The sequence below is a fragment of the Actinomyces sp. 432 genome (assembly GCF_009930875.1).
Lineage (GTDB): Bacteria > Actinomycetota > Actinomycetes > Actinomycetales > Actinomycetaceae > Actinomyces.
In genome coordinates, this window is sequence record NZ_CP025249.1 from 749,729 (window position 1) to 807,399 (window position 57,671).

49 protein-coding genes, 3 pseudogenes and 1 CRISPR repeat array (1 of these 53 cut by a window edge) are annotated in these 57,671 nt (G+C 68.6%); of the genes and pseudogenes, 23 read left to right on the forward strand and 29 right to left on the reverse strand.

Features of this window, described 5'->3' with window-relative positions; all coding sequences use genetic code 11:
- Positions 1-252: 252 nt before the first annotated feature.
- Positions 253-930: pseudogene (locus CWT12_RS03035) on the reverse strand (SDR family NAD(P)-dependent oxidoreductase); the annotation flags it as partial.
- Positions 931-1,255: 325 nt separating this feature from the next.
- Between CWT12_RS03035 and CWT12_RS03040 the strand changes: the two are divergent.
- The gene (locus CWT12_RS03040) at positions 1,256-2,086 is read left to right on the forward strand and encodes a class I SAM-dependent methyltransferase (protein ID WP_161923657.1); all 831 of its coding nucleotides are present in this window, start codon (positions 1,256-1,258) and stop codon (positions 2,084-2,086) included.
- A gap of 99 nt (positions 2,087-2,185) precedes the next feature.
- Here the strand turns inward: CWT12_RS03040 and CWT12_RS03045 are convergent, their stop codons facing one another.
- The 4 genes from CWT12_RS03045 to dapD form a co-directional block, all read right to left on the reverse strand.
- Positions 2,186-2,941: a succinate dehydrogenase/fumarate reductase iron-sulfur subunit gene (locus tag CWT12_RS03045; RefSeq protein WP_161923658.1), complete on the reverse strand. Its 756-nt coding sequence runs from the start codon at positions 2,939-2,941 to the stop codon at positions 2,186-2,188.
- Positions 2,938-4,896: a fumarate reductase/succinate dehydrogenase flavoprotein subunit gene (locus CWT12_RS03050; protein WP_161923659.1), complete on the reverse strand. Its 1,959-nt coding sequence runs from the start codon at positions 4,894-4,896 to the stop codon at positions 2,938-2,940. The genes CWT12_RS03045 and CWT12_RS03050 overlap by 4 nt, the downstream gene beginning before the upstream one ends.
- A complete protein-coding gene (locus CWT12_RS03055) occupies positions 4,893-5,675 on the reverse strand; it encodes a succinate dehydrogenase cytochrome b subunit (RefSeq protein WP_202616260.1) in 783 nt (260 codons plus the stop codon). The genes CWT12_RS03050 and CWT12_RS03055 overlap by 4 nt, the downstream gene beginning before the upstream one ends.
- A 222-nt stretch (positions 5,676-5,897) precedes the next feature.
- Positions 5,898-6,884, reverse strand: a complete 987-nt coding sequence (gene dapD / locus CWT12_RS03060; RefSeq protein ID WP_161923660.1) for a 2,3,4,5-tetrahydropyridine-2,6-dicarboxylate N-succinyltransferase — start codon at positions 6,882-6,884, stop codon at positions 5,898-5,900.
- 121 nt (positions 6,885-7,005) lie between these two features.
- On the opposite strand from dapD, the gene CWT12_RS03065 reads away from it, so the two are divergent.
- From CWT12_RS03065 to CWT12_RS13765, 3 genes are read left to right on the forward strand one after another with little or no spacing between them, the layout of a single operon-like run.
- Entirely contained in the window at positions 7,006-7,734 is a 729-nt protein-coding gene (locus tag CWT12_RS03065; RefSeq protein ID WP_161923661.1) for a histidine phosphatase family protein, read from the forward strand.
- The gene (locus tag CWT12_RS03070; RefSeq protein ID WP_161923662.1) at positions 7,731-8,552 is read left to right on the forward strand and encodes a hypothetical protein; all 822 of its coding nucleotides are present in this window, start codon (positions 7,731-7,733) and stop codon (positions 8,550-8,552) included. Before CWT12_RS03065 ends, CWT12_RS03070 begins: the two co-directional genes overlap by 4 nt.
- 45 nt (positions 8,553-8,597) lie before the next feature.
- Entirely contained in the window at positions 8,598-11,459 is a 2,862-nt protein-coding gene (locus tag CWT12_RS13765; protein WP_161923663.1) for a DNA methyltransferase, read from the forward strand.
- A gap of 576 nt (positions 11,460-12,035) precedes the next feature.
- Here the strand turns inward: CWT12_RS13765 and CWT12_RS03080 are convergent.
- From CWT12_RS03080 to CWT12_RS03100, 5 genes are all read right to left on the reverse strand, one after another.
- Positions 12,036-13,841: a hypothetical protein gene (locus CWT12_RS03080; RefSeq protein ID WP_161923664.1), complete on the reverse strand. Its 1,806-nt coding sequence runs from the start codon at positions 13,839-13,841 to the stop codon at positions 12,036-12,038.
- Complete coding sequence (locus CWT12_RS03085) at positions 13,838-14,650, reverse strand: ABC transporter ATP-binding protein (protein WP_161923665.1); 813 nt, start codon at positions 14,648-14,650, stop codon at positions 13,838-13,840. The genes CWT12_RS03080 and CWT12_RS03085 overlap by 4 nt, the downstream gene beginning before the upstream one ends.
- Before the next feature lie 109 nt (positions 14,651-14,759).
- Positions 14,760-15,554, reverse strand: coding sequence for a response regulator transcription factor (locus tag CWT12_RS03090; RefSeq protein WP_161923666.1), 795 nt, complete (start codon positions 15,552-15,554; stop codon positions 14,760-14,762).
- Positions 15,551-17,020, reverse strand: coding sequence for a sensor histidine kinase (locus tag CWT12_RS03095; RefSeq protein ID WP_161923667.1), 1,470 nt, complete (start codon positions 17,018-17,020; stop codon positions 15,551-15,553). The genes CWT12_RS03090 and CWT12_RS03095 overlap by 4 nt, the downstream gene beginning before the upstream one ends.
- On the reverse strand, positions 17,017-17,478 hold the full coding sequence (locus tag CWT12_RS03100; RefSeq protein ID WP_161923668.1) for a PLDc N-terminal domain-containing protein: 462 nt from the start codon (positions 17,476-17,478) through the stop codon (positions 17,017-17,019). Before CWT12_RS03100 ends, CWT12_RS03095 begins: the two co-directional genes overlap by 4 nt.
- Before the next feature lie 191 nt (positions 17,479-17,669).
- Here CWT12_RS03100 and CWT12_RS03105 point away from each other — a divergent pair, with 191 nt between their 5' ends.
- The 5 genes from CWT12_RS03105 to CWT12_RS03125 all read left to right on the forward strand — a co-directional run bounded on the left by CWT12_RS03105 (position 17,670) and on the right by CWT12_RS03125 (position 23,702).
- The gene (locus CWT12_RS03105; protein WP_161923669.1) at positions 17,670-18,986 is read left to right on the forward strand and encodes an AMP-binding enzyme; all 1,317 of its coding nucleotides are present in this window, start codon (positions 17,670-17,672) and stop codon (positions 18,984-18,986) included.
- Between the two features lie 177 nt (positions 18,987-19,163).
- Complete coding sequence (locus CWT12_RS03110; RefSeq protein WP_161923670.1) at positions 19,164-20,120, forward strand: 1,4-dihydroxy-2-naphthoate polyprenyltransferase; 957 nt, start codon at positions 19,164-19,166, stop codon at positions 20,118-20,120.
- 418 nt (positions 20,121-20,538) lie between these two features.
- Positions 20,539-21,693: an ABC transporter substrate-binding protein gene (locus tag CWT12_RS03115; protein ID WP_161923671.1), complete on the forward strand. Its 1,155-nt coding sequence runs from the start codon at positions 20,539-20,541 to the stop codon at positions 21,691-21,693.
- A complete protein-coding gene (locus CWT12_RS03120; protein ID WP_374939190.1) occupies positions 21,690-22,778 on the forward strand; it encodes an ABC transporter permease in 1,089 nt (362 codons plus the stop codon). The genes CWT12_RS03115 and CWT12_RS03120 overlap by 4 nt, the downstream gene beginning before the upstream one ends.
- Before the next feature lie 3 nt (positions 22,779-22,781).
- The gene (locus tag CWT12_RS03125) at positions 22,782-23,702 is read left to right on the forward strand and encodes an ABC transporter ATP-binding protein (RefSeq protein WP_161923672.1); all 921 of its coding nucleotides are present in this window, start codon (positions 22,782-22,784) and stop codon (positions 23,700-23,702) included.
- A 75-nt stretch (positions 23,703-23,777) separates the two neighbouring features.
- On the opposite strand, the gene CWT12_RS03130 is transcribed toward CWT12_RS03125, so the two are convergent.
- Positions 23,778-24,365 (reverse strand): YagU family protein, encoded by a 588-nt coding sequence (locus CWT12_RS03130; protein ID WP_161923673.1) that lies wholly within the window; start codon positions 24,363-24,365, stop codon positions 23,778-23,780.
- A 181-nt stretch (positions 24,366-24,546) separates the two neighbouring features.
- On the opposite strand from CWT12_RS03130, the gene CWT12_RS03135 reads away from it, so the two are divergent.
- Entirely contained in the window at positions 24,547-25,119 is a 573-nt protein-coding gene (locus tag CWT12_RS03135; protein ID WP_161923674.1) for a hypothetical protein, read from the forward strand.
- Here CWT12_RS03135 and CWT12_RS03140 read toward each other — a convergent pair whose 3' ends face one another.
- Complete coding sequence (locus tag CWT12_RS03140; RefSeq protein ID WP_161923675.1) at positions 25,120-26,235, reverse strand: 1,4-dihydroxy-2-naphthoyl-CoA synthase; 1,116 nt, start codon at positions 26,233-26,235, stop codon at positions 25,120-25,122.
- Positions 26,236-26,291: 56 nt separating this feature from the next.
- On the reverse strand, positions 26,292-26,873 hold the full coding sequence (locus CWT12_RS03145; RefSeq protein ID WP_161923676.1) for a hypothetical protein: 582 nt from the start codon (positions 26,871-26,873) through the stop codon (positions 26,292-26,294).
- 513 nt (positions 26,874-27,386) lie between these two features.
- On the opposite strand from CWT12_RS03145, the pseudogene CWT12_RS13770 reads away from it, so the two are divergent.
- Positions 27,387-27,647: pseudogene (locus CWT12_RS13770) on the forward strand (arginine deiminase family protein); the annotation flags it as partial.
- Between the two features lie 86 nt (positions 27,648-27,733).
- The gene (locus CWT12_RS03150) at positions 27,734-28,774 is read left to right on the forward strand and encodes an arginine deiminase family protein (RefSeq protein WP_237564286.1); all 1,041 of its coding nucleotides are present in this window, start codon (positions 27,734-27,736) and stop codon (positions 28,772-28,774) included.
- Between the two features lie 203 nt (positions 28,775-28,977).
- Here the strand turns inward: CWT12_RS03150 and CWT12_RS03155 are convergent, their stop codons facing one another.
- The gene (locus CWT12_RS03155; RefSeq protein WP_161923677.1) at positions 28,978-29,682 is read right to left on the reverse strand and encodes an NUDIX hydrolase; all 705 of its coding nucleotides are present in this window, start codon (positions 29,680-29,682) and stop codon (positions 28,978-28,980) included.
- Positions 29,683-30,278: 596 nt separating this feature from the next.
- Here CWT12_RS03155 and argF point away from each other — a divergent pair.
- From argF to CWT12_RS03180, 5 genes are all read left to right on the forward strand, one after another.
- Entirely contained in the window at positions 30,279-31,340 is a 1,062-nt protein-coding gene (gene argF / locus CWT12_RS03160; RefSeq protein WP_161923678.1) for an ornithine carbamoyltransferase, read from the forward strand.
- A gap of 218 nt (positions 31,341-31,558) precedes the next feature.
- Entirely contained in the window at positions 31,559-31,738 is a 180-nt protein-coding gene (locus CWT12_RS03165) for a hypothetical protein (RefSeq protein ID WP_161923679.1), read from the forward strand.
- A gap of 76 nt (positions 31,739-31,814) precedes the next feature.
- Positions 31,815-32,996: an o-succinylbenzoate synthase gene (locus tag CWT12_RS03170; RefSeq protein WP_237564287.1), complete on the forward strand. Its 1,182-nt coding sequence runs from the start codon at positions 31,815-31,817 to the stop codon at positions 32,994-32,996.
- Positions 32,993-34,819 (forward strand): 2-succinyl-5-enolpyruvyl-6-hydroxy-3-cyclohexene-1-carboxylic-acid synthase, encoded by a 1,827-nt coding sequence (gene menD, locus CWT12_RS03175; protein ID WP_161923680.1) that lies wholly within the window; start codon positions 32,993-32,995, stop codon positions 34,817-34,819. The genes CWT12_RS03170 and menD overlap by 4 nt, the downstream gene beginning before the upstream one ends.
- A 163-nt stretch (positions 34,820-34,982) precedes the next feature.
- Positions 34,983-36,638 carry a S1C family serine protease gene (locus CWT12_RS03180; RefSeq protein ID WP_161923681.1) on the forward strand — a complete coding sequence of 552 codons (1,656 nt, stop codon included), beginning with the start codon at positions 34,983-34,985 and terminating at the stop codon, positions 36,636-36,638.
- A 92-nt stretch (positions 36,639-36,730) separates the two neighbouring features.
- Here CWT12_RS03180 and purU read toward each other — a convergent pair whose 3' ends face one another.
- From purU to rpmB, 6 genes are all read right to left on the reverse strand, one after another.
- Positions 36,731-37,606 (reverse strand): formyltetrahydrofolate deformylase, encoded by an 876-nt coding sequence (gene purU / locus CWT12_RS03185; protein ID WP_161923682.1) that lies wholly within the window; start codon positions 37,604-37,606, stop codon positions 36,731-36,733.
- Between the two features lie 121 nt (positions 37,607-37,727).
- Positions 37,728-37,850, reverse strand: a complete 123-nt coding sequence (gene ykgO / locus CWT12_RS03190) for a type B 50S ribosomal protein L36 (RefSeq protein WP_017194831.1) — start codon at positions 37,848-37,850, stop codon at positions 37,728-37,730.
- A 30-nt stretch (positions 37,851-37,880) separates the two neighbouring features.
- Positions 37,881-38,132: a type B 50S ribosomal protein L31 gene (locus tag CWT12_RS03195; protein ID WP_161923683.1), complete on the reverse strand. Its 252-nt coding sequence runs from the start codon at positions 38,130-38,132 to the stop codon at positions 37,881-37,883.
- Between the two features lie 73 nt (positions 38,133-38,205).
- Positions 38,206-38,508, reverse strand: a complete 303-nt coding sequence (gene rpsN / locus CWT12_RS03200; RefSeq protein ID WP_161923684.1) for a 30S ribosomal protein S14 — start codon at positions 38,506-38,508, stop codon at positions 38,206-38,208.
- The gene (gene rpmG / locus CWT12_RS03205) at positions 38,508-38,681 is read right to left on the reverse strand and encodes a 50S ribosomal protein L33 (protein ID WP_161923685.1); all 174 of its coding nucleotides are present in this window, start codon (positions 38,679-38,681) and stop codon (positions 38,508-38,510) included. The genes rpsN and rpmG overlap by 1 nt, the downstream gene beginning before the upstream one ends.
- The gene (gene rpmB, locus CWT12_RS03210; protein WP_161923686.1) at positions 38,681-38,917 is read right to left on the reverse strand and encodes a 50S ribosomal protein L28; all 237 of its coding nucleotides are present in this window, start codon (positions 38,915-38,917) and stop codon (positions 38,681-38,683) included. The genes rpmG and rpmB overlap by 1 nt, the downstream gene beginning before the upstream one ends.
- A gap of 49 nt (positions 38,918-38,966) precedes the next feature.
- On the opposite strand from rpmB, the gene CWT12_RS13775 reads away from it, so the two are divergent.
- The 3 genes from CWT12_RS13775 (at position 38,967) to CWT12_RS03220 (ending at position 44,415) form a co-directional block, all read left to right on the forward strand.
- The gene (locus tag CWT12_RS13775) at positions 38,967-39,524 is read left to right on the forward strand and encodes a hypothetical protein (protein WP_237564288.1); all 558 of its coding nucleotides are present in this window, start codon (positions 38,967-38,969) and stop codon (positions 39,522-39,524) included.
- Complete coding sequence (locus CWT12_RS13780; protein WP_237564289.1) at positions 39,487-40,107, forward strand: GTP-binding protein; 621 nt, start codon at positions 39,487-39,489, stop codon at positions 40,105-40,107. The genes CWT12_RS13775 and CWT12_RS13780 overlap by 38 nt, the downstream gene beginning before the upstream one ends.
- Positions 40,108-40,143: 36 nt before the next feature.
- Positions 40,144-43,283: a CRISPR direct-repeat array (repeat unit 28 nt; unit sequence GGATCATCCCCGCTCGCGCGGGGTCGAC).
- A 331-nt stretch (positions 43,284-43,614) separates the two neighbouring features.
- The gene (locus CWT12_RS03220) at positions 43,615-44,415 is read left to right on the forward strand and encodes a transposase family protein (protein ID WP_161923687.1); all 801 of its coding nucleotides are present in this window, start codon (positions 43,615-43,617) and stop codon (positions 44,413-44,415) included.
- 89 nt (positions 44,416-44,504) lie between these two features.
- On the opposite strand, the pseudogene cas2e reads toward CWT12_RS03220, so the two are convergent.
- From cas2e to cas3, 8 genes and pseudogenes are all read right to left on the reverse strand, one after another.
- Positions 44,505-44,693: pseudogene (cas2e, locus tag CWT12_RS13785) on the reverse strand (type I-E CRISPR-associated endoribonuclease Cas2e); the annotation flags it as partial.
- A complete protein-coding gene (cas1e, locus tag CWT12_RS03230) occupies positions 44,687-45,625 on the reverse strand; it encodes a type I-E CRISPR-associated endonuclease Cas1e (protein ID WP_161923688.1) in 939 nt (312 codons plus the stop codon). The pseudogene cas2e and the gene cas1e, both read right to left, overlap by 7 nt.
- A gap of 3 nt (positions 45,626-45,628) precedes the next feature.
- On the reverse strand, positions 45,629-46,312 hold the full coding sequence (gene cas6e / locus CWT12_RS03235) for a type I-E CRISPR-associated protein Cas6/Cse3/CasE (protein ID WP_161923689.1): 684 nt from the start codon (positions 46,310-46,312) through the stop codon (positions 45,629-45,631).
- Complete coding sequence (gene cas5e, locus CWT12_RS03240) at positions 46,303-47,040, reverse strand: type I-E CRISPR-associated protein Cas5/CasD (RefSeq protein WP_161923690.1); 738 nt, start codon at positions 47,038-47,040, stop codon at positions 46,303-46,305. Before cas5e ends, cas6e begins: the two co-directional genes overlap by 10 nt.
- Positions 47,040-48,167 (reverse strand): type I-E CRISPR-associated protein Cas7/Cse4/CasC, encoded by a 1,128-nt coding sequence (cas7e, locus tag CWT12_RS03245; RefSeq protein WP_161923691.1) that lies wholly within the window; start codon positions 48,165-48,167, stop codon positions 47,040-47,042. Before cas7e ends, cas5e begins: the two co-directional genes overlap by 1 nt.
- Position 48,168: 1 nt before the next feature.
- Positions 48,169-48,774, reverse strand: coding sequence for a type I-E CRISPR-associated protein Cse2/CasB (gene casB / locus CWT12_RS03250; protein ID WP_237564290.1), 606 nt, complete (start codon positions 48,772-48,774; stop codon positions 48,169-48,171).
- A 92-nt stretch (positions 48,775-48,866) separates the two neighbouring features.
- Entirely contained in the window at positions 48,867-50,525 is a 1,659-nt protein-coding gene (casA, locus tag CWT12_RS03255; protein ID WP_161923693.1) for a type I-E CRISPR-associated protein Cse1/CasA, read from the reverse strand.
- The gene (cas3, locus tag CWT12_RS03260) at positions 50,522-53,473 is read right to left on the reverse strand and encodes a CRISPR-associated helicase Cas3' (RefSeq protein ID WP_161923694.1); all 2,952 of its coding nucleotides are present in this window, start codon (positions 53,471-53,473) and stop codon (positions 50,522-50,524) included. Before cas3 ends, casA begins: the two co-directional genes overlap by 4 nt.
- Positions 53,474-53,804: 331 nt before the next feature.
- Between cas3 and glyA the strand changes: the two genes are divergently transcribed.
- Both glyA and CWT12_RS03270 read left to right on the forward strand, forming a co-directional pair.
- A complete protein-coding gene (gene glyA, locus CWT12_RS03265) occupies positions 53,805-55,124 on the forward strand; it encodes a serine hydroxymethyltransferase (RefSeq protein ID WP_161923695.1) in 1,320 nt (439 codons plus the stop codon).
- On the forward strand, positions 55,121-56,026 hold the full coding sequence (locus tag CWT12_RS03270) for a bifunctional methylenetetrahydrofolate dehydrogenase/methenyltetrahydrofolate cyclohydrolase (protein ID WP_161923696.1): 906 nt from the start codon (positions 55,121-55,123) through the stop codon (positions 56,024-56,026). Before glyA ends, CWT12_RS03270 begins: the two co-directional genes overlap by 4 nt.
- A gap of 264 nt (positions 56,027-56,290) precedes the next feature.
- Here CWT12_RS03270 and CWT12_RS03275 read toward each other — a convergent pair whose 3' ends face one another.
- On the reverse strand, positions 56,291-57,127 hold the full coding sequence (locus tag CWT12_RS03275) for an exodeoxyribonuclease III (RefSeq protein WP_161923697.1): 837 nt from the start codon (positions 57,125-57,127) through the stop codon (positions 56,291-56,293).
- A gap of 214 nt (positions 57,128-57,341) precedes the next feature.
- Between CWT12_RS03275 and CWT12_RS14500 the strand changes: the two genes are divergently transcribed.
- Positions 57,342-57,671, forward strand: the 5' portion of a protein-coding gene (locus CWT12_RS14500) for an acylphosphatase (RefSeq protein ID WP_161923698.1). It continues 90 nt past the right edge of the window; only the first 330 of its 420 coding nucleotides appear in the window; it begins with the start codon at positions 57,342-57,344; its stop codon lies off the right edge, out of view.

Genomic DNA, 57,671 nt, shown 5'->3' on the forward strand with positions numbered 1-57,671 from the left:
CTCGTCAAACAGGGCCCCGAACACAACCAACACCAACAGCCCCAGCTCAAACCTCCACACCCACAAACACGAAGAGCCAGCAAACGGATGCAGGGCCTTGAGCGCGTTTCTTGACCGCTTGGACTCACGTGGATCCGCTGAGGTCCTAAGGGGACGGGTGCAGTGTTTGCCGCGGATTTAGACGTGGGGAATGCATGTGCCTGCTTCGGTGCGGCTGCCGACTCTGATGGGCCGGCAGCCGACACGTACAAGTCAGAGGAAGGCTCCGTTGCACACCTGGATCACCTGGCCGCGCACGGCCCGGCCCATCTTTGAGGCCAGGAACAGACAGGCGTAGGCCTGGTCCATGGGGTCACACTCCGGTCCGGGGAAGTAGACGTAGTGCTGGGAGTGCTCCAGCATCTTCTTTCCTCCGGGCTGCTCGCCGGCCTTGTTGGCCTCATGCGCTGGCGTCACCGTAGCGCCGGGGGCGACGGCGTTGCAGCGGATGTCAGTGTCGTTGAGCAGCATTGCCACGTTCTTCGTCAACGTGTTCAACCCGCCCTTGGTGGAGGTGTAGGCGGCGCCGCAGAAGGGGCGCTCGCCGTTGACGGAGGAGATGTTGATGATGCAGCCCGTGTTCTTGGGTCGGAAGATCTTCAGTGCCTCGCGGATATAGCGCATAGGGCCGGCCAGGTTGGTGTTCATGACGTAGAGCATCCAGTCATCGTCGGTATCGTCGATCGTCTTCTGCTCGCCGATGCCGGCATTGTTGATGAGGATGTCCAGGTCGCCGAACTCCTCCAGCACGCGGGCGAAAACCCGCTCGGTGTCTTCCAGGCTGGTGACGTCGGCCACGATACCGATGGCCTGCCCGCCCTTGGCGCGGATGCCCTCCACGACCTCTTCCAGTTGCTCAGCGTGGCGGGCGGTGATGGCGACGGCGGCCCCTCCTCGGCGAACAGCTCCGCCATTGTGCGGCCCATGCCGTAGCTGGCGCCGGTGATCAGCGCCACCTGGCCCTTAAGCATCTGTGCTTCCATGACGACCTCGTCTCTTTCAGTCCGGGCGCAGTGGCAGGCGCATGTCGCCTACTGCTTCACCCGGCGCCCGGCATCGGCCTTGACCTTAAGTGGTGCGGACGGGATCGTGCCTGGCCCTGGTAGTACTCCTCAGTGGTAGTGACGCATGCATCGGAGTCGTGCTGGAGCAGACGTATGGGGTGGGCGTCCCATCACCTTATGGCTTGACGTGAGGTGAGGCTAAACTCTCCTGCATGGAAGATCAGCGTCCTACTTCCGAGACCGCCGCGTCGGCGGCTGCGCCCCTTCCGTACGCCAACCGGCCATTGGCCACCGCCCCCGGTCACTGGGTGCTGGCCCGCGCCGGGAAACGCGTGCTGCGCCCCGGAGGCGCTGCGCTGTCCACCGCCATGCTGGCTCGCGCCCGCCTGTCCGGCGCCGACATTGTTGAGCTCGCCCCCGGACTGGGGCGCACCGCCACCGAGGTCATTGCCGCCGACCCGGCCTCCTACACGGCCATCGACCGGGATCCCGACGCCGCCCGGCGCGTGGCCGCCGTCGTCGGCGACCGCGGCAGTGTCCGCCGGGGAGAGGCCGCGCAAACTGGCCTGCTCGACGCCAGTGCCGACGTCGTCATCGGCGAGGCCATGCTGAGCATGCAGGGGGACAAGGCCAAGGCGGCGATCGCCGCGGAGGCGGCCCGGGTGCTGCGCCCCGGCGGACGCTATGCCATCCACGAGCTGGGCGTGGTCCCGGATGACATAGACGCGGCCCACTACACCGAGCTGCGCAAGGACCTAGCGCGCGCTATCCACGTCAACGCCCGCCCCATGACGGTGGCGGCCTGGCGGCAGCTGCTCGAGGACGCCGGGCTGGTGGTCGACTGGGCGGACACCGCCCCTATGGCCCTGCTCAAGCTCAGCCGCAACCTGCGTGACGAGGGCCTGGGCGGCTTTGCGCGCATCGCCCGCAACGTCATCTCCGACCGGGAGCTACGGCAGCGCATGCTAGTGATGCGCCGCACCTTCAAGCGCTACGAGCGGGACATGGTTGGCGTCGCCCTGGTGGCTCATAAGCCCGAGTAAAGCCGAACGTCAACGCCTGCCGGGGCGGGGCCGCCGACGTCGGGCCCGCGCGACCCGTGCACACCAGCCTCTGCGCCCGCGGTTGCCCGCCCGGCGGCCTCAGTCGTCGCGGCTGCGGCCGCGCAGGCCGGCACGCAGCACCTCCCGGTTCAGGGCGGCGATTGCCGTCAGCGGGATGCCCGCCGGGCAGGCCGGAACGCACTCCCCGTACAGGGAGCAGGGGCCGAAGATCTCATTGACCGTGCGCGCCATGCGCCGTGCCCGCCGGGAGCGCTCGTGGCGGCCCTGCGGCATGAGCGACAGGTGCGCCAGCTTCGCCCCGGCGAACAGCATGGCTGCGCCGTTGGGGCAGGCGGCCACGCATGCGCCGCAGCCGATGCAGGCGGCGAAGTCGAGCGCCTGCTCGGCCTGCAGGTAGGGCTGGGGCACGGAGTCGGCGTCGGGGGCGGTGCCCGCCGCCACGTCCACTGTTCCGCCCGCCCGGATCAGCTCGTCCAGGGCGGTGCGGTCCACCACCAGGTCGCGGATGACCGGGAAGGCTGCCGATCGCCACGGCTCCAGCCGGAAGCGCGTCACCCCGGGGAAGGCCCGCAGGTGCTGGCGGCAGGCGGGGGTGTTGTCCTGTGGCCCGTGCGGCTTGCCGTTGACCAGGAAGCCACACATGCCGCACACGCCCTCGCGGCAGTCGGACTCGAAGACGACCGGCTCGCCGCCGCCGGCAATGATCTGGTCGTTGAGCCGGTCCAGCAGCTCCAGCAGGCTCATCTCCGGCTCGGCGTCCTCCACCGTGTAGGACTCGAAGCGGCCGCGGGCACGCGGCCCGTCCTGCCGCCAGATCTCCAGTTCCACTCTCATCGGTAATCCCTCACCTGCATCGGTACCAGCGAGAAGCTCAGGGGTTCGCTCCGGCGCGTGTGCCGTCCGGAGGCGTCGGTCAGCCAGGCGGACACGGTGCACCAGTCGGCGTCGTCGCGCTTGGCCTCGCCCTCGGCGGTGGCGTACTCCTCCCGGAAGTGCGCCCCGGCGGACTCGCGCCGGTCCAGCGCGTCCAGGATCATCACCTCGGCCAGCTCCAGGAAGTCGGCCACGCGCAGCGCCTTCTCCAGCTCCTGGTTCAGGCGCTGCGGCCCGCCGACGATCTTCACGTCCGCCCAGAAGTCCTGGCGCAGCTCCCGCACCTGCTCCAGTCCGTGGCGCAGTCCCGCATCGGAGCGGCTCACCCCGCAGTCGGCGTAAAGGATCTCGCCCAGGCGCCGGTGGAACCAGACGGGCCGGTGCGTGCCGCCCACCGCCAGCAGCCGCTCCACCCTGGAGCGGGCGTCGGCGAGGGTGGTGGTCACCTCCGGGGCGTCGTCGGCGAGCACGCTGGTGCCCACCAGTCCGGCCAGGTAGTTCGGCACCGACAGCGGCAGCGTGAACCAGCCGTCCACGGAGGCGCTCAGCAGGGAATTCGCGCCCAGCCGGTTGGCGCCGTGGTAGTTGTTGGACGCCTCCCCGCCCACGAACAGGCCCGGGATGGTGGACATCTGGTCGAAGTCCACCCACAGGCCGCCCATGGTGAAGTGGGCGCCCGGGGCGATGCGCATGGGCACCTCGTAGGGGTCCTCGCCGGTGGCGTCCAGGTACATGTCGAACAGGTTGCCGTAGCGGGCGGCGATCACCGGCTTGCCCAGGCGCTGTAGGGCGTCGCGGAAGTCCAGGTAGACGGAGTTGTGCAGCGGGCCGACGCCGTGCCCGGACTCGATCTGCTCGCGGGCGTTGCGGGAGGCGACGTCGCGCGGAGTGAGGTTGCCGAAGGCCGGGTACTTGCGCTCCAGGTAGTAGTCGCGCTCCTCCTCGGGGATGTCGTTCGGGGGCCGGTCGTCCCCGGCCCGCTTGGGCACCCAGATGCGCCCGTCGTTGCGCAGCGACTCGCTCATCAGCGTGGTCTTGGACTGCCAGTGCGAGCTGACCGGCAGGGCAGTGGGGTGGAACTGCACCATGCAGGCGGAGGCGAAGGCCGCGCCGCGGCGGTGGGCCCGCCAGGTGGCCGAGGCGTTGGAGGCCATCGCCAGGGTGGAGTAGTGGAAGACGCTGCCGTAGCCGCCGGTGGCCAGGACGACGGCGTGCGCCGTCCACGCCTGGATGTCACCGGTGAGCAGGTCGCGGGTGACGATGCCCTGGGCGCGGCCGTCGGCGACTATCAGGTCCAGCATCTCGGTGCGCGAGTGCATGTGCACGCTTCCGGCGTCGATCTGCTCCTGCAGTGCCTGGGCGCAGGCGACCTCCAGCTGCTGGCCGGTCTGCCCGCGCGTGTAGTAGGTGCGGGAGACCTGCACGCCGCCGAAGGAACGGGTGGCCAGCTGGCCGCCGTACTCGCGGGCGAAGGGGGCGCCGATGGCGTACATGTGGTCGATGACCCGCACCGACTCCATCCCCAGGCGCACCACATCGGCCTCGCGGCCGCGGTAGTCGCCGCCCTTGACGGAGTCCTTCACGAAGCGGTTCAGGGAGTCGCCGTCCACCTTGCGGGCGCGCGCGGCGTTGATGCCGCCCTGTGCGGCCACGGAGTGGGCCCGGCGGGGCAGGTCGTGCAGGCTGAAGCACTCCACCCGGTAGCCAAGGCGTCCCAGGGTGGCGGCGGCCCCGCTGCCGGCCAGGCCCGTGCCGACGACGATCACGGTCAGGCGCCGCCGGTTGGCCGGGTTGACCAGCCGGTACTCGTCGCGCCGGCGCGTCCAAGCCTCTTGCGGGGGGCAGTCCGGCAGGTGCGGGTCCAGGTCGGGGCCGATGTCGTAGAGGTTGTCGACCGGGGGCGGTACGGGGCTCATGCGATCACTCCACTCAGTACCAGCAGGGGGAGCATGCCGTTGCCGATGGCGATGGCCAGTGCGACGGCAATGGCGATTACCAGGCAGACGCGGCGTAGTCGGCTGCCTGTGCCGCCTAGGTCATTCACAACCGACCACAGGCCCTGCGCCAGGTGCACCCCAATGGTCAGCATCACCAGGCTGTAGAAGATCGCCATCGGTGGGCGCGAGAGGCTGGCGATGAGGTTCTCGTAGGCGTAGGCGGTCATTTCCCCATCGGAGTGGGTGGCGGCCATGAAGCTGCCGGAGGCTACCAGGCGCCCGATAGTCAGGTCCAGCAGGTGTACCACGATGAAGGCCAGCAGCAGGCCGCCGGTGGCGATCATGGAGCGGGCGCCGAGCGCGCGGGGGCGCATGTTCTGCCGCCTGAAGGAACCGCGGGCGCTCCGTCCCCGCCGCCACAAGGTCACGCCGGCCGCTACGTGCAGGATCAGGCAGGTTCCCAGCACCAGCCGCAGAATCCACAGCACACCCTCGTGGGGGACGAGCGGGTAGCCGATCTCCCGTAGCCACGCGGCGTAGTTGTTGTAGGCCTCGGCTCCCTGGAAGGCCTTGAGGTTGCCGATCATGTGGACTAGCACGAACAGCGCCATGGCGGTGCCGGTGACTGCCATGGTGGTTTTCAGCGTGGTGAAGGAAGGGCGGGCGTGGTGTGTGGGACGGGGCGCAGGTAGGTCCCCGCGCGAGGGCGCGGAGGGAGAGTTGCCCGCAGGGGTGCGGGAGCGGGTGGATGTGGGCATCAGAGCTCCCCTCGACGGCGATGTCCGGCGGACGTCGACTCACGTCGACTCACTGTGTTCAGGCGCACATCTATCGTAATGCGTGTCACAAAAATTGAACCCAGGTGAGTGCACGTCTTGCGCTGCGAGCCCAGATGTTTCGAATAGTGGCCGTCCTTGGTGTGGGACGTCTACACCGCGGCCGCGCCGCCGTGACGCGGCCGCGTACAAGCAGGCGTGTGCCTACAACCGGGACGATGTGGCCTGCGGGTCCAGCTCGATCCCCTTGCCTCCGCGGGACAGGGCCTCGACCGCCCCGGACTGGGAGTTACGGCGGAACAGCACATTCGAGGCGCCCGCCAGCTCGCTTGCGGCCACCACCCGGGGCTCCTTGAACAGCCCGTGCGATCCGGGGACCACTCCGCCCTGCGGCATTAGGGCCACCCGTGTGCCGGCGGTGACGAATAGGCCGGCCTCGACCACGCAGTCGTCGCCCAACGGAATGCCCAGGCCCGAGTTGGCGCCGAGCAGGCAGCGCTCGCCCAGTGCCACCCGGCGCCCGCTGCCGCCAGACGGCAGGCCCATCGTGGAGGCGCCGCCGCCGATGTCGGAGCCGTCTCCGATGACCACGCCCTGGGCGATGCTGCCCTCAACCATGGAACGTCCGAGCGTGCCCGCGTTGTAGTTGACGAAGCCGCCGTGCATCACCGTGGTGCCCGCTGACAGGTAGGCGCCCAGGCGCACGTTCGCGGCATCGCCGATGCGTACGCCGGACGGCAGCACGTAGTCCGTCATACGGGGGAACTTGTCCACGGACAGCACCTGCACGGGGCGGCCCAGGGAGGCCTGCAGGCGGATGCGCGTGTCGCCGAAGTTCTCCACCGAGCAGGGCCCCGCCGAGGTCCACACCACATTGGGCAGGCGGGAGAACAGGCCATCAAGATTGATGGTGTTGGGGCGCACCAGCCGGTGGGAGAGCATGTGCAGGCGCAGGTAGGCGCCCGCCACCGTCTGCGGGGCGTCGTCCAGGTCGGCGGAGGTGCGCACCACCGTGGTGTGCACGCCACGGGCGGGGTCGCGGCGCTCCATGGAGCTGAGCGTGGCCAGCAGGTCGGAGTCGCCATCGGCAGGCGCCTGGCCCAGGACCGGCCGCGGGTACCACACGTCCAGGGTGTTGCCGTCGTCGGTTACGGTCGCTAGGCCGAGACCCCATGCGCTGCGAGTTGTCATGGACGCACCATACGGGACGGCGGGCGGTGGCGCACGATACGCCGCGGCAGTTGCACGCGACCGGCAGGCCGCGACGTCGGGCGCGTCGCCAATGCGGAGGCGGGCGTGCGAGAATCGCGGTATGGCGCGTACCACCATCCACCTAATGCGGCACGGCGAGGTCTACAACCCCGAGGGTGTGCTTTACGGGCGCCTGCCCGGCTACCACCTGTCCGACCTCGGCCGAAAGATGGCCGACCAGGTTGCCGACGTGCTTTCTGCCTCCGGTCACGACATCGCCGCCGTGATCACCTCGCCCCTGGAGCGGGCGCGCGAGTCAGGTGCGCCCACGGCGCAGGCCTTCGGTCTCACTCCCAGTTGCGATGCCCGCCTGATCGAGGCCGATAACCACTTCGAGGGCGTGCCCGTGAACCGGGACCGCACGCTCCTGGCCCGCCCAGAGCACTGGCGCTATTACGTGAATCCGCTGCGCCCCAGCTGGGGGGAGCCGTACACCCAGCTGGTGGCCCGCATGAGTGACGCCGTGCGTGCAGCCATCCCGCAGGTGGAGGGGCGCGAGGCACTGCTGGTATCGCACCAGTTGCCCGTGTGGGCGTTGCGCCTGCGCCTGGAGGGGCGTCCCCTGGCGCACGACCCGCGCCGCCGCCAGTGCGCTCTGGCCTCCCTGACCTCGCTCACCTTTGACGGGCGCACCCTGGTGGGGCTGTCCTACTGGGAGCCCGCCGGTGACCTGCTGCGCCGCGCCGAGGACATGGTGCCGGGAACCTCCGCCGCCGCCGAGAACCTCGGGTCCGGCGAGGCCGAGAGTCCCAACGCAGGCGACGCCGAGCGCGCCACGCAGGTCGCATGACCGGCACGCCCGTGCCACCAGGGCCGGCCTGGCCCGAAGACAGTGGTTCCCTGCGGGCGACTGCGTCTGGTTCGGGCGCGGGTGAGCTGGTGCCCGCTCGCGCAGCTGACGTCGTTCCCGCCACCCCGTCACGTCCGGCCCCGCAGCGTCCCTGGACCGGGCAGGACTTCGTGTGGTGGAACACCGCCGGCGTGCTCACCGCGCTGCGGTCCGGACGCCGCCCCAACCCCGTTTCCCCGGTGGTTGACCCCATTCGTGCTGTCTTCTCCGGTGAGGAGCGCATGCTGGCCACCTGCGATGCGGAGATGCTGGTGTGGCGGCGTGGCGACGCCACCTACAACCCCTCCCGGGGCTTCTTCCTGGCCGGTGGGCCGGTGGGGTTGGCGCTGACCGCCGCCTTCTTCGGTGGACAGGCCTACGTCAACTCCCGGCGCAAGCGGGCCGCGGAGGCGGACGCCGTGGAGAAGTGGCGGCACCTGGCTTACGCCCGGCTGACGGTCTCCACTCATGGCATCTACCTGGGGACGGGCGAGGGTGTCTTACCGATCGCCTTCTCCGATGTGCAGGAGGTGCAGCTGACCGGTGTGGGTAAGGTGGTGATGGCGGCGGCCAATGCCTCCGGGTCGGCGCGGTGGAAGCTGCGGGGCCAGTGGGCGGAGCTGGTGCTGGTGATGTGGGCTGCGCAGTACCTGCCCGGTCACCCTCAGCTGGTGGGCCGCACCTGGCTGCCGGCGGACTGGTTCGCGCACGCCGCCGCGTGGGGCTACGCCGTAGACACCTCCAACTGGCCCCGCTACCAGCCGCGTGCCCTGGACTGACGGGGTTGGTGCGCGTGTGTCGCGTGAGCGCATATTCTCGGCTACGTGCAGCACTCCGGCCTCCCCGCCTTCCTAGACCGCCAGACGATTCGTGATTCCTTGCAGGAGTTTGCGGTTCACTGGCGCTCCCGCATCGACGAGTGGAACGCGGCCGACATGGGGCACCTGGAGAAGTCCTACGCCCAGCCGTTCTGGTCCTCCTTCCTACGCTGCTTCGGCATCTCCGCCGAACGCATGAATATCTTTGAGCAGGACGCGCGTCGCGCCTCCACAGGTAACACCGGCTATATCGACGCCTTCTGGCCGTCGGTGTTCCTGGGCGAGGCCAAGAGCCCTGGCGAGGACTTGGACAAGGCTTACGGGCAGGCGCTTGACTACCTCAGTGGCGGTTCAATCAAGCCGACCGAGTTTCCGAAATACGTCCTCGTTGTTGACTTCGAGCGCTTCCGGCTCACCCGCCTAGGGGCGCCAGAGGAGCGTTCAACGACGCTGTTCTCTCTGACAGAGCTACCCGACCACGTGGATGAGCTCCTCTTCCTTGCCGGTATGGAGACGATCACTAAGGCGGAGGAAGAAGAAGCCTCTATCAACGCCTCCAAGCTCATGGCCCAGATGTACACGGCCATGCTTTCCGACGACGCCGATGAAGCGGTTGGCGAGGCCGCCGCGGTTGATCCCTCCGAGGAGGACGAGGCCGTCCAGCGCACCTCCATGTGGCTGACCAGGCTACTTTTCCTACTGTTCGGCGACGACGCCGGCCTGTGGGAGGCCGACCTGTTCTACCGCTTCGTGCTGCATGAGACGACGCCGGCGACACTCGGCCCACAGTTGCGAACCCTGTTCGACGTGTTGAACACGCCCGAGCACAAGCGCTCCCGCAACACCCCCGACCTCATGGCGCGCTTCCCCTACGTCAACGGTTCGCTGTTCGCCGAGCCGCTGCCGCCGGAGTTCTTCACCGAGCGCATGCGCGACGCCCTGCTGGAGGCCTGCCGCTTCCAGTGGACCCGCATCAGCCCCGCTGTCTTCGGAGCCATGTTCCAGCTGGTCAAGTCCAAGGAGGCCCGTCGCGCGGCGGGCGAGCACTACACCAGCGAGACCAACATCCTAAAGGTGATCGAGCCACTATTCCTGGACGATCTGCGTGGCGAGGCCGATCGCCTGATGCGCAACAAGTCCACGAGCTTGAAGGCGCTGCGCGACTTCCGTGACTCCCTCGCCGCCATGACCTTCCTCGATCCGGCCTGCGGGTGCGGCAACTTCCTCGTGGTGGCCTACCGCGAGCTGCGGCGCATCGAGACCGACATCATTGCCCGGATCCGTGAGATAGAGGGCCAGACCACCGGCTCCTTGGACGCCTCCCTGGATCAGAAGCTGTCCATCGGCCAGTTCTACGGCTTCGAGATCAACTGGTGGCCGGCCAAGATCGCCGAGACCGCTATGTTCCTGGTTGATCACCAGGCCAACCGGGAGCTGGCCGCCCGCATCGGTCAGGCACCCGAGCGCCTGCCCATCAAGACAACCGCCCATATCACCCACGGCGACGCTCTGGAACTCGACTGGGAGCAGGCGCTCGCCGCACATGAGTCACTGCGCCCAACGGTTACCTACGTGTTTGGTAATCCGCCGTTCCTAGGGGACCACACCCGCACGAAGGCGCAACTAGCCCAGCTCCAGAGCGCGTGGGGTGGCGAGAAGACGCTCTCCCGCCTTGACTATGTGACCGCCTGGCATGCCAAGACCCTCGGACTGATGATGGACAGGCACGGCGAGTGGGCCTTCGTGACGACTAACTCCATCACCCAGGGAGACCAGACCGCTCGGTTGTTCGCTCCGATTTTCGATGCCGGCTGGCACGTTAAGTTCGCACACCGCACCTTCGCCTGGGACTCCGAAGCGCCCGGGCAGGCGGCGGTCCATTGTGTCATCGTGGGCTTCACCCGCAATCCCGATGCACGCAGGCGTTTGTGGGACTACGCGACGCCGAAGAGTCGGCCTGAGGAGCTAACGGTCAGGCGTGGCATCAACGCCTATCTGATCGACGGCCCCAATGTGCTGGTTGAGAAGCGGAGGCAGCCATTGAGCTCCGTGACGCCGATGCTCTACTACGGGTCGAAGCCTAGCGATGGTGGCAACTTTGTCATCGATGAGGCCACGTACCCGGAGATTGTGGTGGATCCGGTTGCGGCTAAGTACTTGCGCCCCTACGTGGGTTCTCGGGAGCTGATCCGGGGAGGGCGGCGCTGGTGCCTGTGGCTGAAGGACATGGATCCAACGGATGTCAATCGATCCAGTATCTTGCGCGATCGCATCCAGAAAGTGGCGGCATTCAGGGCCGCATCGGCTGCTGCCAGCACCAGGCAGTACCCGTACCACCACATGTTCCGGCAGTACGGACTGGTCAGTGAAGAGCCTTATATAGGGCTGCCCGAGGTCAGTTCGGAGAATCGCCGCTACCTGCCGGTGGCCTACCTCGAGGCTAATGTGATCATCTCAAACAAGGTCTACGGTGCGCCTGATGACGGGGGCCTGCTGTTCGCGCTTGCGAGCTCGTCCATGTTCATCACCTGGATGCGCGCGGTGGGCGGTCGTATGAAGTCGGACTTGAGTCTGTCGAGCACCATTACTTGGAACAACTTCCCCGTTCCTGATCTGGACGACAAGACTCGCGGCGCGCTGATTGAGGCAGGCAAGGGCGTCCTCGCGGCTCGCGCGCTTCATCCGGAACGCTCGCTGGCTGAGCACTATGGGCTCGTGATGGACAAGGCGCTGATCGACGCTCACAACAAGTTGGATCGGGTGATGGACAAAGCGATGGGCGCCCCGCGCAAGCTCACCACCGACGCCCAGCGTCTCGAGATCCTCTTCGCCAACTACGCACGCATGATCGACGCCCAGCAGCGGTGAGGCCAGGGACGAGACGAGTAGCTGGCCAGCCGTCGACACTCCAACTGGCCCCGCTACCAGCTGCGTGCCCTGGACTGAGCCAGGCTAGGTGTGGGATCATGACAGGGAGCCGAGCGGCGGCAACCGCCCGACTCCCCGGGAAACCGGGTGTCGCTCAGTGTCTTAAGACACTGAGAAGAGCTGTCAGGGCCCAGATCAATGGCGGAGTCGTTTGGACCACGGTCCGCCAAATCTGGGCCCTTTGCTCACCCGTCATCCCCTTCCGCTTCTGCGCCTTGCGGCGGTGCTTCCGCTTCTTGGATGACATGCCCAGTCTCACCTCCTTACGGTGCGCTCCCCGGCTGAGCTGTGCTGAGTCGTTCCGGGGATGCGCCGTGGAGGCAGGTCAATCATCGCAGAAGCACTGCCTATGCGGGTTCTATGGCCTGTTGACAGACCGGTTTGTGCACGCCGCCGCCTAGGGCTATGCGGTGGACACTTCCGACTGGCCCCGCTAACAGTGTCCTGGGCTGACGCGCCCGCGTGGGTGAAGCCGTGGCGGCGGCAGCCTTACGGGAGTGAGTTATTCGGCCTGGGCTATTCGGTCTGGCGAGTGGCGACGGCACGGCCGCGTGCGGTACTCACGGCGAAGGCGGCCAAGCCGATCGCCAGGCTTGCCGCCGCGATCATGGCCCAGCGCCCCGGGTAGGTGCCTGCCGCCTGAATCCAGCCCCACGGCGCCAGCTGCCACAGCGGTGTCGCCACCAGCACCTCATTGCCGTCGACGATCAGGCCCATCAGGAATAGGCCCACGCCCACGCCGACCGTCACCGCCATACCGGCCACCTGTGCCAGCGCATGCGCGAGCGCCGCCAGCATGAAGACAACGAACGGCAGCACCATGAACATGTACACGGGCGCGCCCAGTCCGCCCAGTTCGGAGTCGGTGGGGAACAGCGGCGCCCCCAGGCGGGCGATGGCCCATGCTGGGATCAGCGCCACAGCCAGCAGCACCATCGCCCAGGTCAGCGTCGACGCCGCCAGAACAGCCGGTCGGGCCCGCAGTACTAGGCCCCGCCAGGCGTCGGCCTGCGCCCGCCACGCAGTCGCCCCCGCCAGCCAGGCCGCAATCGGTGCGCCCGCCAGGGTGAACAGCGGCAGCGCATAAGCGGCGGAGTAGACCGCCTGCGTCAGCGCCAGGAGCCCTAGCAGCACGGCCGTCAGCACCGCCCACAGCCGCCAGGGTAGGTCGAGGCCGACCGCGCGGAAGGTGCTGCGCGAACCCGGTGCAGCCAGGGCGTCTAGTACCGGCTGGGGCAGGCCATACGACGTGCGCTCATCGTGAGCAGACGGGGCCGGGCTGTCGGCGGGAACGACTTGGCCCTGGGCAAGCGCCGGCCCGACGGGCTCGGACGACACAGAGCTCGAGGCGTCCGGCGAAAAGACCGGCACGGCCGGCGCATCCGCCGAACCGTTCGAGGCAGGTTCGGCAGCCCGTGTACGCGACCAGAAACCCGCGCTAAGAGCGGCCCGGCGCCTACCGGCGAGCGTCCCCACCGCCCGGCGCGTGCCCGTGAGCGCGCTAGCTCGCCGCGCGCCCAGTAGTACGGCGCCGACACCGAGCAGGCACAGCCCGGCGCTGCCCAGCACGCCCGGCGCCACCGGGTAGTCCCACACCGGTGAGCCCGCCTCCAACGAGATGCCGTTGGCGTGCACCTCCAGCAGCGGCAGGGTCGGGCGCATCGCCCAGGTCCACGGCCGCGCCCACCAGGTCGGTGCCTCCGCCTGCAGCGCGCCCGCGGCCGACCACACCAGCGCCAGCGCCGGGGCCAGGCCGACGGCGATGCCGCCAAGCCACTGGCCCAGGGCCAGCCCCCACGCGCCCGCACCGGTCACCGACACCCACATCACCAAGGCGAACAACAGGTACTGGGACCATGGCCCCCAGCCGGCGCCGCGAATGAGTGCGTCGATGACGAGCGGGGCCAGGAGGAGCGCCTGCGACGCCAATGCCGAGGCGGCCAGCACGATCACCCGCGCCGCCACGGTCAGTGCCGGGTCCACGCCCCGCCAGGCGGTACCGCCGACCCGGTGGCGCCGTTCCCGCCAAGCCGCCATCGCACCGGTCAATGCCCCCATGGGCAGGGCGAAGGCGGCGGGGTAGGGGTTCAGCCAAGGCAGTACGCCGTCGTTCCAGCCGTCGGCGGTAAGGGCTGTATGCGCCACCAGCAGGGCGTGCAGGGAGAAGATCACCACCGCCACCGGAATGCCCCAGGTGGCCGTGCGGCGGCTGCGCCCCAGCTCCGCGCGCAGCACGGCTCCGAGCCTCGGCAGGCGACGCGGACGGGCACCCGGCAGTGATTCCACTCGGGTTGTGACGGATGCTGAGCTTGCAGTGCTCATCGCCGCACCTCCTGCCCGTGGCTGTCCGCTCCACGGGTGACGGCGGCAAGGAAGGCCTCCTCCAAGTCCTGACCGGCAACCGCGAACTCAGCCAGCGGCCCCTCATAGACCATGCGCCCGCCCGCAAGCACACCGACGTCGTCGCAAGTGCGCGCCATCTCCCCGAGCACATGGCTGGACACGATGACGGTGCGCCCACCCGCGGCCAGTTCGCGCAGCAGGTCGCGCAGCCAGATGATGCCCTGCGGGTCCAGGCCGCTCTGCGGCTCGTCCAGCACCAGCACCTCCGGGTCGCCCAGCAGCGCCATCGCTAGGGCCAGGCGTACCTTCATACCGGTGGAGAAGCTTCCGGCCCGCTTGCGGCTGGCCTGCCCCAGGCCGACCTGTTCCAACAGTGGGTCGATCACCTCTTGCGCGGTGCCGGTCAGCAGGCAGTGGATGCGTAGGTTGCGGCGGGCGGACAGCTGCGGGTAGAACGCGGGGCCATTGATACTGGCTCCCACGTGGCTGAGGCTCTCGCGGTCAAGGGGCCTGCCCAGTACCTCGATCGTGCCGGCGTTGGGACGCAGCAGCCCCAGGGCGGTGTTGAAGGTCGTGGACTTGCCGGCGCCGTTAAGCCCCAGCAGGCCGTATACCCGCCCCGGACGGGCGGTCAGGCTGAGACCCGTAAGGACCCGCTGTGGGCCGTAGCTGACGTCCACGCCCCGCAGCGCCAGCCCGGGCGGGGCGGTGAGGTCCGCGGCCGACCGGGATGGGGCAACGCTGGCGGCGGGAGATGATGGGGGCGGTGACAATGGTGCTGTGGTCATGGGCCCAGAATCGGCCCGGGCACTCGCAGGCGGATCCCCACAAGGGACACGACCAGAACCGCTGGCCGCACGTCGACCTCCCCCGATAGGGGGATGAGGCGGCTACTGCCTACCGATCCGCGTCAACCATCCCGGTCCGCAGCGCGTGGATAACCAGCTCCACCCGGTTGCGGCAGCCGGTGCGCCCGAGCAGCGCCTTGACATGGGTCTTCACGGTCGACTCGGCGATGTACAGGCGGGCTGCGATCTCCGGGTTGGTCATTCCCCGGCAGACCAGTTCAAGCACGTCGCGCTCGCGGCCGGTCAGTGCCTCGCCTGGCAGCAGCCCAATCACGGTGCGGGGAACTCCGGCGGGCTTCGCGCCGAGCGGGGGAGAGGCGGGAACGTTGGCCGAATCTACTTCCACGACCGGACCGCCTGCGGGCTGCTCGGGCCGTCCCTCCAGCGCGCCCAACACGTACGGGGTGATGACCGGGTCCAGCCAGGCCCGACCGGCGCCGACGGCGCGAACCGCTGCCAGTAGCTCCTCCGGGCCGGAGTCCTTCAGCAGGAATCCGACTGCGCCGGCCCGCAACGCCCCCAGCACTAGCTCCTCCTCCTGGAAGGTGGTGAGCATGAGTACCCGTGTGGGGCTGTCGCCGTCACGGCCGCTCAGGCCGGGATCGGACAGCAGCAGCCGGGTGGCCGCAATGCCGTCCAGCCCCGGCATGCGGATGTCCATAAGCACCACATCGGCCGGCTCGCCACGGTCCCGGGCACGGCGCAGCGCGTCCAACGCCGCCCGCCCGTCGTTGGCGGTTGCCACCACGGTCATATCCGCCTGCGCGTCCAGCAGGGACCGAAAGGCCGCAACCAGGAGCTGCTGGTCGTCTACTACGGCGATGCGCACATGGTCGGCGGTCATGGTTGCTCCTGTCCCGGCGGTGCAGCTGCGGGCGCCGCCGCGCCCGGGCGGGTGGCATCAGGCGTAGACGCCACCGGGAAGACGGCGGACAGTAGGAAGTAAGCGCCGTCGTCGCTTGGGCCGGCCTCCAGGTGGCCGCCGGCCAGGCGCAGCCGCTCGGCCATGCCGGTCAGACCGTGCCCGGGGCCATCATGGCTAGCATGCGTCTTCCCGCGCTCGCCTTCCGCAACCGTGCTGAAATCACCCCGGGGCTGCGGGTTGGTGATCCGCACCTCGCATCTGCCGCCTTGCGCGGCCACGGTCAGGTGGGCGGTGCCGCAGCCGTGCCTGACCGCATTGGTCAGGCCCTCGGAGACCACCCGATTCAGTGTCAGCCGCTGCAGCGCCGTCCAGGATCCGTTCCAGGTGGCAAGCTCTGCCGCGTCGGGTAGGGCGGCCTCGACCTCCATGCCGGTACCGCGTGCCTGCTCCACCAGCGCCGGCAGGCCAGTCAGGTCCGCCGCCGGGGCCAGCGCGCCCGGGCCGGACGAACTGCGCAACAGCGCCACCAGCTCGCGGGTGGAGGCGAGTGCCGCCGCAGAGGCGTCCCGCACCGCCGTCAGGGACTCACGGGCCGCCTCTGGCGTGCCCAGGGCGAGCCCGGTGTCGGCCTGTACCTTCACCACGGTCAGGCCGTGGCCGACCAGGTCATGCAGTTCCCGCGCAATGGTCAGGCGCTCCGCGGACACCGCCTGTGCTGCCGCCAGCCGGGCTGCTGCCGCGACGGCCCGGTCCACGGACTCCGCGGCCGCGCGCCGACGCAGCGCCCCCAGGTAGGTGCTGGTTACCACCAGCACGCAGGCCAGGGAGAATCCGAAAGGCGGATAATTGAACATATGCGCGGTGTGCGGGTTGAACGAGTACACCGTCTGCGGGTTGATCACCGCCCCGACCAGCGCCGCCAGGAGCGCCACCACGCCCCAGCGGCGGTCAGGGGCCCAGCGGGCAAGTGCGTGCAAGGCCGCCGGCACCGCCACAATGACCGGCGACAGGCCAAGACTTACTGGCGTAAAGCGCAGCAGCACCACATACGCCACCATGGCGAGGTAGACCGCCACGCCCGAGGCCACGGGGGCGCGATGACGGAAGGGCTGGGCGGCGGCCACTGCCACGGCGACCAAGGTGTTCAATACATAGGCCGGATGCGGTCCCCAGGTGGTTACCAGCGTCGAGTCCGCCGCCACAACTACCAGCAGCAGGGCGGTGAGCACCGCGTCACTGACCGGGATCCGGTACTCACCCAGACCGATCAGGCGGCAGCTCCGCCGCCAGTCCAGGGCAGTGGGCAGCGGCGCGTCCGCGCGTGTATTGGTGGCCGGGGGAGCAGCCGGATCAAGGCGGCCGGCTGAGCGAGCTGAGCCAGCTGAGTCAGTGGCGGGCGCGGGCGCTGCCGGGGAGGCCGCGGGGACGGTGCCGGCGGTGCTCACGGCGTCGGGGAGTCATCCGAGGCAACTTCCGGTCCCTCTCCAGCGCCGCTGCCGTCGGAGCCCCCACCAGGGTTCTCGGCATCCCCGTCCGCCGCGCCGCCGCGCCCAGCGGCGGGCTTGTCATCCCGGCGACGACGCCGAATATCCCGCTCCAGGCGGGCGAGGAACTCCGGATCGTCATCGGGCGCCACCGGGCGGGGACGCTCCGCCAGGTGCAGGTCCACACGCTCCTTGGAGGACCACACGGTCCGCTCGATCTCGCCGCCGCGCTCCTCCGCGGCCCGCACCCGGGAGGTAATGATCCAGGCGATCGGCCCCATCCCGATGATCAGCAGGATGATCAGGATCCACATGGGCTTGGGCAGGTGTGCGGGCATGTTCTCCGATGGAGTGCGCACGCAGTCGATGAGCGCATACAGGGCCAGCGCCGGTACGAGGATGTAGGGGACAGCACGCACGTATCTACCCTAACCTTTCTTTGCGGTGTGGCGCTGGCCGGTTCCCATGCCACCCTGGTGTTCGTGCCATCCACAACCAGCCGCGCCCGCCCGTTGTTCCTCCTGCGCGGGGGCACCCGGCCCGAGGACGTCGCCACGCTGACCGCTGCCCTGCGCGAGCGGATCGAGGCGCGCACTCGGGGCTCCCGAGCGTGCGCGAGCGCCGATGCAGTTGGGGCCGTTGGGACAGTCAAGACCTGGGACATAGCCGGGCAGACCCCCGGGGACGGCCCGGGCGGCAGGCGCCGCGCCCCCGGGAACGGGCAGCGGCTACCGCTGCTGGTCCCCATCGGCCCGCCGAGGAGCCGGAGACCGTCACCACCGATCTGGCCCGCCGCCTGGACCCGGCCGGCCCGGCAACCCGCCCGGACGTCGACCTGCTGCTGCGCACCTCCGGCTCATCGACGGGCACCGGCACCCTGGTGGCCATGCCACTGGCATCCCTACTCGCCTCCGCGCGGGCCACGCACGCCCGCCTGGGCGGTCCCGGCACCTGGGTGCTGGCCCTGCCCACACACCACGTGGCCGGCCTGCAGGTGCTGATCCGGTCCGTCTTGTCCGGGCGCGCGCCGGTGGTGGTGGACTCCGACGGCGGCTTCAACCCCGATGCACTCGCGGACGCCATTGAGCGGGCCCTTTCAGCTCGGCCCGATGATCCGGTGCGCGTCCCCCTGGTACCCACCCAGCTGGTGCGCGCGCTGGCCCCCGGGCAGCAGCGGGCACAGCGGGCACTGGCCCGCGCCGACGCCGTACTGCTGGGAGGCGCCGCAGCCGACTCGGAGCTGTTGCGGCGGGCCCGGGCCGCCGGGGTGAAGGTAGTGACCACATACGGGATGAGCGAGACCGGGGGCGGCTGCGTCTACGACGGCCTTCCCCTGGAAGGAGTGCGGGTGAGCATTGATGACCCAGACGCGGCGGGCGTGGGCCGGATCGTGCTCTCCGGGCCGGTGCTGGCATCCGGATACGCTGAGCGCGGAGCCCGCCCGGCCGGCGCGGCGAGCTTCCGCGAGCCGCCGGGCAGCAGCGCGGATGAGCCGGAGCGCCGCCGCGAGCTGGTCACCAGTGACCTGGGCAGACTGGTCGACGGACCGGACGGAATACGGCGGCTGGCGGTCCTGGGGCGCGTTGACGACGTCATCGTCACTGGCGGCGTCAAGGTCGCCCCGCATGAGGTCGAGGATGCACTGACGGCACTGCCGGGCGTCGCCCAGGCCTGCGTGGTCGGAGTGCCGGACGCCGAATGGGGCAGCGCCGTAGTCGCGGCAGTCGTGCCGGACACCGGCCGGGAGATCACAGACCGGGACGCCTGGGCGCAGCAGTGCCGGGACGCCGTGCGCAAGCACCTGGATGGGGCGCACACGCCCAAGCGGATCATCGTCCTCGACACGCTGCCGCTGCGCGGACCGGGCAAGGTGGACCGGCGGGCCCTGGCGCGCCGGCTCACTTCCGCCTGCCGAAACGCCGACTGAGTGGGGCAGAACTGGCAGAGAATGCACCACTTTCCCGCAGACAATGTCGCGGCCGAACCGAAAACGTCCCGAATACTGCCAATCCTGTGAAGGACCCGTGAGCGGCGGCCAGTGAAAGTGGTGCAGATTGTGACACCCGGTCCTGAGATAGGCTCTGCGCGCCCCAAGGAGGAACACATGACTGACCGGGATCTGCCCGCCGGTACCGAACCGCGCGCCACGAGCTGGACGGAGGTCGTGCGCCTGCGCACCCTGCCCGCAGCCGTCGCCCCGGTGATCCTCGGGGCGGGCGCCGCATCCGCCCTGGGTGCGGCCTCGGGCCCCCGGATCCTGCTGGCGGCCGGGGTGGCCCTGGCGCTGCAGATCGGCTCCAACCTGGCCAACGACTACTCCGACGGGGTGCGCGGCACCGACGACGACCGTACCGGCCCACCCCGGCTGACCGCCTCCGGCCAGGTAGACCCGCGCCGAGTGAAATACGCCGCCTTCGGCTGCTTCGGCGTGGCCGGCGTGCTCGGGCTGATCCTGGTGGCGCTGTCAGGCCAATGGTGGCTGCTGGCAGCCGGGATTGCTGCGGTGGCGGCCGCCTGGTTCTACACCGGCGGTTCGCACCCCTACGGCTACGCGGGGCTCGGTGAGGTCTTCGTATTCATCTTCTTCGGGCTGATGGCCACCTGCGGCACCGTGTACGTGCAGGCCGGGGGCGTGCCCGGGTGGGTGTGGCTCGCCGCCTGCGGCATCGGCCTGATCGCCTGCTCCCTGCTGATGGTCAATAATCTGCGCGATATCGCCACCGACCCGCAGCACGGGAAGATGACTCTGGCGGTGCGGCTGGGGGAGCGGGGCGCCCGCCGGGCCTTCACGGCCATGGTGACGGTGCCCGTGGTGCTGGCGGCCGCGGCAGCCTGGTGGGCGCACGCCGACCTGACCGCGGCGTCCGGAGGATCACCCTGGGCGGCACTCGGCGGGGCCGTAGTGCTGCTCGCTTTCCTCACCGTCATGGCGGCACGGACCCTGCGGCCGGTGCGAGCCGGGGCGACCGGGCGCGCACTGATTCCGGCACTGCGCGACGCCGGTCTGTACGAGCTGGCCTACGGCGCCGCCCTCGCACTGGCCCTGATCGCGGCGGCGTGAGATTGGCCGGGGTGGAGCGCGGTCACTTGCCCCCATCGCCGAGGCGGGCTAGCGTGCTGGCCATGGCCAACACTCACCTGACGACCCGGACCGCTGGCAGCGCACAGGCGCTCGCGGTCATGTGTCAGGTGCGCATGTGTCGGTGCTGTCAGGCACGCTGACCCTGTCCGTGAGGCGTGACGTCCGCCGCTAGCCCGACTAACTCAGTTTCCCCCCAGTTCTGCGCTGCTCTGTAGTTCCTGTGCCGTCCGCCCGACCCGGGACGCAAACCCGACCTGGAACGAGTGCCGCGTAAATCTTGGAACAGGGCTATTCCCGTCGTCCGCCTGTGCCTGACAGCGATCCTCCCTTTCGGACAACGCCATTTCCGTCCGCAGCAGCGCGACGATCACGTCGATGCGCCTTGAGGAGAACCCCCATGTCCACTTCCTCCAACCCCGCCAACCACCCCGAGCACACGCCCGACCCCACCCCCGAACCCCAGGCCGGTGACATCACCGCCGAGAACGCCGCCGCCATCCTGGCCGCCGACGACGCCGACGCCGCAGATTCCCCAAATGCCTCACGCCTCACCCGGCGGCGCCTGCTCACCGTCGGCGGGCTCGCCGCCGCGGCCGTCGTCGGCGGTGGCGCCTGGCTGACCCTGCGCCGCACCAATTCCGGCGTCGTCGGCGCCGCCGAGCGCCTGCCGCTGGTGATCGGCGGCGACATCTGCGCCGCCCCGCTGTACGCCGCCTACCACCAGGGCTACTTCGACGACGCCGGCCTGAACGTCACCCTTGCCCGCACCCAGCGCACCGAGGACACCAAGGACGCCCTCAGCGCCGGGAAGTACATCGGCGCCCCCGGCATCTTCTTCTCCTGGCTGGAGCCCATCTACAACGGCATCAACGCCAAGCTGACCGCCGGCTTCCACTCCGGCTGCCTACAGCTGGTGGTCAACAACGGCTCCCCGATCTCCTCCTACGCGGACCTGAAGGGAGCCACCATCGGCGTCCCCTCCCTGTCCTCCTCGGCCTTCGCCTACTTCTCGATCGGCCTGGCCAAGGCCGGCATCAACGTCGACCCCGAGCATGGCGACATCACCTGGACCACCATCGACGAGGACTCCCTGGGCACCCGCCTGACCAACGGCGACGTCGACGCGATCATGGGCTCCGACCCCGCCCCGCTGCTGCCCGTATTCGACGGCACCGCCCATGTGATCGAGTCCAATGACGACGAGCCCTTCTGCTGCTCCGTGGCTCTAAACGGCGACTTCGTGGCCAAGCGTCCCGAGGACGCCAAAGCGCTCACCGAGGCGTGGCTGAAGGGCTCGGACTACTTGGCCGCGTCCGAGGCCAACCGCAAGGAGATCGCCAAGATCGAGGTCGACAACAACTACGTCGCCGCCGACCAGTCCCTGGTGGAGGAGGTGCTGGAGACTTACGGCTGGGAGGCCTCGGCCACCGCCTTCCGCGAGGCTATCGAACCGGGCATCGAGGACTTCAAGCTCACCGGCTACATCGACTCCGGCATAGGTGCCGCCGAGCTCGCCGACACCGTTTACGCGGACCTGGGGATCAACCGGTGAGCGCCCAGGCACAGGCGGATGCGGCGGCGGGACAGCCCGTTCCCGCCGAAGACGCGGCCTCGGCCGGTGCTGCTGCGACGCGGCCCTACCGGACCCCGCCGCACCCCCACGAGGACGCTCACCGGCGCACCCACCTGAGTCGTCTCGCCGGGGCGGCGCTGGCCCTCTGGGTCGCGTACGTCGGAGTCGTCGTCTTGGTGCCCGACGCCGCCGATGCGCGCACGGCCAGCACGACGCCGCTGCTAGCGCTGGTCGGCACCTGGATCGCGGTGCTGGTCGGCTGGACGGCGGTAGCCCAGGCCCGCCCGGGTACCCCCGCGGCGGGGGCACTCGCGCACCGACTGCCGTGGATCGTGTTCTTCGGGGCCTGGTTCACCCTCTGGCAGCTGACCACGGTCAAGTCCGGGCTGCTGGACCCACCCTACTTCGTTGCCCCGGAGGTGCTGATCGAGGCCTTCCTCGGCGACTGGACGCTACTGGCTAGATGTCTGGGATCATCCGCCCTGCTGTTCCTGACCGGCTACGCCGTCGGTTCGGTGCTCGGCTTCGTCACCGGCCTGCTCATGGGCTGGTCGCGGCGGGCCGACTACTGGCTGCACCCACTGCTGCAGACGGTCGGGCCGGTGCCCGCGGCGTCACTGCTGCCGCTGGCGGTGCTCGTCCTGCCGACCACATACGCCTCGGCCGCCTTCATCGTCGCCTTCGGGGCCTGGTTTCCCATGGCGACCATGACGCGCGCCGGCGTGCGGGCCGTCCCGCGCTCCTACTTCGACGTCGCTCGCACCCTGGGCGCCCGCGAGTCCTTCCTGGTGCGCCGCATCGCGATTCCGGCGGCCCTGCCGGACATGCTCACCGGCCTGTTCACGGGCCTGGGCACGAGCCTGGCGGCGCTGATGACCGCGGAGCTGGTGGGCGTCGACCAGGGGCTGGCCTGGTACATCAACTGGGTCAAGGGTTGGGCGGACTACCCGCGCATGTACGTGGGCCTGGCCGTGCTCATCATCTTCTGCCGCGCGTTGATGATTCTGCTGTTCAAACTGCGCTCCTCGCTGCTGGCGTGGCAGCAGGACCTGGTGAGGTGGTAAACGATGACTGCTTCGACGCCCTCCGCCGGTTCAACAACTTCTGCGCCAACGCAGGCGGACACCGCGGGCATCCCCGCCCCCGACGCCGAGCCCGCCTCCCGCGGGGCGCGGGTACACCTGACCGGCATCAGCCATCACTACCCGTTACGGCACGACGTCGACCACGGCTGGGTGCCGGCCCTCATGCGGCTGGTTTCCCCTGCCGCCCGGGCGCGGTATGAGGCCGAGTCCGCCAAGCCGGACCAGTTGCCGGTGCTGAACGGCATCGACCTGGATATCGCCCCGGGGGAGTTCATCTCCCTGGTGGGCCAGTCCGGCTGTGGCAAGTCCACGATCCTGCGGCTGCTGTCCGGCCTGGAGACTCCCAGCCAGGGCAGCGTCGTCGTCGACGGCGAGGCCGTGTCCGGCACCGCCCCCGAGCGGGCCCTGGCCTTCCAGGACGCCACGCTGCTGCCGTGGCGCACGGTGCGGGAGAACGTTGCCCTGGGGCCACAGGCCCGTGGACGCCTGGAGCCGCGCCGGGTCGAGGCGGCGCTGGAAGTGGTGGGGCTGCGCGACTTCGCCGACGCCTACCCGACCACCCTGTCCGGTGGCATGGCGCAGCGCGCGGCCCTGGCCCGGGCCCTGGTCAACCGGCCGCGCCTGTTCCTGCTGGATGAGCCCTTCGGCAAGCTCGACGCACTCACCCGGCTGACCCTGCAGGATGAGATCGCCTCCCTGTGGGCCTCCCAGGGCTTCACGGCGGTGCTGGTCACGCACGACGTGGAGGAGGCGCTGCGCCTGTCCAACCGCGTCATCGTGCTCTCTGAGCGGCCCGCGCACGTGGTGGAGGACATTCGCGTGCCCGAGGGGTTGGGGAGTGACGAGGCCGCCCCCGAGTTCCAGCGGCTGCGCCGTCACATCCTGACGCTCCTGGGCCGCTGACCGGGAGCACAGACGGCGCCCGCCCCGGCAGGAGAGTCGGGGCGGGCGCCGTCGTCGGTAAGCGCGCGGGCTCACTCAGCGGGTGGCGGCCTCCAGGGTGACCTCCGCGTCGGGCTCGCGGGTGATGCGGTTGCGCAGGTCGCGGCGCACGATCTCGATGGACCACATCCACACGATGTGGCCGAAGAACTCCGAGAAGTGCTCCGACCAGGTCTGGGCGCCGTCGATCCAGGGGAATGGGCTGGGGGCCCAGCCCAGCAGCGGCATGACGATCACATGCGCGCCCACGTACACGAAGACGCCGAAGACGGCACCCTGCCACAGCTTGATCCGTGGGAAGTACTCGGCTGCGATGCAGTAGATCAGGCCGAATACGATCGCAAAGCTGAAGTGCACGATGAAGGACATGATCGGCAGCTCGTTGTTGGAGAACGTGACCGTCAGGTGCGAGGTCTCCGGGGACATGCCGAACCACTCCAGCATCGCCTGCGGCGGGTTCGTGTCCGAGCGGATGCCGGGCGTGCGCGGCGGGAAGGGCACCTCCCAGCCGAACTTGACCAGGGCGGAGAAGGTGCCGGCAATGAGGCCGACGAGTGTGGCCACGCCGACGCGGCGGCGGGACGGCTCGGTCGAGCCGAGCAGGCGTGTGATCCAGGCTGGCATGGGAACCTCCGGGTATTGCGGCGGGGTCGCCGCGGCGATGATGAGCAAGCGCCTACGGCGCGCGCTCATCGGGGTCGACCAACGATTTCACGGCGCAGCGCCGGTGTCCAAGCGACCCGGCGGCGAAGGCGGGCGTCGAACTCGACACCCAACGCCACCGGTAAGCGCATAGGGTGAAGCCGTGATCTACTACCAGAGGGACGATGAAGATGGCGGGACCGCGCTGGGTGTTGTCAGTGCCATCCTGGCGGTCGGCCTGACGTGCATCTTGCCGTTCGCGCTAGGTCTGTCGATCATAGCCGTGTCCTTCTTCCTGGAGGCGTTCCCGGAGTCCCTGTATGCGGCGGATATGGGGTTTCCCTTGCTGGCGCTGCTCTACTTTGTGGCCTATGGGGCAACCTGGTACGGCGCCCACCGTTTTCTTTTGTCCCCCTGGACTGTGCAGGTGACTGAACGGGGTGTGCGCATTGGCAGGGACAACCTTCCTTGGCCGCGGCGGCGCGAGGAACTGATCATTGTTGAGAAGCATCGCCTGGGCGGGCGCATCCGCCACCGAGCTATTTACGACTCTAAATTCGGTCGCGTGCGCTTGCGCGCACTTGAGGCGTATACATACGGTAATTCCAACGCTGCGCGGCAAGCCGTGGAGGCGCGGCTGGACCAGGTCTGGGCGGCCTGTGAGCAGGCGCGCGAGGATGCGGCTGAAAGACGGCGCCAGGCGGCCGCGGAGCCGGGTGCGGACGCTCAGAAGTAATCAGAAGTAATAGGGGAAAGGCGACCAATCCGGCTTGCGGCGCTGAAGGAAGGCGTCGCGGCCCTCGGCGGCCTCGTCGGTCATGTAGGCCAGGCGGGTGGCCTCCCCGGCGAAGACCTGCTGGCCCGCCAGGCCGTCGTCCGCCAGGTTGAAGGCGTACTTGAGCATGCGGATCGCCTGCGGCGACTTGCCGGCCACGATGCGCGCGTACTCCAGGGCCCGCTCCTCGAGCTCGGCATGGGGGACGGCCTCGTTGACCACGCCCCAGCGCTCGGCGGTGGCGGCGTCGTAGGTGCGGGCCAGGAAGAAGATCTCGCGGGCCCGCTTGTCCCCGACCTGCCGGGCGAGCAGGGCGGAGCCGTAGCCGGCGTCGAAGGAGCCCACATCGGCGTCGGTCTGCTTGAAGCGGGCATGCTCGGCGGAGGCGAGCGAGAGGTCGCAGACCACGTTCAGGGAGTGGCCGCCGCCGGCCGCCCAGCCGGATACGGCCGCGATGACGACCTTCGGCATGGTGCGGATGAGCCGCTGCACCTCCAGGATGTGGAGCCGTCCCGCCCGGGCGGCGTCCAGGCGCTCTCGCTGTGCGGCGACGGCGGCGTCGTGATTGTCGGTGGTGGCTGCGACGCTCCCGACGACGGCGTCGGGGCGGGACCTCCCGGCGTCCTCTCCGGCAGAGGAGGCGGCCCCGGCGTCGTCGCCCGCCTTCTCGTACAGGTAGCCGTCCCGGCCGCGCACCCGCTGGTCGCCGCCAGAGCAGAAGCCCCAGCCGCCGTCCTTGGGGGAGGGGCCGTTGCCGGTGAGGATGACGGCACCGACGTCGCCGCTCATGCGTGCGTGGTCGAGCACCCGGTACAGCTCGTCGACGGTGTGCGGGCGGAAGGCGTTGCGCAGCTCGGGACGGTCCAGCGCCACCCGCACCACCGGCAGGTCGCGCACCCAGGCGCCGTCGGCGTTGCGCTCGCAGCCGCGGTGGTAGGTGACGTCGGTAAGCGCGCCCGGGCCGTCGCCGCGGTTGGCGAATCCGGCGACGTCGCGCCAGCGGAGGGGATCGAAGATCTCCGAGACCCGCTGCGGCAGCGGGTGGGGCGACGGTGCAGCAGTTGACGACTGGCTCATGCACACAGGGTAGGCGGTTCGCCTACGGCTTGGCTCTCGTCTTGCCCGTGCCTCGACTAGTCCGCTTCGATCCGGTTGCCATCTTCGTCAACGTAGTAGCCTTCATCGTCGATTTCCTGGAAACTCAAGCGGCCGTCCTGAATCTCCTCGGCGAAGTGTTCGCCTGTCATCAGGCGCACTTGGCGGCCGCGCTTCATCATTTCCTCGTAGTTGAGAGTGGTGTCCCAGGGCTTGTCGAGCGTAATGATGATGACCGCATAGAAGATCCAGGTCACCAGGGTGAGGGTGAGTATTGAGGACGACGCCAACAGCGTGGCAGCGGCGGAGCCTGCTACGGCTGGGCAGATGAGCGAGATGACAGTCAGGGTCGGTCCCTCGGGGTCCTGCGAGCGCTTGGCGCGCATGATCAGTCGCGACGCCGTCGCGTCGAGAACCTCCCGTATGACTGCGGCCACGATCGCGAATGCAACCACACGGTCAACGGTCAGGCCCGTGTGGGTCAACGCCGACAAGATCCCTGTGACGATGCCAAGACCGAGTCCATAAAGCAGAGCCATGAAGGCCCTCCCGGAGGCCAGTGCCCAGAGCGGGATTGCTGGGTGCCAGCGGGAGTCGGATTCCTGTGTTGTGGTCGCCATGGGTTCTCCTGATTGGATTTCGTCCGTCGATCTGCGATCGGCCGATACCTATCAGGGTGAGTGTAGGGAAAGTGTGAGCCGAATCATAGGCTGATCTTCGTCAGGGTTGTGCGTGCCAGACCGCTGCACGAGCCGGATGTTCCGCTACGGCGGCGTCACTGCCGCCGACCAGGTTTGTTGGGCTCTTCCGGTTTGAGGGCGTGGCGCTGGACTCCGGGGTGACGTCGGGTGAGGCCTGCCCGCCCACGCGCTGACTTTTGGTGCCGAGTCCCGTGCGTAGCGCCCCAAAATGTCCAGGATCGGCACAAAGGCCGTTAGGGGCCGCTGGGGCCGTTTCTGAAACCGCATGATTCCAACGTTTTGCCCACGGTGCCCGGAAACGTCGGAGTCGTTTGTACCGAACTCGGACATTCCGTCCCACGGCGAGGCGTCCGAGGCGCGCAACATGCCCGGCTCACAGTGCTCGCGCACACGCCCGCCGCTCGACCCGGCTAGCCTGTGTCCATGACGCTCATGACGCAGAGCCCCCAGACCGCCTCGGACCCCGCCGACCGGACGGTTATCCCGCGCTCCGTCGGCGGCGGGCGGGTCGACTCCGAGACCGGCCGCCTGCGCGAGGTCATCGTTCACCGGCCCGGGCGGGAGATCGCCCGCATCACGCCGATCAACGCCAACTCCCTGCTGTTCGACGACGCCCTGAACATCGCCCGCGCCCAGGCCGAGCACGACGCCTTCACCGCCATCCTGCGCGCCGAGGGCGTGATCGTCCACGACTTCCGCGACCTGCTCACCGAGACCCTCGCCGTCCCGAGGCCCGTCGCCTGGTCCTGGAGGAGACCGTCGGCCCGCAGGCGGTCGGCGTGTCCACCTCCGAGGTGCTCATCGACTTCCTGGGCGGCCTGCCCGACGCCGAACTCGCCGAGGTCCTCCTGGCCGGCATCACCCGCAACGAACTGCGCGAGCGCCTGGACCCCGCCGACGCCGCCACCCTGTTCGCCACCACCTACCTGTCCACCCTGGAGGGGCAGTTCGTGGTCACCCCCCTGCCCAACCACCTGTTCACCCGCGACACCTCCGCCTGGCTGTACGGCGGCGTGTCCGTCAACACCATGGCGCTCGCCCCCCGCCGACGTGAGGCCGTCAACTACGAGGCCGTCTACCGCTTCCACCCCGCCTTCGCCAGCCGAGTCGGCTCCGTCTCGGGCGGGGAAGGGGCGACGTCGTCGGACCGGACGCCGGGTGAGCGCGGCCCGCTGTGGGTGGAGCCTCACGGCGCCTCCCCGGCCACCGTCGAGGGCGGAGATTTCCAGGTGCTGGGTAACCGCACCCTGGTCATGGGGCTAACCCACCGCTCCAGTGCGGCCGGTGTGGAGCGCCTGGCCACCAGGCTCTTCGCCGACGGCGTCGCCGACCGGGTCATCGGCATCCACATGCCCGACCGCGCCTTCTACACCGAGCTCGACGCCGTCATGCACCTGGACACCCTCATGACCATGGTCGCCCCCGACACCTACCTGCGCTTCTCCGGCTTCAACGACGTCACCACCGTGGAGATCGAGCCCGGCGCCAACCACGGCTCCAGCAAGGGCTCCGCCCTGCGGGTAACCGTCCACGACGGCGGCGACATGGACGCCGTCCTGGCCCGGGCCGCCGGCATCGACGCCTTCAAGGTGATCAGCCCCGATATGTCCGACGAGGCCGAGGCGCTGCGCGAGCTGTCCCGCGACTCCTGCAACGTCGTCGCCCTGGCGCCGGGGCGGGTCATCGGCTACGCGCACAACCAGCGGGCCAACGATGTGCTGCGCCGGGCGGGTGTGGAGGTCATCGAGACCCCCGGCGTCGAGCTGGTGCGCGGTCGCGGCGGCGCCCACTGCATGACCTGTCCGGTCACGCGCGATTGAGCCGAGTGACGCCGAGCTTGCTCGGGTGTCCGAGGCGATTGAGTCGCGTGAGAGGCCTTGCCGTACACGCGCGACCGAGCCGAGTGACGCCGAGCTTGCTCGGGTGTCCGAGGCGATTGAGTCGCGTGAGAGGCCTTGCCGTACACGCGCGATTGAGCCGAGTGACGCCGAGCTCGCTCTGATGTCCGAGGCGACTGCGCGGCTCACTTCCCGACGATGCTGATCTCTCGCGCCTCGTCCCACGGCACCGTCCAGCCCGCGGCGTCGATCACCGTGGACAGCACCGCAGCGGTGAAGCCCCACACGAGCGGCCCGCCGTCGCGGGTGACGAAGGCGGGGCCCCGCCACACCTGTCCGCCGCGCTCCAGCACCCACGTACGCCGAGCCGCCGGATCCACGAGCGCACCTACCCCGACCCGCGTCGCCCACCTCGTCTCGGTGCCGTCCAGCCGCATATCTCGAGGCGTCGCCCACCAGCCGAGCACTGGAGTCACCAGGTTCGCCGAAGCGGTCAGCGCCGCTTCCGGCAGCGCGCCGAGCACATCCACGTCGGACGGCTCGATGCCCGCCTCCTCCCATGCCTCACGCAGAGCCGCTGCCGCGGGATCGCCCTCGTCGGTCGGCTCCAGCCCGCCGCCGGGGAAGGCGACCTCACCGGGGTGGTGCCTCACCGCCGCGGACCGCAGCGTGAGAACGACGTCGAGGTCGTCCACCGATGCCCCCTCGCCGTCGGCGCGCACCCCGCGGGACACCGCCTGCTCGCCCACCCCGAATAGGACGAGCACGGCCGAGCGCCGCAGGGCGCGCCCCGAGGACCTGAGCCCCTGCGCACGCTCCCGCCGCGACTCCAACCCGTCCAAGCGGGGTGCTGCCGCCGCCACCCGGCGAAGATCATCAACCACTCCCATGGGGGTGAGGCTACGGCTTCCTCATCGTCGGCGACGGTTAACGGCGAGTCTGCGGTGGTGACAATGGCAACCGGCTCTGGGAAGAGTCGTGTGGCGTCAGCTCACGTGCGCGGCCGCGGCGGTTGCCGCAGACGACGATGCCGCCTCAACCGAGCCGACCGGCGCCAATGCTGCGGCCTCGTCCGCGGGCCATGCCGCTTTCACCGGTGAATCAGGAACGGCGGGCTTAACGAGCGTTTCCGCACCCTCCGGCGACGCGACGGGACAGGGCCCCGCACTTGGTGCAGGTTATCGGCGTGAACGTGTTGCTTTAGGACGTGTTGTCGGCGTGAACGAGTGTTTTGGCGTGGCGGCGTGTGGGGGTGGTGTTTTTGCACGACCCTGGGTGACACTGCACGACCTTGGTGTGTTTTCCACGACCCCGGGGTGGTCGTGGAAAACACACCAAGGTCGTGGAACGCGGCCCGGGGTCGTGCAGTGCATACATATCCGACTCCGGTGGGGGTGCCGACTGAGCGTGTGGCACGGGACGGCTGCCGCCGCCCAGGCATGCCCTACGATCATCCCCTGAGCTCACGCCTCGAAAGGACCTTCGCATGCTCGCCATCCCGGCCCCAGACCCCGCCGTCCTCGCCTCGCTGAAGGGACGCAGCTTCCTGCGTGAACTCGATTTCACGCCGCAGGAGTGGATGACGCTGATCGCCCTGGCGGCACAGTTGAAGGCCGACAAACGAGCCGGCCGGGAGACTCAACACCTGAGGGGCAAGAACATCGCCCTGATCTTCGAGAAGACCTCCACACGCACCCGCTGCTCCTTCGAGGTCGGCTCCCACGATCAGGGCGCCCACACCACCTACCTGGACCCCTCCGGTTCTCAGATCGGCCACAAGGAATCCGTGGCGGACACCGCCCGCGTACTGGGCCGCATGTTCGACGGCATCGAGTACCGCGGCGACTCCCAGGCCAAGGTGGACCAGCTCGCCGGGCTGTCGGGCGTGCCGGTGTGGAACGGGCTCACCGACGACTGGCACCCCACCCAGATGCTGTGTGACTGCCTGACCATGCTGGAGCACACCGACAAGCTCACGCGCGAAATCGCCTATGCCTACGTCGGTGACGCCCGCTTCAACATGGGCCGCTCCCTGCTGGTGGCCGGTGCCCTACTAGGCGCCGACGTGCGCATCGTCGCCCCCAAGGAACTGTGGCCCGACGACGATTGCGTCGCCGCCGCCCAGGCCGTGGCCGCCGACACCGGCGCCCGCATCACCCTCACCGAGTCTGTGGACGAGGGCGTGGCCGGGGTGGACTTCGTGCACACCGACATCTGGGTGTCTATGGGGGAGCCGAAGGACGTGTGGGCCGAGCGCATCGAGCTGCTGCGCGACTACCAGGTAAATGCCGCCCTGATGGCAAAGGCGGGGGAGCAGGCGAAGTTCATGCACTGCCTGCCCGCCTACCACAACCGCGAGACCACAATCGGGGAGGAGATCTACCAGGCCACCGGCATGGACGGCCTAGAGGTCACCGAGGACGTCTTCGAGTCCGAGCGCTCCATTGTCTTCGACCAGGCCGAGAACCGCATGCACACCATCAAGGCCGTCATGGTCGCCACCCTTGGGAATCCAGCGGCGGCAACGACGACGGCGCAGGCCGGCTGATCCGGGACGTCCGGTTATCCGGGGGTAGAGAATCTGCGGAGGCTGTGGACGAAAAGGTGCATTCACACTGGCCCTGGGCTCGGTGCGTGCGCTGACCTACCCCGAAGGCGTGATCGAGCCGCCCGCCGCGACGACAATTACCTCCGCGCTACCGGACGGGGATGAGCAGGTGACCCAGGAGCCTGCCGACACGGGCGCGAGCACCGACCGGCGGTGGGGTGCGACCATCGGCTGCCGAACTCAGTGGTGAACTCACATCTTACGAGCCGCCGCTGGAGGCGCTGACGAGCGTCGACGCCTCCCAAACCCAGCGTTTGACAGGCCTGGAGACCGCCAGCCGGGAGGACCATGCCGTAGATTCCGCCAGCAAGATGTTCTTGGGCATGGACGAGGACTGACGGCGGAATCGTTGCCATTGGGCACTGATCATTACGCTCGGGCACCAGGCCCCGGCCGCCTGGCTATTCTGTCGGCGTGACCATCCCCAACCGCGGCCCGGAACCCGCGTCGGCACGCGTGCGCGGTGAACTCGATCTGGACGCCCTGCGTGCCGGCGTCGGCGGGCGGTTGCTGGCCGACATCGACCAGGCGGTTGTCTGGGACGTAGCCATGCGCACCCCCTTTCGCGGCCTGACCCGCCGCGACGGCGTGCTCCTGCACGGGCCCGCCGGATGGGGCGAATTAGCCCCCTTCTGGAATTACGACGCCGATACCTGCGCCCCCTGGCTCGCCTCCGCCCTGGAACAGGCCATCGTCGGCCACGCCGACCTACCCCGTTACCGCCAGACGGTACCCGTGAACATCACCGTTCCCGCCGTCGCCCCCGACCACGCCCGCGCCCTAATCGCCGCGGCGGGGGCGAGCGCCGCGACCGGCCCAGGCCGCAGCGCCTCCCGCCAGCCCGAAGCCGACCCCGTCACCGTCAAGATCAAGGTCACCGGTGCACGCGCCTCCGACCGCAAGGCGCTGGCCGCTGACGTGGCGCGCATCGAGGCCGTCCGCGACGCCGTCGGCCCGGGCGGCCGCATCCGCATCGATGTCAACGGTGCCTGGGACCTGGAGACCGCCCGCAAGATCCTGCCGCTGCTAGACACTGCCGCCCAGGGCCTGGAGTACGTGGAACAGCCCTGCGGCAGCACGCAGGCGCTCGCGGACCTGCGTCGCCTGGTCAATATCCCCGTCGCTGCGGACGAGTCCATCCGCCTGTCCGCAGACCCGCTGGCCGTGACCCGCCTGAAGGCCGCAGACGTGGCCGTCCTCAAGGTCGCCCCGCTAGGCGGCGTGCGCCGCTGCCTGGCACTGGCCGAACGCCTCGGCCTGCCCTCCGTCGTCTCCTCCGCCGTCGACACCAGCGTCGGCATCGGCGCGGGCGTAGTGCTCGCGGCCGCCCTGCCGGAACTCGAACACGCCTGCGGGCTGGGCACGGTGCGGCTGCTCGCCCGGGACGTCGCGGCCCCCTCCGCCGTGCCCGCCGACGGCGTCCTGCCGGTACGGCCCGTGCATGTCTCGCGGGCGCTGCTGCGCACGGCCTCCGCCGACGCCGAGGTCACCGCCCGCTGGCGCACCCGCCTGTCCCACATCACCGCCGCCCTGCGGCGCCGGCGTGAACGTGAAGCCGCGGACCCCGGCCTCGCTGTGGCAGGACTGCGCCTATGACCGTCCCGCCGCCGTCACTTACCGCCGCCCGCGCCATCGTGACTTCACTGATTCGCGGCGGCGTGCGCCAGGTGGTGCTCGCCCCCGGCTCCCGCTCCGCGCCCCTGGTCCCTGCGCTAGCCGCCGCCGAACGCGAAGGGGCACTGCGGGTGCGCGTAGTCATTGACGAGCGCACCGCCGGGTTCGTAGCCCTGGGCTGCGCCCGCGCGGAGCTGCTGGCCGGCACTCGCCGCCCTGCCGCCGTCGTCACTACCTCCGGCACCGCCGTCGCCAACCTGCACCCGGCTGTGGCTGAGGCCGATGCCGCCGGCGTGCCCCTGCTCCTAGTCACTGCCGACCGGCCCCATGAGGCGGTCGGCACCGGCGCCAACCAGACCACCGAGCAGACCCGCGTCTTCGGTGCGGCGCCGCGCACGGTGGTGGACCTGCCCGCAGACATCACCGCCGACCTGGGGGAGAGGGCAGGTATGAGTGCCCTCGCCGGCCAGGTGCGCCGGGCAGTGGACGCCGCCACCGGTGCCCTGACCAATGACCCGGGCCCCGCGCAGCTAAACGTCCGCTTCCGGCCCCCGCTCGCGCCCGAGCCCGGCTTCGACGACGCTGCCGGTGCTTACCGGAGTACTGCACCGCTGCCGCCGGGCGGCTCCCCAGGAGCCTCGGCCGGTGCCGCCGCACCTGTTGTTGTCGCCCCCGCCACCCTGCGGCACCCGGCGGGTGCGCAACCGGCTCCGGAGGGCTCTGGACCGGGGCGCCGGGAGCGGCGCGGCGTCATCGTCGCCGGGGACAGCGGCGACGCCTCCGGTCGTCATGCGCGCGCCCTGGCCGAGTACCTGGACTGGCCGCTGCTGGCGGAGCCGACCTCTGGGGCCCGTGGCGGCCCCCAGGCCCTGACCCGCTACGCCGAGCTTTTGGCGGCCCCGGAGGGGACGCGGCTTGCCGCGCAGGTTGAGCACATCGTGGTTGCCGGGCACCCCAGTCTCACACGACCGGTCAGTGCCCTGCTCGCCCGCGAAGACCTGCATATCGACGTGCTTACCTCCACCTCCCGCTGGACGGATGTAGCCGGTACTGCCGCGCGGGTCGTGCCGCTCCACGCGGCTGCCGCAGCGTCTGCTGACCACAGCTCCGTAGCCGCGGTCGGCGACGGCAGCGCGTCCCCGCAGCCGGCCGACCTTGCCGCCGCGCTGGGCCTCGGCCCCGGCCCGCGCGACTGGACGGCGCAATGGCGCGGCGCGGTTGCAGCACTGCCCGCCGTCGGCCTGCAGCCGGGGTCCGGGGCACTGACCGCGGACGCTGCCGTCACCGCGGTGTGGGATGCCGCTCTGCGTGCGCCAGCCGGTGCCGCACCCCTGCTCGTTGTCGGTTCCTCCATGACTATCCGCCGGCTGGACCGGCTGGCCGCGCCCGCGTCAGGACCCGCGCCGGCCGCAGTCGCCAACCGGGGACTGGCCGGCATCGACGGCACCCTCGCCACTGCACTGGGCGCTGCCACTACTGGTCGGCCCGTGCGCGCCGTCGTGGGAGATCTCACCTTCCTCCACGATGCCATGAGCCTTTCGCGCGGGAGGCTGGAACCAGAGCCCGACCTGCAGGTCGTTGTCATTGACGACGGCGGGGGTGCCATCTTCTCCACCCTGGAGTACCCCGCGGTGATGCCGCAGGCAGACTTCGCCCGGTTCTTTGCGGCGCCGCAGGCTACCGACCCGGGGGAGCTTGCGGCGGCCCTGGGCATCAGGGTCCGCCGACCTGCCGACCTGGGCGCGATGCAGGCCCTGCTGACCGAGCCGGTGCGGGGGCTCAGCGTGGTACACGTGCGCGTATGATCTTGTGTACCGTGCCTGTGGCGCTTTCCACCACCGACGCGTGATATCAAGCCTAAACACGAGTTTCACAGGTAAGTCCCAGACTAGTGTCGGAGATGACTCAGGTCATGCGTATTGGGTTTGAGACGTCTACTGAGCGGGCTGAGGCCCGAGGAGGAGAGCCATGAGCACGAACGATCCCTTCGCCGCATCCGGGGACGCCAACCGGCCGTCGAGCGATGACACGCAGCCTCTGGGCGGCGGCCCGGCATCGACTCAGCCAGGCTCCGGTTACACGGGCACCGGTGGTGGGAGTGGCGCCGCCTACGGGCCCGGACCTGACGGAGTCGGCGCTTCGGGTTCTTCGTCGCCCTACACGTCCGCGCCCCAGGCGCCTGCCGGGTACAACTTCGGTCGCAACTCCGCGTCGGGCTCCGGATCCTCCCCCTACGCGCCGTCCGGGCAGGCCGCCGGCTCCTGGGCCTACGGGAATACCGCCGACCAGGCATCCGGTGCGGGTGCTTACCAGAGCCCCTACCAGCAGCTGAGCGCACAGAGCTCCAGCGCTGCCGGGAGCGCTCAGCCACCCTTCCCGCCGCAGAACCAGCCACAGGGTCAGCCGCTGACTCCCTCGGGTCCTGAACCCCGCGGGGGCAGCCGCGGTCCGGGGTGGGGCGGAGTGATCGCCACGTCCCTGGTGACCGCCCTGCTCGCCTCCGGGGGCGCGGTGGCCGCGGTGCACTATCTGGGAGACAGCGATGACTCCGCCCGCTCCTCCTCGGCGCCGACGGCGATTGCCACCGGTTCTACGACGCAGACCGTCTCCTCCACCGGCACTGCCCCCGACTGGGAGGCTGTCACCGCGGCCGTGTCCAACGCCGTCGTCTCCATCACCGTAGCTGTCAGTGAGGGCACGGCCGTCGGCTCCGGCGTTATCTACGACTCGTCCGGACATATCATCACCAACAACCACGTGGTCGCCGGTGCCTCCAAGATCCAGGTGACGCTGGCGGACGGGCGCATCTACGAGGCGGAGACCACCGGTACCGACCCGGCCACCGACCTGGCCGTCATTGAGCTGGTTGACGCCCCGAATGACTTGACGGTAGCTCAGTTCGGCAACTCCGACGATCTGGTCACGGGTGAGAATGTCATGGCTATCGGCAACCCGCTGGGGCTGTCCTCCACGGCTACCACCGGTATCATCTCCGCCCTGAACCGCCCGGTGGTCACCGTCCAGGAGGAGACTGACACATCCAACCAGGGTGGCTCCTCCCTGCCGGATCAGCTCAGTGGCCTGCTGGGGCACTCGCAGACAACCACCACGCAGGTATACACCAACGCCATTCAGATCGACGCGGCGGTGAACCCCGGCAACTCCGGTGGCCCGCTGTTCGATGACACCGGTGCCGTCATCGGTATCACCAGCTCGATCGCCAGCATGTCGAGCTCGGCGGAGTCGGCAGGCTCAATCGGCATCGGCTTCGCGATCCCGTCCAACCTGGCGCAGAAGGTCGCCGACCAGCTGATTGAAAACGGCACGGCCACACACGCCTACCTGGGTGTAGCGATCGGCGATGGTGGAGCCACCACCTCCGAGGGCGTGACTCGGGCCGGTGCCGAGGTCGGCGATGTTGAGTCCGGTTCTCCCGCGGATCAGGCCGGTATCAAGGCGGGTGACGTCATTACCGCAATCGATGGGAAGGCCACCAGCCAGGCGGCCGCGCTGACCGGCTTCGTGCGGCAGTACTCCGCCGGGGACGAGGTCACCTTGACCGTTATCCGTGACGGCGCGGAGATCGAGATTCCCGTCACCTTGAAGGAGCGCCAGGACTCCTGAGCAGCAGCGGGTCGAACCGGCTGAAGTCGGCTGGGCATCGGCTGAATTGGCCGGGGCGTCAGACGGGCGTCCCGGCCAATTCATGCACGGACTCAGGCGAAGACGACTGTTCGGTGACCGTTGAGCAGCACCCGGTGCTCGGCGTGCCAGCGCACGGCCTGCGCGAGCACCCGCCTCTCGACGTCCTGCCCCTTGGCGCGCAGCGTATCCACGGAGTCCTCGTGGCTGGCGCGGGTGACGTCCTGCTCAATGATGGGACCCTCATCCAGGTCCGGGGTTACGTAGTGGGCGGTCGCGCCGATCAGCTTCACGCCGCGCTCATGGGCCTGCCGGTAGGGGTTGGCGCCCTTGAAGCTCGGCAGGAACGAGTGGTGGATGTTGACCACTGCGCCGTGGAGGCGCTCGCACAGGGCGGGGGAGAGGATCTGCATGTAGCGAGCCAGCACCACCAGCTCAACATCCAGGGAGTCCACTAGCTCCAGCAGCTGCGCCTCGGCGTCGGCCTTGGTCTCCTTGGTGACCGGGACGTGGTGGAAGGGGACCCCGTAGAAGTCGGCCACCGGCTGCAGGTCCTCATGGTTGCCGACCACGCCGACGACGTCGATCGGCAGGCCCTGGCTGCGGGCTCGGAAGAGCAGGTCGGTCAGGCAGTGGCCCTCCTTGGAGACCATGATCAGGGTGCGCATGGGGCGGCCGACCTCATCCAGCGACCAGGTCATGGAGTAGGTGCGGGCTAGCTCGGCCAGGTCCTTCTCCAGCTCCTCCCGGGCCACGGTGGTCATCACCTGGACGCGCATGAAGAACAAGCCGGAGACCTCGTCGCCGAACTGCTTGGACTCGGTGATGTTACCGCCGCGCCGGGCCAGTGCGCCGGAGACGGCGTTGACGATACCGGGGCGGTCTGGGCAGGACAGTGTCAGCACGAGGTGGCGGGCGTCGGCGGGCATGGCGGGAGCGGACGTGGTCATGGCAGGAGGGTAGCCGGGCCGGATGGGGGCGGGGTAACAGGTACCGGGCAGGTGATGAATTGACGGCGGGGCGGGCCGGGCTGGGGCGGGCCGCTACAGCCCGACCGCCCGCCGCTCGTGCTCAGCCCTGGCGGGCCTTGAAACGCGGGTTCTTCTTGTTGATGACATAGGTGTGGCCGCGGCGGCGCACCACCTTGCTGCCCGGCTGCTTGGCAAGTGACCGGATGGAAGCGCGGACCTTCATGGAATCTCCTTTCAGCGACGTGCGGGGGTATCAGCGGGAGCGCTTGCCGTAGCGCCTCTCGAACTTCTCCACCCGGCCGGCTGTGTCTAGAACGCGGCCCCTGCCCGTCCAGAACGGGTGCGAGGCGCTGGAGATGTCGACGTCGACCAGCGGGTAGGTGTTGCCGTCCTCCCATTGGATGGTTCGGGGTGACGTGATGGTGGAACGCGTGAGGAAGGCGAAGTCGGCAGACTTGTCACGAAAGACCACTGGGTGGTAGTCGGGGTGGATTCCCGGGCGCATGTGGTGATTCCTTCTCGAGCTCATGTGGGACTGACTTTGGTAGCAGCGTCGGAATGGAGGTCCGAAGGACCTATCAGGACGACTTGGTGATGCCGGGTAATTCGCCGCGTAGGGCCATCTCCCGGAAGCGGATTCGGCTGACTCCAGCCTTGCGCAGATAGCCGCGCGGGCGGCCGTCAACGGCGTCGCGGTTGCGCAGCCGCGTGGGGGAGGCGTCGCGGGGCAGCGCGTGCAAGGCGGCCATGGCTGCGCGACGCTCATGCTCAGTCAGGGCGGGACTGACGCTAGCCCGTTTCAGCTCCGCTCGCCGCTCGGTGTAGCGGGCTACGGTCCGGCGGCGGCGCGCATCGGCTACGCGCTTGGACTTCTTGGCCATCAGCGGGACTCCGTGAATTCGACATGCCTGCGGATGATCGGGTCGTACTTGCGTATGACCAGACGGTCCGGTGTATTACGACGGTTCTTGCGGGTGACGTAGGTGTATCCGGTGCCGGTGGTGGATACCAGCTTGATGACCGGACGCAGATCCCTGCCCTTGGCGGATGCCATCAGACTCGCTCCCCTCTGGCGCGCATCTGCGCGACGACGACGTCAATGCCCAACTTGTCGATGATCTTGATGCCCTTGGCGCCGACCGTGAGCGTGACCCTTCTTCCCAGAGAGGGCACCCAGTAGTGCTTGGTCTGCAGGTTGGGCAGCCACCGACGCTTTGAGCGGCGGTGGGAATGTGAGATCGAGTACCCCGTGACTGGGCGGGCCCCTGTGACTTGGCAGTAGCGGCTCATGGGGCGCACTATATGCGAACGATTCCCGTTATCGTCAACTGGAGGTGCCGTGCACTGCCTCACGCTCATCAGCGCCGTCGACCCGCTGCTGCTTGACCTGGTCGCTCTCGCCCTACACGGCGAGGAGGCACTCGTCATTCAGGCGACCCTTGTCCCCGAGCAAGGTGAGCATGGAGTCATACGACTCGCCACTATGTCGCCGATTGAGTCGGACTCGGGCACGGTCTCGAGTGCCATCTCAGTCATCGACGTCCCCCGCTCCCGGGAGTGCTGGACCTGTTCCCTACGGGAGGTGCTGATCGCCGTCGGCGCGGACCGAGCTCGAATCGAAGCGGACGGAACCACCGTTATCCTGCTGCCGGTCGGGGTGGAACTAGTGCACCTGGTCCCGGGTATGGCTGTGGAACTCGAAATGATGCCGGGCGTGACACTCGCCGGAGTCGCGCACGTCATTGACCTCGACTCCGCTGCTGACCATTTGCTGGAGCATCGGTCGTCGGCCGCATTCGCCGGCGGGGCGTACGCCGACGCCGGCCGCTGCAGCGGTGAGATACACATGGCCGGCATCGGTGGTTGTTACCCTCGGCGAGGATCCGGTCGGACGTGACCTAGTAGAGCATCTGCGCCCCCACGACACGCTGCTGCTACCGGGCTTGGACATGCCAATGCTTCCGGAGCTGCTAGCGGTCCGGCACGATGCTGAGCTGGCTCTGGCGCGCGTGCATCCTGCCACTACCAGGGCGTGGGGAGGACCCATTGAGCACGGGGTGCGCACGCTGGACCTGTTTTCCGAGCTGCCCTTCCACCCGGGGCGGCTGCGCGAATTCGTCGCCGATCTGGCCGGTAATGGTTTGCTCGCCCGCGGCTGCTTCTGGCTGCCCAGCCGTCCTGGGCGCGTGTGTACCTGGGAGGTGGCCGGTGGAGTTGTCAGTGTGGGGGATGCCGGGCCCTGGGATGCAGCGCTGAGTGTGAAAGTGAATTCGCTGGAGGGCGCGGCTCTAGGGCAGAAGCAGGGCGGTGGGGAGGGGCCGCGCTGCCACCTGGTTGTCACGGGTATTGCGGATGAGGCGCAGTGTGCGCGCGTTGCCGACGCCTTTCACCGGATACTGCTGCGACCGGAGGAGATGGGTGAGGCACTGGCCTGGGTCGGGGTCCCAGACGGGCTGGAGGACTGGTTCGGGCGGGAATGAGCGCTTCCCCGATGAAGTGAGGCGGTCGGTGGGGGCGCATTATCGCAGCTCGTGCGGGGTCGACCGGCTGTTTACAAGACAGCTGCTCTAGCGATGCGGATCATCCCCGCTCGCGCGGGGTCGACGGCCAAGATGAACAGGTCGACGTCTCTTATGTCGGATCATCCCCGCTCGCGCGGGGTCGACTCGCGCCCCGGACCGTCACCGAGCGTGTCCGCGGGATCATCCCCGCTCGCGCGGGGTCGACTGTGGCGCCGGCTGCCTGCATGGCGCGTGCGGCGGATCATCCCCGCTCGCGCGGGGTCGACGCATGACCGCGCAGGAGCTGCTGGGACACCTCAGGATCATCCCCGCTCGCGCGGGGTCGACCAGGAGGGCGTCCCCGTCAACCAGGCCCAGTTGGGATCATCCCCGCTCGCGCGGGGTCGACGGCAGGGAGTCCAGGAGGGCTGCCTGCGTGTCGGGATCATCCCCGCTCGCGCGGGGTCGACCCCTCCCGGGCTGTGGGGCAGACTCCCCGCCGGGGATCATCCCCGCTCGCGCGGGGTCGACTGGACGGCGGCGGTCAGGTCGGCGAGGAGGTCGGGATCATCCCCGCTCGCGCGGGGTCGACGTGCGTACCCCTGGCGACGGCGGCCGGTCGCCCGGATCATCCCCGCTCGCGCGGGGTCGACACCAGCAGCTCCCCACCGGACGCGGAGATGGCCGGATCATCCCCGCTCGCGCGGGGTCGACTGGTGGGTCGGATGCGCGTGGAGGCGGAGGGCGGGATCATCCCCGCTCGCGCGGGGTCGACGTACCCAGCAACAACGACGGCCGCGCCGAGGTCGGATCATCCCCGCTCGCGCGGGGTCGACGGCACGGCTCCCTGGGCGGCGTTGATCTCCCGCGGATCATCCCCGCTCGCGCGGGGTCGACCGTCACCCAACGCTTAAATCGAGCCGCGTCGGGGATCATCCCCGCTCGCGCGGGGTCGACGTTTGAATGTTTGCTTGGTTGATTGATTGGTTGGGATCATCCCCGCTCGCGCGGGGTCGACGTTTGAATGTTTGCTTGGTTGATTGATTGGTCGTGGATCATCCCCGCTCGCGCGGGGTCGACGACGGGAGTGTGTAGATGTCGAGCCAGGGGCCGGGATCATCCCCGCTCGCGCGGGGTCGACCCCATTGCGTATTGCGCGTACGACTGCGCGTTAGGATCATCCCCGCTCGCGCGGGGTCGACTGACTCACTCTTCCTCTACGATTCGCTGTCCTCGGATCATCCCCGCTCGCGCGGGGTCGACGGCAGGCCCGCGACCACGTCCTGGAGCAGGCAGGGATCATCCCCGCTCGCGCGGGGTCGACATGGTGAATGTCGGGATGAAGCCGACTGCTGCGGGATCATCCCCGCTCGCGCGGGGTCGACCCGATTCACGTACGTCTATTAGCAACACGGGCGGGATCATCCCCGCTCGCGCGGGGTCGACGCCAATCCCGCGGCACCGTCGCCACGGGTCATGGGATCATCCCCGCTCGCGCTGGGTCGACGCCCACTGGGACGCTCGTATGAGCAGGGCTGCCGGATCATCCCCGCTCGCGCGGGGTCGACGCACGCGTACGGAGGTGGGCTCCAAGATGCCTGGGATCATCCCCGCTCGCGCGGGGTCGACGCGCCGCCGTTGACCTTGTGCGCTGAGCCACGCGGATCATCCCCGCTCGCGCGGGGTCGACGCTTGCGCAGCATCTCGGTGTCGAGGTCATTAAGGATCATCCCCGCTCGCGCGGGGTCGACGACGGCGTGATGGGCTGGCGGTCGTGGAAGGTCGGATCATCCCCGCTCGCGCGGGGTCGACATCGCCTACCGTGCCGGTGAGGCGCGGTGGCAGGGATCATCCCCGCTCGCGCGGGGTCGACGGCGTCCGGCGGGTAATCCTAGCGTAATCGTGAGGATCATCCCCGCTCGCGCGGGGTCGACAACGCCACAGATTTGGGGCAGATTCGGACGCAGGGATCATCCCCGCTCGCGCGGGGTCGACGGCAGGGCGTCGATCTCGGAGGCCGTCCACCCCGGATCATCCCCGCTCGCGCGGGGTCGACCCCTTATTGTCACTAATCATCGATGCGGTTCCGGGATCATCCCCGCTCGCGCGGGGTCGACATCTCCTGCCGCAGCTGCTCGCCCGTGATCGGGGGATCATCCCCGCTCGCGCGGGGTCGACGGGCAGGTGCCCGCCGTCCGGGGCCAGCAGGATGGATCATCCCCGCTCGCGCGGGGTCGACACGGCATCGGTGGCCCCATGACCATCAAGATGCGGATCATCCCCGCTCGCGCGGGGTCGACTCAGCGGTCGCCTTGGCGGAGTCAGCGGTCGCCGGATCATCCCCGCTCGCGCGGGGTCGACGCTCCGCCTGGATGAGTGACTGCGCAGATCCCGGGATCATCCCCGCTCGCGCGGGGTCGACGGCAGTATGAGGTGCCGTACGCGCCGACCGGGGGGATCATCCCCGCTCGCGCGGGGTCGACGAGGCTCACCGCAGCGAGCTGAACGACAAGTTGGGATCATCCCCGCTCGCGCGGGGTCGACCTTCGGCAGGTGCAGGAGGGTATGCCTGCAATTGGATCATCCCCGCTCGCGCGGGGTCGACCCGGGGCACCAAGACTAAGCTGTCCCTATACCAGGATCATCCCCGCTCGCGCGGGGTCGACTCACGTACCGCGACGGGCTCACATACCTAGAAGGGATCATCCCCGCTCGCGCGGGGTCGACCTTAAGGCGCACACCTACGACCCTGATACCGAGGGATCATCCCCGCTCGCGCGGGGTCGACGCGGCAGCGACTGCCCCGACCGTGCCGCCCCGAGGATCATCCCCGCTCGCGCGGGGTCGACCCGATGACTGACCCGGCCATCATCACCCCCATCGGATCATCCCCGCTCGCGCGGGGTCGACCCCCACACCCAAGTGTCTGGGTGTGGGGCGGCAGGATCATCCCCGCTCGCGCGGGGTCGACGGAGCCCCGGACGGGTACGGCCTGTACGGCGTCCGGATCATCCCCGCTCGCGCGGGGTCGACCGGCGGTTCCCCTGTCTCCCGCGGCGGGCGTCGGGATCATCCCCGCTCGCGCGGGGTCGACGCGACCAAGTACGGGGCCGCCCAGAGCCTCGCGGGATCATCCCCGCTCGCGCGGGGTCGACGCTTGCGGATCCTTGGAATCCCAACGCCACGACAGCAAACTCTACACGTGATTCCTTTACTGCTGACCTAGTGCCAGCTCCGCCGAGTTGCGGAAGCGACGCCGTCGAGCAGCGATCGACCATGACTCCTTGGCTGGTCTCACCGCGCCGGGAATCGACTTGGCTCCTTCGATCTGCCGGTACGGTGAGCGTTTCTCATCAGGGTTGAGGGGGTGCGGGTTGGGATCGTTGGGATGGTGCGGGAAGGTGGGTGTGTCGTTGGTGGGTGCACGCGGAGCCTTCCGGCAGCATGTGTTTCGACCAAGAAAGCAAGCCCGGAAAGGGGCTCCGCGTGCTGTCCTATCGTGCCACTCTCGACGTCCCCGTGACTACTGCCCGCACCGTGTCCCGTTGGATCACCGCCCACCGCCGCCACCACGATGCGCGTCCCTGGCAGCGGGCCGCTACCAGCTGGGCCCAGGCTGTCATGCTGCTGCGCTGGCTGATCGAGGCCCCGGCCGTGACCACCGTGGCCCGCGACGCAGGAGTCTCACCCGCTACCGCCTACCGGTACCTGCATGAGGCCCTGGACGTCGTATCGTCAAAGGCGCCGGACCTGCCCGACGTGCTACGCACCCTGAAGGACAAGGGTGAGCCGTTCGTGTGCCTGGACGGCACCCTCATCCGCACCGACCGGGTCGCCGAGCGTGACCCCGATACCGGATACCACCTGTGGTACTCGGGCAAGCACAAGGCCTTCGGTGGGAACGTGCAGGTGCTTACCGACCACACGGGCTACCCCGTGTGGACATCCCAGGTGGAGCCGGGCTCCACCCATGACATCGAGGCCGCCAGAGCCCATGTGCTGCCGGCCCTGTACCCGGTAGCCGCCCAGGGCATGGCGACGCTGGCGGACAAGGGCTACGTAGGCGCAGGCATCGGTATCAAGACGCCCATCAAGGGCTCCAAGCCCGACACCGGGGCGCGCTCCTACAACCAGGTCCAAGCCAGCCTGCGAGCCCCCGCCGAGCGAGCCAACGCCCTCCTAAAGGGCTTCAAAGCCCTCAAACGAGTCACCCTCGACCCAGCCACCATCACCAACATCACCGCCACCGCCCTAGTCATACTCAACCTGAACAACAACCTCCCCTGATGAGAAAGGCTCGGTGTACGCATCACTATGCAGCCCTCGATATCGACCGGGTCGCGATCGTGGCCTAGAGAAGCGATTTCGAAGTGCTGCTCGGAGCGTGTGGACCAGATGAGCAGTGCCCTACCGTCGCCGATGTACGCCCTGATGAGCTCCCACAACTGTTCACGCACCCGGGCTGACAGACGACCGACAAACACGCCCGGACTCACCTCGAGCAGCCAACGCGTCATAGCGCCACGCAGAGAGGCGGGCGCGGCGGAAAGAATCAGCACTACCATCCGCCCGCATCCTCTTCCGAGTAGTTCGCGCCACCGGCAACTAGACGGCGTTGGTAATCCCACAGGGAAACCACGTTGACGCTCAGATCATCCTCCGCCTCGGCGCCCAGCAAGTTGCAGATGTCCTTGACGGCGCGTTCAATGACGCGCAAGTCGAACACCTTGTCGCGCACTCGACGCCTGGTAGTGCCGGTCAAGTCCTCCATGCCCTCGGCCACGACGTCGAAGGCCATGGGGATCGTAGTCTCCGCCTTATAAAGGTCAGCGACGTCGTACACGAAGGAACGCTCGTGCCCGGTATGCACGAAGCCCAGGCCCGGCGAACAACCCAGCGAGACAATGACGCCGTGCACTACTCCGTAAAGGGCAGCATGGGCGGCGGACAGCGCCTGGTTGATCGGATCTGACGCCTCGAAGTCATCGGGCCGGTAGTCGCGGCGAGTCCACGGAACGCCGGTCCTGCGGGAGTTCTCCCGATAGATTTCGCGCACACGGGCACCCTCCCTTCCGCGCAGCTGCTGCATGGTGAGGCCACTGACGTCCTCACCATGGAAACGCATGGAGTACATCTCCCGGGCCACCCGCAGACGCTTCTGCGGCGAGGAGACTCTGGCCGCCTGCTCCTCCAGCAAGCGGGTCGAGGTGGCCAACGAGCGTCCATGCGCGTAGTAGCGCACGCCCCGTTCACCGACCCAGACGGCAGTCGTCCCGCACTCGCCCAGCAGACACATGGCCTGATGGCTCACCGAGGTGCCGGGACCCAGAAGCACCGCGATCAGCGAGGCTGCCGGGACTCGGACAGTGCCCTGGTCATTGCGTGCTGTAAGCGCTCCGTCCTCGCGGTGCACCACGCATTGCTCCACATAGAGGAATGTCATGCGATCCTGCACGCGGGGGAGCGCAGTCACGGGAACCGGCAGCATCCGGGCCATGGTTCAGCGCCGCCCCACTCGTGCGAGGGTCATGAGCCCACACCCATACGCCTTTGAACGCCCGATCCCTGCCACTAACGCGTGACGGAGCCTGTCCGGATCCGTCACGTGCAGCACACCTTCATAAACGGTCCGGTTGATCGTGACGCGGTCGCGTACCTCGGCGTCAGGCCGCTGACGGTTGAAGATCGGGCGCTCTCGGCGGACGACGACGACGGACTGCGCTGCCTCGCCGTCGTACCCCTCGGCTGGGACAAGCTCGAATCCGTAGTTGGGGGTGCGGTTTATCAACCACTGACGTTGCTGCTCGACGGTCACGTGGCCGTACCGCTTTCCCCGTTTGCCGGGGCCCTGCGCGACCGAACGCGAGGGGTTGGCGGCCAGACGGAACGCCCACAGCTGGCCGGAGTCCAGCTGGTTCAGAAACGGCGAGTAGTCGAGAGTTCGAGCCTGCGAATCCTGAACGCCGGCGTCGGACACAATCTGTGTGCAGTCGGGCTCCGAGGGGGTAAGCAAGTAGAGCGAGGTACTTGCTCCGGGGTCAGCCCGCCACAGGACCCTACCTGCGCCGCCCATCGCATCCACTCCCGCAGCCTTCATAACGACGGCGTGCATTACCTGCGGCGAGCCCAGGTACTTGCGGGCGAGGCGTCGGGACGGATCAAGGTCAATCTTCGTCAGGAACACTGCGCGGCCTCCTCCACATCGGCCATCGGATCGTGGGCATCCACTGATGAAGACGACTCGTCCATGAGTGCCGTCACCGGCACCTCCAGCCGTTCTACTTGACGGAACCCGTACTCGCGACGGCGCGGATCGAAGGACGCCGGAACATCACGACTTCCGCGGAGAGCACCCGTGTGAGCATCGGCCGGCACGGCATCCAGGTCCAGCAGCAATTCGGCTCTGAAAGCCGAGCGCCGACGTCGCCGACGGAACCAAGGTGAGGCCAACCAAGGTTCCTCCCTGAGGGCGTCGTAAAGCGACGCATCGCGCAGCCCCAATGACACGGGCTGCGTCGGCGGACATGAGCGTCTGCCCAGGTACAGGGGAAAGACGGGGTGCTTGACCGCCTCGTCAAGCCCCTGAAGGAGCGCCTCGTCACCCTCAATCCCGGCCAGGAATACGGCGTCGGTAAGGTAGTAGCGCTCCGAAAGCGGCATGGAGTCCTTGCCGTCGAGCGATCGGGCGGTGTGAAAGTCGCGGATCACAGTGCCGGGCTGGTCCTTGCGGACGCCGAAGCGGAGCCTGAGTAGATCCTCGATCGGATCTGTCCGCCGTCGGCCGACGGCGGAGGCGAGCATGCCGATCACACCGCTCTTGGTGGGGGCAAGTTCCGTTGCCCGAACGGTGAAACGAGACTTCACCCCCCACGCCTGCATCGGGCCTGCGAGTCGTAGCAGGAGAACAGCCATCAGGACTGCTCCTCGTCGGTGACGCGTGCCGCCACGGTCTCCCGCAGACGGCCGGGAAGGTCCGCGAAGGAGACCCTCTCGCCCAAGGACGCAACGGCGTCTGAGTCCTTCAGGGAGACGACGAAGCTTGCGACAGGCCGTAGGCCGTAGGTGCTTTCCACTGCGCGCGCGTGCTCCGCAAGTGCCTCGATAGAGCGGCCGAGGTAGCCGCGGGTCTCGTCGGTACGAACCGGCTGCTCGAAGGCTCCCACCAGTGAGACCGGCTGGTCATCCCGCACGGAGACGGCGATCGCCTCGGGTACGGTCCGGTTAGCGAAGGTGTTCTGCTTCCCGGTGGGCATGGATAGGCAGAATCCCTTGACGAAGACCTCAAGGGCGCGTAGGGCGGCTTCGCTGTTGCCCAGGTTCTCGGCGAGCAGGTCGAAATTGACGGTGGCATAACGGTACATCGTTGCCGAGGAGAACTCGACCGTGCCCATCATTCCGGCGCCGGCGTCCTCCTCCTCGGAACGGGACTTCGCGTCGTCGACAGCAGTGAAGAAGTCGTACTCGTTCTCGGCGGCGTGGGTGGAGATCGCGTGCGCGACCTGGCAGGCGGCGTCTACGTTTAGATCCGTATCGTCGGCGACCATGCGGCCGAACAGCGACACGTCCACGGCGTGCGCTTCCTTGAAGATCTTCTTGACCGCCTTGGCATCAAGCTTGTCTCCATTGCGTGTGGACGTGATGGCAAGGTCCGAGAGCCGAGCGATCTGGCTAGTAGAGAGGAACAGCAGGTAACCGGATTCCTGCGGAGCATCCTTCTTGCCTCGGGGCGCCGAGAGCTTGATCTTGGCTGCCTTGAAAACGTCCTCAGCCAGTGCGGGGGCGGACTCGGTGAGGTCGGGCGCCTCAGCCACGATCTTGTTTGCCAGCACTTCCACGACGCGCTTAGTGCGGACACCGACGTCGGATGCGTCCAGGAGCTCGTTGAAGTACAGGCGCGTGGCCCGTTTCCAGGACTGGCTGGAGACGCGAAGCCGTCTCACGCCGCCGTAGACGGCGGACTTCGGAGAGCCGGAGTCGTCGCGGTTGACGCAGGACGGCGGCAGGCTCTGGATGATGTGGAGGTCGACGTAAGTGCTCATTTCAGTTCTCCGTGGTAGTAGGGGCGGGTGTGGAATCAAAGGATGCTGCGTCGGTTGCTGAGACGCTCTGGGCTGTGGAAGAGAACCCGCCATATTGGCGGGACCACCGCAGCCGGACGTCTTTGGCGCCACCGGGACGTTGGAAACCGACTAGGTCGTCAGAGAGCATGGCGTGATCCAGGGGGATGCCTCGGGCGCGCAATTGGGAGACGAAGCTCCGCAGGTGATGGCGTAGTTCGCCGATGGTGGTTGACGTGACTAGCGCGTTGAACCGTGCCCGCGCGGAGGGATTCTCCTGGTCATGCGGACCGATTAAGTCTCGCGCCGCGCGGCCAAGCCCGACTCCGGGCTGGAACATTCCCTCGCTCCGCGACTGCTGATGCACGGCATACAGGGTCATGGCGGTGTGCACTGCGAGCTCCTCCCATGTGGGAGCGTCTCCGGCGCTGGAGGCTACAGGCACAGCGGTCAACGACCAGACCTCGGGGAGCTCCCCGGGGGCTCGGTTTGCGGCCTTGCGCAGGGCGGCAACGTCGGCGCGCCCCTGGGACTCATTGCGCAGGTAGCGGGCCTGTAGGCCGTTCTTCCCGCCTAGGCGCTGATCCACGAGTTGCCCGGCATTCTCTCGAAGTCTGCGTCTCGGCTCTTGCGGTGGTGCCGTGCTCTGGGGCCCTGCGGGAGCATCGGCTTCTGACTGCGTCATGCAACTGTCCTTTCTGCTTCATCACTGGGGGCGTCATTGCTTTCAGGAGGAGGGATGATCTTGTTGAGGGCGGCGCGGAAGAAGACCAGAGCGCGGCTGACGTCCATGCGTCCCGTTCCCTCGCCGCGGCCGGCGAAGGCCGCGTTCGGTGCTGCGGAAGCGAGTAAGTCCTGCTGACGCCAGGCCTCCGACCGCAGGAGGGCCCGCCATTGCTCGCGCCCCGCCGTCGGGTCGATTTCCGCCAGGGAAGCGAGCCAGCGGGGGAACTCCTCATCAATCACCTGGTAGAAGGCGGTGCTGGCGCGTTCACGTGCCGCCGTGGCCGTATCTGGGCTGCCGCCACTGGCGCGGTCTAGATTCGCGGCGAGGTTGCGCAGCGCACCGGCCACCTGCTCGGTCTGCTCCATGGCGTCCCGGACCACGGCAAGCAGGCGCGTTTCCTTGGGATCGAGCAGCTTTGCCGGCAGCACCAGGCTGTCATCAACCAGTTCGGAGACCACGGCTTCTTTCGCGCCATACTCGATGCCGGTGGCGTGCAATGGTATGAGGCCCGACAATGGAATGATTTCATACATCATGAGACCCTGGTAGAAGTCCACCACGCCGGGAGGCATAAATCTGGTCACCTCTCCCGCGCCCTTAACTCTCAGCGAGGGACTGAGTTGCGCGATCAGAGAGGAAAGGCCCCGCCAGAAGGCCCGATCCGTCGGCAGTTTGCGCGGCATGTAGACGGGGGCCTTGAGCTTCTTGGTCTGTGGCTCGGAGAAGCGCCACGCGGTCATGGGCTCAACGGGGAAGCGGTTCTGTGGGGTGGCCTTGTCTCCGTTTCCAAGAAACAGTCCGGTTACCGAGTTGTCCTCACCGTGCAGCAGGACGCGTCGCGTCTGCCATGTGTAGCAGGAGACCGGGCCGGTCGGTTCCAGCGCCGACGCACCTGCCGGGCCATTGGGATCTTGCTCCCATGGGGCGAGGTCGAACTCCGAATTGACTTCGTGCAGACCCTCTGTTTCTTTGCAGACTACGGTGTTGAGCAGTAGCGTGCGCTCAAGGTTCTTGCCGGTCACAGCTACGGCGCCGATCTGGCCGGTCCACCCCGGACCAATCGGATAGCCCTTTCCATTCTTTACCTGCGGGTCGCCAACGGCGCCGGACCGAATACCGGAGGGGTCGTAGGCGTGGACGTGTACCAGCCACCTCGCGGCCTCCGCCCAAGTGATGGAATCCAGGCCCTCGGCGATGCGGGTGGTGAAGAAGGGATTGCCGTTGGGCACGTCCACGATCAGGGACTCCAAGCCCGAGATCTTGCCCGAAGCCGAGTGAATCCCGGCCACTTGAAAGAACGGCTGCTCGGGGTCGCGCAGGTCGAATCGGTCCCGGAAGCGCTCCAGGTAGGCGGCGGCGTCCGTCCCGAGCATGCCCGGCTTATCCCAGTACTCCTCCCAGGCGTCCAGATCCTTTGGACCGTCCATGGCGCGGTGGCAGATGGCCAGGAGCAGACGCAGAATCGCCATGTCCTGACTGGCGATCTCGCCGTGGATTCCCTCAATGCTTTCTGCATCGCGGAAGAGGTCGAGGAGAGAGACCTCAGCGGGTGTACCGTCGAGTCGGGCCACCCTGATCCAGGGCTCGTCCAGAAGATTGAAGCTTGCTGTCATGCGTCGCGGACCTCCCTTAGCCCGGTGGTGGATGAGTATTCGAGAGTGGTTCCGGCCAGCTGTGCCCGGCCATCCTCAAGGAGGAGGAAGAGCTGCCCCCGGAGCTGTGGATCAGCTTGCCACGCGGGTACGACACGAATTTTTAGCTCTTGTATCGCTAGGTCCATCTTGTCTCCCCTGGTAATACCGGCCGGCAGCCGTACGGCAGACATCACCATGGCCCGTACAAGGTCACGTCTGGGGACCTGGTCCGTCGGGATCAAAGCCCCCGGGGCACCGGGCGCGTGCGCCAGCGTCCGTAGCTCCTCCTGCCCGCCTTCCCGATGCAGCTCAAGCAAACTGACTTCCAGTGAGTCCTCACCGTCGCGGACCTGTGCACGCCCGGTCTCCTCGCTGTCCGACGCCGTAGTGTGAAGCCAGCCGATCAGCGAAGCGGACTCGCCACTGCGCTCGGGTTCTTTCAAGCGGAATGTCTTCGGGGCGTTCCGCTTCTTCTCGAGCTCTTGCGCGTAGGCGTCGCGCGCTTGCGCGAGCGCGTCCTTCCACGCTGGCGGCACGTTGGCGCCATCTCCATATACGGCTTCGATTAGCCCGTGGACGTCGTCGGGCACCGTCACGACCCCGCTGCCGTCGACGACGCCGCGTAAGGCGGCGGCACTGAGCAGCAGGTCGTGCCCGCCATAGATCGCCTCGGCGCCGCGTTCAAGTGAAGGCGCGCTGGCCCCCGCCGCAGGAAGCCAATCTATGTAGCAGGTGGGAGTGACGAGCCGGGGCGGACGCGGGCGCTGATGGCGGTGCAGGCGTCCCATGCGCTGAAGCACCAGGTCGACGGGAGCAAGGTCGGTAACGAGCAGGTCGAAATCGACGTCAAGCGACTGCTCCACCACTTGCGTGGCGACGACGATAGCCCGGCGCGGGCGTTCGGGATGGCTGCGCGGCGGACCAAACCGATGAAGTAAGTCGGCGTCCTTGGTAAGGCGATCACCGATGGTGAAGCGGCCATGGTTAAGGGTGACATCTTCGCCGAACTGCTCTCGCAGTGCCTCATAGGTCTCCTGAGCCCGCCCGACGGTGTTGCGGACGATTAGGGCACAGCCGCCGTCTGCGAGCTTGTCCTCCAGCAGAGGTAGCAAACCGTCTTTGCCGAGCTGTCGGATCTGGACGGTGGAGTGACGCCCCGCGGAGGTAACCGGGATGATCTTGGTGGATTCGCGACCGGCAGCAACCAAGCACGGGAAGGGCGTATTGATCGTCTTAGGGTCGGAGTGTTTGCCAAGCCGCTGTCCATTGGACAGCTGTAGGCCGCGGCGGTACGCATCGACCATCGCCGCGCAGCGTGCCTCCGACAGTGTCGCGGATAGCAGCACCACCGGCACGCCGTAGGCGGCCAGCCAGGTCAGTGCACGGTCAAGGTAGGCGTTCATGTATGTCGAGTAGGAGTGCACCTCATCCACCACAACTACCTTGCGGGACAGGCCCAGGTGACGCATCGCCAGGTGCGGCGAGCGCATTGCAACGAATAGCAGATGGTCGACGGTGGTGACGACGAAGTCCGACAGCATTGACTTCTTCCGCCCACTGAACCACGCCATGATGGCCGCGTCCGCCGCGCGCCGCCCCGCTGCATCGAGAGGTTTCTTGCTGCGTGCCTCCTCTTCGTCCCAGCCAATGCCCGTCGGCCGGGGACCGTCTGCCTGCTCGCCGCCCAGCGCGCCGAACAGCCGGTCACGAAGCTGGTATCCGCGCCGACGCAGCTCCCGGGCCTCCTCATTCAGGCGGGCGCGACCGTGAATCAACTGCACGGCGAAGTCCGAGGGAGCGCCGGCGTCGGCGTATGCCCGCTCGACGGCATCGAGCCAGTCCAACTTGCGGGAGAACATGGCGTCGGTGGTGGCCTGGGTCGGCAGGGCGAAGAGGATACCGGCGCGTCCGGTGCGCGCGGCAAGCACCTCGGCGGCCATGAGCGCCGACTCGGTCTTGCCCCCACCGGTGGAATCCTCGACGACCAGGATCCCGGGGAGCTCCATGGTGCGGGCGGCATCGAGCGCATGCGACTGAACATCGGTGGCACGCGCGCCGTCGGGCAGCTCGAACCGCTGCGTCAGCAGCGAGTCGGCATCGATGCCGGTGTCGCGTGGGTGCCACGGCGAGGGGATTTCCAGCAGCGACAGGCCCCGCTGAACACGGGCAGCATGGGCCTTGGGTGCGAGCAGGGTGGTGCCGTCGTCGTCCAAGGGAAGCAGCGGGAAGTAGTCCTCCGTTGAAGCGATCCAGTCGGACACGATGACCAGGCCGGACAACTCGACGAGGAACGGCTGGGACCACTTTCGGCGACTCCATGCACTTAGCAGGGGAGCGGCGCCGGTCCTGTTGGTTACGAAATCCAGCAGCTCACGGCGTGTACCATCCCAGGGCCCATCACCGAGCAGGTGGGCGTGGAGCGCGTATTCGGTGCCGACGTCGGCTCTTGTAGGCGGGATGCCGTGATGGGCCCCGACGACGGAGGCAAGGGCTGCGCAGCTGCCTCGGGTGCCGGCGTACTCCGTGCGGAGCCAGCGTTGGAGGACGATGTGTCCGGCCAGTCCATGTGGCATCTTGCGGCGGTCGTTGCCGTTGAGTGTTTCGTGCTTTAGTCCGACCTCTCGCATCCGATCGTCGAGGTGCTTTACCTTGTCGGAGAACGTCGGCGAACACTTGCCAATGTCGTGGACACCTGCGATCCAGGAAGCCAGCAGACAGAACTCGTCGACGGGGGAGAGATCGGAATCGGGGTCGGTGAACTCGCGCTCAATGAGATCCTGGATGGTCGGCGCCAGCCAGTTGCGGGCCAGGTGCTCGGCCACGGCGGCACTGTCCAGCAGGTGCAGCCATAACGGAAGCCACACGTGGCTGTCGGGGTCGTACCCGGACTTTGCCCACACAGACCGGGCGCGTTCGGAGAGTGTCACGGGACTCCTTTGTCTGAGGGGATGCTTGACGGTAGATCCGGGGAGACGGTGCATACGGCGCAATGAGTGAGCCGCCACACACTTGTTACTTACATGTATGGGTGCAAGCGGTTCTGAAGCTCACCACCTGGCCCCGCCACGCCGTCGGCGCTAGCATGGGGCCGTCGTCGCGACTGGCGAAAAGGTGGTCACCACCGGGGAGCGACGGCACGTCACGGGTCCGCTCGCACCCTGCGGTGGCTCGGGGCGCAGCAATGGAGAACCTGGTCGCCCGCCTGGGCCGAGGTCGACGCCAACGCGCGGCCCGCGCCGCGCACACATCAGGAGAACCATGACCGACTCCGCGGCCACCGCCCGCACCGCCCTCAACAACCAGTCCCTGGCCGACCTCGACCCGGAGATCGCCGCCGTCCTCGACGACGAGCTCGCCCGCCAGCGCGGGACCCTGGAGATGATCGCCTCGGAGAACTTCGTGCCGCGCGCCGTCCTGCAGGCGCAGGGGAGCGTGCTGACCAACAAGTACGCCGAGGGCTACCCCGGGCGCCGCTACTACGGCGGCTGCGAAGTCGTCGACGTAGCCGAGTCCCTGGCAATCGAGCGCGCCAAGGCCGTCTTTGGTGCCGAGTGGGCCAATGTCCAGCCGCACTCCGGCGCCCAGGCCAACGCCGCCGTCCTGCACGCCCTGGCCAACGGCGGTGACACCATCCTCGGCCTGTCGCTCGCACACGGCGGTCACCTCACGCACGGCATGAAGATCAACTTCTCCGGCAAGAACTACCACGCCACCGCCTACGGCGTGGACGAGACCACCCACCGCATCGAAATGGAGCAGGTGCGCCAGGCCGCCCTGCGCGAGCGCCCCCGCGTGATCATCGCCGGCTGGTCCGCCTACCCCCGCCACCTCGACTTCGAGGCCTTCCGCTCCATCGCCGACGAGGTCGGGGCCGCCCTGTGGACCGACATGGCGCACTTCGCCGGGCTGGTCGCCGCCGGTCTGCACCCGTCCCCGCTGCCGTGGTCCGACGTCGTGTCCACCACCGTTCACAAGACCCTCGGCGGCCCCCGCTCCGGCATGCTGCTGACCAACCGTGCCGAGCAGTGGGGCAAGAAACTCAACTCCGCCGTCTTCCCCGGCCAGCAGGGCGGCCCGCTCATGCACGTGATCGCCGCAAAGGCAGTCGCCATGAAGATCGCCGGCACCGACGTGTTCAAGGACCGCCAGGCCCGCACGCTTGAGGGCGCCTCCATCCTCGCCCAGCGCCTGCTCGCCGACGACGTCGCGGCCGCCGGCATCAAGCTTGTCACCGGTGGCACCGACGTCCACCTGGTGCTGGTGGACCTGCGTGACTCCGCCCTGGACGGTCAGCAGGCCGAAGACCTCCTCCATGACGCCGGCATCACCGTCAACCGCAACGCCGTCCCCTTCGACCCGCGCCCGCCGCGCGTCACCTCCGGCCTGCGCATCGGCACGCCGGCCCTAGCCACCCGCGGCTTCGGACCCGCGGAGTTCACCGAGGTCGCCGAGATCATCGCCACCACCCTGGTGGCGGGCGCGGCCGGCAAGGCCGACGACGAACTGCTCGCCTCCCTACGCGGGCGCGTGCGCACGCTCACCGACGCCTTCCCGCTCTACCCGGGGCTGGCCCAGTGAGGGCCCCGTGGAGCGGTCCCGCCCGCGTCCTGGACGGCAAGGCGACCGCGGCGGCCCTCAAGGCCGAACTGGCCGAGCGCGTGGCCGCTCTGCGCGAGCGCGGCATCACCCCCGGCCTGGGCACGGTGCTGGTCGGTGAGGACCCCGGCAGCGTCAAGTACGTGGCCGGCAAACACGCGGACTGCGCCGAGGTCGGCATCGAGTCGATCCGCGTGGACCTGCCAGCCACCACCACGCAGGCCGAGATCGAGGCGGCCATTGACCGCCTCAACGCCGACCCCGCCTGCACCGGCTACATCGTCCAGCTGCCGCTGCCCGCCGGCATCGACACCAACGCCATCCTGGAGCGCGTCGACCCCGACAAGGACGCCGACGGCCTGCACCCCACCAACCTCGGCCGCCTGGTGCTGCGGGGCACCGGTCCGATCACCTCGCCGCTGCCGTGCACGCCGCGTGCGTGCATCGAGTTGATCACCCGCCACGGAATCGACCTGGCCGGCAAGAACGTGTGCGTCATCGGCCGCGGCGTCACCGTGGGCCGCTCCATCGGTCTGCTGCTGATGCGCAAGGACGTCAACGCTACCGTCGACGTCTGCCACACCGGCACCCGGGACCTGGCCGAGCACGTGCGCCGCGCCGACGTCGTCATCGCCGCCGCCGGCTCGGCCGGCATCGTCACGGCCGACATGGTCGCGCCCGGAGCGGTGGTTCTGGACGTGGGCGTCTCCCGCGTAGTCAACCCGCACACCGGCAAGGGCAGGATCATGGGCGACGTGGCCGACGGCGTCGACCAAGTTGCCGCCTGGCTGTCCCCGAACCCCGGGGGAGTCGGCCCGATGACGCGTGCGCTGCTGCTGGCGAACGTCGTCGAGATCGCCGAGCGCAACGCGACCGACTCATAGGCGCTGGGTCCTGGAGCAGCGGTTCTGGGCTGCGGCACTAGGTCGCGGCTCCCGCTGTGACACGTCCCCGATGAACTACGGCGCGGTTGACAGGACAATCCGGCTGACGGTTCGTACCTTTGCTTCGACGCTTCGTACTCTGGCCCGACGGTTCGTACCTGTAGGTGCCGAACCGTCGTAAGAAGGTACGAAGCGTCGACCAGAAAGTACGAACCGTCGTCGTTAGTGCCGAACCGGAGCCTGGGTGATCAGCGGCGAACCGCCTCACAGGTCGTAGTCGACCACGACCGGGGCGTGGTCGGACCAGCGCTCGGCGTAGCTGGGTGCCCGGTCAACGGTGAAGGAGCGGGCCCGCTCGGCCAACTGCGGCGTCGCCACCTGGTAGTCGATGCGCCAGCCGGCGTCGTTGTCGAAGGCCTTGCCGCGCTGCGACCACCAGGTGTATGGCCCCTGCGCGTCGGGCGCGAGGCTGCGCGCCACGTCCACCCACCCGGACCCGAACCAGCGCTCTAGGTAGGCGATCTCCTCGTCCAGCACCCCTGCGGACTTGTTGTGGTTGGGACGCCAGTTCTTGATATCGCGCTCGGAGCGCACGATGTTCAGGTCCCCGGCCATGAGCACGTTCGGCCCGCCGGCCGCCGCATCGGCGAGCAGCGTCGTCATGCGCGCGTCCACCAGGTTCAGGTGTGCATACTTCTGGTCCATCTTCACGGTACCCACCTGACCGGAGTGGAAGTAGGCGGACACGACCGTCAGCGGGGTTTGAGCCCCGGCACCGTTTGTGGCCGTCAGGTCCACCTCCAGCCAGCGGCCGGAGTCCACATCCGGCTCCTCGCTCCCGGGCGCGGAGACGCCGCGACGCACCGCGCCTGCGGTCACCGGCGCACCCTGACGCACCGCCACGGCGACGCCGGCCCTTCCCTTCACGCGGCACGGCCAGATCACCGACTCGTAGCCGGGCAGCAGCGCGGCCGCGGTGGCTTCGTCGGCGCGTACCTCTTGCAACAGCAGTACATCCGGGGCGCTGGACTCCAGCCAGGAGTCCATGTGCTTACGGGCTGCAGCCCTGATGCCGTTGACGTTGATAGTGGCTACGCGCATGGGGTCCGAGTGTACGTGTACGTCCGCCCGGCCACGAGTCCTAACCAGCCAGCGGATTTGGACAGCGCCGCTTCTACCGATCTCGGTACGTAACGTCTGCCGACCTCGGCACGTGACTTCTACCGACCTCGGCGGGGGTTTGGGGAGGCGGCTCGCGCCGACGCTCCTCGCGGTGCCCCTGTCAGGCCGCGGGTATTCCTGAGACAATGGCGCCATGGAGCGCAGGTTCTTTGACGTCTTCCGCCGCCAGCCAAGCAATCCCGAGCCAGCTGCTGAGGCTCCTGCGGCCCGCGCCGACGGGGACCGGGCCGCAGGAGGCTCCGGCGAAGCCAATGACGCCGCCCCCGCGTCCGATCGCCACCGCACGATTCACGCCATAGTCTCCGGGCGCGTGCAAGGGGTCGGCTTCCGCTGGTCCTGCATGGAGGAGGGGGAGCGGCTCGGGCTGGTGGGCGAGGTGCGCAACCTGGACGACGGCGACGTGGAGGTCTTCGCCCAGGGCCCGGCTGACGACGTCGCCCGCATGATCGCCTGGCTGTACCAC

Coding starts and splice junctions, on each gene's coding strand:
- CWT12_RS03070 (WP_161923662.1), top strand. CDS start 7,731: ATGACCGGCACGCCCGTGCCACCAGGGCCGGCCTGGCCCGAAGACAGT.
- rpsN (WP_161923684.1), bottom strand. CDS start 38,508: ATGGCCAAGAAGTCCAAGCGCGTAGCCGATGCGCGCCGCCGCCGGACC.
- CWT12_RS03130 (WP_161923673.1), bottom strand. CDS start 24,365: ATGCCAGCCTGGATCACACGCCTGCTCGGCTCGACCGAGCCGTCCCGC.
- menD (WP_161923680.1), top strand. CDS start 32,993: ATGACCGTCCCGCCGCCGTCACTTACCGCCGCCCGCGCCATCGTGACT.
- CWT12_RS03110 (WP_161923670.1), top strand. CDS start 19,164: ATGACTGACCGGGATCTGCCCGCCGGTACCGAACCGCGCGCCACGAGC.
- CWT12_RS03050 (WP_161923659.1), bottom strand. CDS start 4,896: ATGAGCCCCGTACCGCCCCCGGTCGACAACCTCTACGACATCGGCCCC.
- CWT12_RS03045 (WP_161923658.1), bottom strand. CDS start 2,941: ATGAGAGTGGAACTGGAGATCTGGCGGCAGGACGGGCCGCGTGCCCGC.
- rpmG (WP_161923685.1), bottom strand. CDS start 38,681: ATGGCATCCGCCAAGGGCAGGGATCTGCGTCCGGTCATCAAGCTGGTA.
- cas5e (WP_161923690.1), bottom strand. CDS start 47,040: ATGGCTGTTCTCCTGCTACGACTCGCAGGCCCGATGCAGGCGTGGGGG.
- CWT12_RS03145 (WP_161923676.1), bottom strand. CDS start 26,873: ATGGCGACCACAACACAGGAATCCGACTCCCGCTGGCACCCAGCAATC.
- CWT12_RS03155 (WP_161923677.1), bottom strand. CDS start 29,682: ATGGGAGTGGTTGATGATCTTCGCCGGGTGGCGGCGGCAGCACCCCGC.
- cas1e (WP_161923688.1), bottom strand. CDS start 45,625: ATGGCCCGGATGCTGCCGGTTCCCGTGACTGCGCTCCCCCGCGTGCAG.
- dapD (WP_161923660.1), bottom strand. CDS start 6,884: ATGACAACTCGCAGCGCATGGGGTCTCGGCCTAGCGACCGTAACCGAC.
- CWT12_RS03090 (WP_161923666.1), bottom strand. CDS start 15,554: ATGACCGCCGACCATGTGCGCATCGCCGTAGTAGACGACCAGCAGCTC.
- argF (WP_161923678.1), top strand. CDS start 30,279: ATGCTCGCCATCCCGGCCCCAGACCCCGCCGTCCTCGCCTCGCTGAAG.
- rpmB (WP_161923686.1), bottom strand. CDS start 38,917: ATGAGCCGCTACTGCCAAGTCACAGGGGCCCGCCCAGTCACGGGGTAC.
- CWT12_RS03125 (WP_161923672.1), top strand. CDS start 22,782: ATGACTGCTTCGACGCCCTCCGCCGGTTCAACAACTTCTGCGCCAACG.
- ykgO (WP_017194831.1), bottom strand. CDS start 37,850: ATGAAGGTCCGCGCTTCCATCCGGTCACTTGCCAAGCAGCCGGGCAGC.
- CWT12_RS03180 (WP_161923681.1), top strand. CDS start 34,983: ATGAGCACGAACGATCCCTTCGCCGCATCCGGGGACGCCAACCGGCCG.
- casA (WP_161923693.1), bottom strand. CDS start 50,525: ATGACAGCAAGCTTCAATCTTCTGGACGAGCCCTGGATCAGGGTGGCC.
- CWT12_RS03040 (WP_161923657.1), top strand. CDS start 1,256: ATGGAAGATCAGCGTCCTACTTCCGAGACCGCCGCGTCGGCGGCTGCG.
- glyA (WP_161923695.1), top strand. CDS start 53,805: ATGACCGACTCCGCGGCCACCGCCCGCACCGCCCTCAACAACCAGTCC.
- cas7e (WP_161923691.1), bottom strand. CDS start 48,167: ATGAGCACTTACGTCGACCTCCACATCATCCAGAGCCTGCCGCCGTCC.
- CWT12_RS03055 (WP_202616260.1), bottom strand. CDS start 5,675: ATGCCCACATCCACCCGCTCCCGCACCCCTGCGGGCAACTCTCCCTCC.
- CWT12_RS03065 (WP_161923661.1), top strand. CDS start 7,006: ATGGCGCGTACCACCATCCACCTAATGCGGCACGGCGAGGTCTACAAC.
- CWT12_RS03080 (WP_161923664.1), bottom strand. CDS start 13,841: ATGAGCACTGCAAGCTCAGCATCCGTCACAACCCGAGTGGAATCACTG.
- CWT12_RS03275 (WP_161923697.1), bottom strand. CDS start 57,127: ATGCGCGTAGCCACTATCAACGTCAACGGCATCAGGGCTGCAGCCCGT.
- CWT12_RS03085 (WP_161923665.1), bottom strand. CDS start 14,650: ATGACCACAGCACCATTGTCACCGCCCCCATCATCTCCCGCCGCCAGC.
- CWT12_RS03140 (WP_161923675.1), bottom strand. CDS start 26,235: ATGAGCCAGTCGTCAACTGCTGCACCGTCGCCCCACCCGCTGCCGCAG.
- CWT12_RS03115 (WP_161923671.1), top strand. CDS start 20,539: ATGTCCACTTCCTCCAACCCCGCCAACCACCCCGAGCACACGCCCGAC.
- purU (WP_161923682.1), bottom strand. CDS start 37,606: ATGACCACGTCCGCTCCCGCCATGCCCGCCGACGCCCGCCACCTCGTG.
- CWT12_RS03195 (WP_161923683.1), bottom strand. CDS start 38,132: ATGCGCCCGGGAATCCACCCCGACTACCACCCAGTGGTCTTTCGTGAC.